At 55.9% G+C, this 43,554-nt stretch carries 52 protein-coding genes and 1 tRNA gene (1 of these 53 cut by a window edge); 46 read left to right on the top strand and 7 right to left on the bottom strand.

What is annotated here, in order from left to right; genetic code table 11:
- The 44 genes from tuf (CKW14_RS14635) to bfr form a co-directional block, all read left to right on the top strand.
- Positions 1 to 1,141 (top strand): elongation factor Tu (gene tuf, locus CKW14_RS14635; RefSeq protein ID WP_095048839.1); only part of this gene is annotated, 1,141 nt, incomplete at its 5' end.
- A gap of 53 nt (positions 1,142 to 1,194) precedes the next feature.
- Positions 1,195 to 1,270, top strand: a tRNA-Trp gene (locus CKW14_RS14630).
- Positions 1,271 to 1,315: 45 nt separating this feature from the next.
- Positions 1,316 to 1,684 carry a preprotein translocase subunit SecE gene (secE, locus tag CKW14_RS14625; RefSeq protein ID WP_009045851.1) on the top strand — a complete coding sequence of 123 codons (369 nt, stop codon included), beginning with the start codon at positions 1,316 to 1,318 and terminating at the stop codon, positions 1,682 to 1,684.
- 9 nt (positions 1,685 to 1,693) lie between these two features.
- On the top strand, positions 1,694 to 2,227 hold the full coding sequence (gene nusG, locus CKW14_RS14620; RefSeq protein ID WP_007957598.1) for a transcription termination/antitermination protein NusG: 534 nt from the start codon (positions 1,694 to 1,696) through the stop codon (positions 2,225 to 2,227).
- Positions 2,228 to 2,344: 117 nt separating this feature from the next.
- On the top strand, positions 2,345 to 2,776 hold the full coding sequence (gene rplK, locus CKW14_RS14615) for a 50S ribosomal protein L11 (protein ID WP_003228756.1): 432 nt from the start codon (positions 2,345 to 2,347) through the stop codon (positions 2,774 to 2,776).
- A complete protein-coding gene (gene rplA / locus CKW14_RS14610; RefSeq protein WP_007916481.1) occupies positions 2,776 to 3,471 on the top strand; it encodes a 50S ribosomal protein L1 in 696 nt (231 codons plus the stop codon). Before rplK ends, rplA begins: the two co-directional genes overlap by 1 nt.
- 198 nt (positions 3,472 to 3,669) lie before the next feature.
- Positions 3,670 to 4,170, top strand: a complete 501-nt coding sequence (gene rplJ, locus CKW14_RS14605; protein ID WP_008081912.1) for a 50S ribosomal protein L10 — start codon at positions 3,670 to 3,672, stop codon at positions 4,168 to 4,170.
- A 74-nt stretch (positions 4,171 to 4,244) separates the two neighbouring features.
- Positions 4,245 to 4,610 (top strand): 50S ribosomal protein L7/L12, encoded by a 366-nt coding sequence (rplL, locus tag CKW14_RS14600; RefSeq protein WP_003228750.1) that lies wholly within the window; start codon positions 4,245 to 4,247, stop codon positions 4,608 to 4,610.
- Between the two features lie 221 nt (positions 4,611 to 4,831).
- Positions 4,832 to 8,905 (top strand): DNA-directed RNA polymerase subunit beta, encoded by a 4,074-nt coding sequence (rpoB, locus tag CKW14_RS14595; protein ID WP_064121019.1) that lies wholly within the window; start codon positions 4,832 to 4,834, stop codon positions 8,903 to 8,905.
- 64 nt (positions 8,906 to 8,969) lie between these two features.
- Positions 8,970 to 13,169: a DNA-directed RNA polymerase subunit beta' gene (rpoC, locus tag CKW14_RS14590; RefSeq protein ID WP_034156498.1), complete on the top strand. Its 4,200-nt coding sequence runs from the start codon at positions 8,970 to 8,972 to the stop codon at positions 13,167 to 13,169.
- Positions 13,170 to 13,385: 216 nt separating this feature from the next.
- Positions 13,386 to 13,757, top strand: a complete 372-nt coding sequence (gene rpsL / locus CKW14_RS14585) for a 30S ribosomal protein S12 (protein ID WP_003186084.1) — start codon at positions 13,386 to 13,388, stop codon at positions 13,755 to 13,757.
- Between the two features lie 107 nt (positions 13,758 to 13,864).
- A complete protein-coding gene (gene rpsG / locus CKW14_RS14580) occupies positions 13,865 to 14,338 on the top strand; it encodes a 30S ribosomal protein S7 (protein WP_007916467.1) in 474 nt (157 codons plus the stop codon).
- A 30-nt stretch (positions 14,339 to 14,368) separates the two neighbouring features.
- On the top strand, positions 14,369 to 16,474 hold the full coding sequence (gene fusA, locus CKW14_RS14575) for an elongation factor G (RefSeq protein WP_016984188.1): 2,106 nt from the start codon (positions 14,369 to 14,371) through the stop codon (positions 16,472 to 16,474).
- 31 nt (positions 16,475 to 16,505) lie between these two features.
- On the top strand, positions 16,506 to 17,699 hold the full coding sequence (tuf, locus tag CKW14_RS14570) for an elongation factor Tu (protein ID WP_064361246.1): 1,194 nt from the start codon (positions 16,506 to 16,508) through the stop codon (positions 17,697 to 17,699).
- 157 nt (positions 17,700 to 17,856) lie between these two features.
- Positions 17,857 to 18,168: a 30S ribosomal protein S10 gene (gene rpsJ, locus CKW14_RS14565; RefSeq protein WP_003186070.1), complete on the top strand. Its 312-nt coding sequence runs from the start codon at positions 17,857 to 17,859 to the stop codon at positions 18,166 to 18,168.
- An 80-nt stretch (positions 18,169 to 18,248) separates the two neighbouring features.
- A complete protein-coding gene (gene rplC, locus CKW14_RS14560) occupies positions 18,249 to 18,884 on the top strand; it encodes a 50S ribosomal protein L3 (RefSeq protein WP_003228738.1) in 636 nt (211 codons plus the stop codon).
- Between the two features lie 12 nt (positions 18,885 to 18,896).
- Positions 18,897 to 19,499: a 50S ribosomal protein L4 gene (rplD, locus tag CKW14_RS14555; RefSeq protein WP_007918468.1), complete on the top strand. Its 603-nt coding sequence runs from the start codon at positions 18,897 to 18,899 to the stop codon at positions 19,497 to 19,499.
- Entirely contained in the window at positions 19,496 to 19,795 is a 300-nt protein-coding gene (rplW, locus tag CKW14_RS14550) for a 50S ribosomal protein L23 (RefSeq protein WP_002555488.1), read from the top strand. Before rplD ends, rplW begins: the two co-directional genes overlap by 4 nt.
- A 14-nt stretch (positions 19,796 to 19,809) precedes the next feature.
- Entirely contained in the window at positions 19,810 to 20,634 is an 825-nt protein-coding gene (rplB, locus tag CKW14_RS14545) for a 50S ribosomal protein L2 (RefSeq protein WP_003228734.1), read from the top strand.
- 16 nt (positions 20,635 to 20,650) lie between these two features.
- A complete protein-coding gene (gene rpsS / locus CKW14_RS14540) occupies positions 20,651 to 20,926 on the top strand; it encodes a 30S ribosomal protein S19 (protein ID WP_011336172.1) in 276 nt (91 codons plus the stop codon).
- Between the two features lie 11 nt (positions 20,927 to 20,937).
- Positions 20,938 to 21,270 (top strand): 50S ribosomal protein L22, encoded by a 333-nt coding sequence (rplV, locus tag CKW14_RS14535; protein WP_003103908.1) that lies wholly within the window; start codon positions 20,938 to 20,940, stop codon positions 21,268 to 21,270.
- 13 nt (positions 21,271 to 21,283) lie between these two features.
- Positions 21,284 to 21,970: a 30S ribosomal protein S3 gene (gene rpsC / locus CKW14_RS14530; RefSeq protein ID WP_003176422.1), complete on the top strand. Its 687-nt coding sequence runs from the start codon at positions 21,284 to 21,286 to the stop codon at positions 21,968 to 21,970.
- A 12-nt stretch (positions 21,971 to 21,982) separates the two neighbouring features.
- Positions 21,983 to 22,396 carry a 50S ribosomal protein L16 gene (gene rplP, locus CKW14_RS14525; RefSeq protein ID WP_007896757.1) on the top strand — a complete coding sequence of 138 codons (414 nt, stop codon included), beginning with the start codon at positions 21,983 to 21,985 and terminating at the stop codon, positions 22,394 to 22,396.
- Positions 22,396 to 22,587, top strand: a complete 192-nt coding sequence (gene rpmC, locus CKW14_RS14520) for a 50S ribosomal protein L29 (RefSeq protein WP_002555481.1) — start codon at positions 22,396 to 22,398, stop codon at positions 22,585 to 22,587. The genes rplP and rpmC overlap by 1 nt, the downstream gene beginning before the upstream one ends.
- Positions 22,588 to 22,589: 2 nt before the next feature.
- Positions 22,590 to 22,856, top strand: a complete 267-nt coding sequence (gene rpsQ / locus CKW14_RS14515) for a 30S ribosomal protein S17 (protein WP_003194644.1) — start codon at positions 22,590 to 22,592, stop codon at positions 22,854 to 22,856.
- A gap of 23 nt (positions 22,857 to 22,879) precedes the next feature.
- Positions 22,880 to 23,248, top strand: coding sequence for a 50S ribosomal protein L14 (rplN, locus tag CKW14_RS14510; protein ID WP_002555479.1), 369 nt, complete (start codon positions 22,880 to 22,882; stop codon positions 23,246 to 23,248).
- Positions 23,249 to 23,259: 11 nt separating this feature from the next.
- A complete protein-coding gene (gene rplX, locus CKW14_RS14505) occupies positions 23,260 to 23,574 on the top strand; it encodes a 50S ribosomal protein L24 (RefSeq protein WP_008081905.1) in 315 nt (104 codons plus the stop codon).
- A 20-nt stretch (positions 23,575 to 23,594) separates the two neighbouring features.
- Positions 23,595 to 24,134, top strand: coding sequence for a 50S ribosomal protein L5 (gene rplE / locus CKW14_RS14500; protein WP_003176415.1), 540 nt, complete (start codon positions 23,595 to 23,597; stop codon positions 24,132 to 24,134).
- A gap of 13 nt (positions 24,135 to 24,147) precedes the next feature.
- Positions 24,148 to 24,453 carry a 30S ribosomal protein S14 gene (rpsN, locus tag CKW14_RS14495; protein WP_003228726.1) on the top strand — a complete coding sequence of 102 codons (306 nt, stop codon included), beginning with the start codon at positions 24,148 to 24,150 and terminating at the stop codon, positions 24,451 to 24,453.
- A gap of 209 nt (positions 24,454 to 24,662) precedes the next feature.
- Positions 24,663 to 25,055 (top strand): 30S ribosomal protein S8, encoded by a 393-nt coding sequence (gene rpsH / locus CKW14_RS14490; protein ID WP_007918458.1) that lies wholly within the window; start codon positions 24,663 to 24,665, stop codon positions 25,053 to 25,055.
- A 12-nt stretch (positions 25,056 to 25,067) separates the two neighbouring features.
- A complete protein-coding gene (gene rplF / locus CKW14_RS14485; protein ID WP_003176412.1) occupies positions 25,068 to 25,601 on the top strand; it encodes a 50S ribosomal protein L6 in 534 nt (177 codons plus the stop codon).
- Positions 25,602 to 25,611: 10 nt separating this feature from the next.
- Positions 25,612 to 25,962, top strand: a complete 351-nt coding sequence (rplR, locus tag CKW14_RS14480) for a 50S ribosomal protein L18 (protein WP_003186037.1) — start codon at positions 25,612 to 25,614, stop codon at positions 25,960 to 25,962.
- Positions 25,963 to 25,965: 3 nt separating this feature from the next.
- The gene (gene rpsE / locus CKW14_RS14475; protein ID WP_003186035.1) at positions 25,966 to 26,466 is read left to right on the top strand and encodes a 30S ribosomal protein S5; all 501 of its coding nucleotides are present in this window, start codon (positions 25,966 to 25,968) and stop codon (positions 26,464 to 26,466) included.
- Positions 26,467 to 26,468: 2 nt separating this feature from the next.
- Entirely contained in the window at positions 26,469 to 26,645 is a 177-nt protein-coding gene (rpmD, locus tag CKW14_RS14470) for a 50S ribosomal protein L30 (RefSeq protein WP_003176408.1), read from the top strand.
- 3 nt (positions 26,646 to 26,648) lie between these two features.
- Positions 26,649 to 27,086, top strand: a complete 438-nt coding sequence (rplO, locus tag CKW14_RS14465; RefSeq protein WP_003228720.1) for a 50S ribosomal protein L15 — start codon at positions 26,649 to 26,651, stop codon at positions 27,084 to 27,086.
- The gene (secY, locus tag CKW14_RS14460) at positions 27,087 to 28,415 is read left to right on the top strand and encodes a preprotein translocase subunit SecY (protein WP_003228718.1); all 1,329 of its coding nucleotides are present in this window, start codon (positions 27,087 to 27,089) and stop codon (positions 28,413 to 28,415) included. It abuts the gene before it with no gap.
- A gap of 27 nt (positions 28,416 to 28,442) precedes the next feature.
- Complete coding sequence (gene rpmJ / locus CKW14_RS14455; RefSeq protein WP_002555468.1) at positions 28,443 to 28,559, top strand: 50S ribosomal protein L36; 117 nt, start codon at positions 28,443 to 28,445, stop codon at positions 28,557 to 28,559.
- 130 nt (positions 28,560 to 28,689) lie between these two features.
- Entirely contained in the window at positions 28,690 to 29,046 is a 357-nt protein-coding gene (gene rpsM / locus CKW14_RS14450; protein WP_003186020.1) for a 30S ribosomal protein S13, read from the top strand.
- Between the two features lie 30 nt (positions 29,047 to 29,076).
- Positions 29,077 to 29,466, top strand: a complete 390-nt coding sequence (rpsK, locus tag CKW14_RS14445; protein ID WP_002555466.1) for a 30S ribosomal protein S11 — start codon at positions 29,077 to 29,079, stop codon at positions 29,464 to 29,466.
- Between the two features lie 18 nt (positions 29,467 to 29,484).
- Positions 29,485 to 30,105 (top strand): 30S ribosomal protein S4, encoded by a 621-nt coding sequence (gene rpsD / locus CKW14_RS14440; protein WP_003176404.1) that lies wholly within the window; start codon positions 29,485 to 29,487, stop codon positions 30,103 to 30,105.
- Positions 30,106 to 30,127: 22 nt separating this feature from the next.
- Entirely contained in the window at positions 30,128 to 31,129 is a 1,002-nt protein-coding gene (rpoA, locus tag CKW14_RS14435) for a DNA-directed RNA polymerase subunit alpha (protein ID WP_003186012.1), read from the top strand.
- Positions 31,130 to 31,171: 42 nt separating this feature from the next.
- A complete protein-coding gene (gene rplQ, locus CKW14_RS14430) occupies positions 31,172 to 31,558 on the top strand; it encodes a 50S ribosomal protein L17 (RefSeq protein WP_003176402.1) in 387 nt (128 codons plus the stop codon).
- A gap of 240 nt (positions 31,559 to 31,798) precedes the next feature.
- Positions 31,799 to 33,253, top strand: coding sequence for a catalase (locus CKW14_RS14425; RefSeq protein ID WP_095048837.1), 1,455 nt, complete (start codon positions 31,799 to 31,801; stop codon positions 33,251 to 33,253).
- 149 nt (positions 33,254 to 33,402) lie between these two features.
- Entirely contained in the window at positions 33,403 to 33,870 is a 468-nt protein-coding gene (bfr, locus tag CKW14_RS14420; RefSeq protein ID WP_007918444.1) for a bacterioferritin, read from the top strand.
- Between the two features lie 66 nt (positions 33,871 to 33,936).
- On the opposite strand, the gene uvrA is transcribed toward bfr, so the two are convergent.
- The gene (uvrA, locus tag CKW14_RS14415; protein WP_095048836.1) at positions 33,937 to 36,771 is read right to left on the bottom strand and encodes an excinuclease ABC subunit UvrA; all 2,835 of its coding nucleotides are present in this window, start codon (positions 36,769 to 36,771) and stop codon (positions 33,937 to 33,939) included.
- A 190-nt stretch (positions 36,772 to 36,961) separates the two neighbouring features.
- Between uvrA and CKW14_RS14410 the strand changes: the two genes are divergently transcribed.
- The gene (locus CKW14_RS14410; RefSeq protein WP_007950096.1) at positions 36,962 to 38,359 is read left to right on the top strand and encodes an MFS transporter; all 1,398 of its coding nucleotides are present in this window, start codon (positions 36,962 to 36,964) and stop codon (positions 38,357 to 38,359) included.
- A 9-nt stretch (positions 38,360 to 38,368) separates the two neighbouring features.
- Positions 38,369 to 38,893, top strand: a complete 525-nt coding sequence (locus CKW14_RS14405) for a single-stranded DNA-binding protein (RefSeq protein ID WP_008081898.1) — start codon at positions 38,369 to 38,371, stop codon at positions 38,891 to 38,893.
- Positions 38,894 to 39,092: 199 nt separating this feature from the next.
- Here CKW14_RS14405 and CKW14_RS14400 read toward each other — a convergent pair whose 3' ends face one another.
- The 6 genes from CKW14_RS14400 to CKW14_RS14375 form a co-directional block, all read right to left on the bottom strand.
- A complete protein-coding gene (locus CKW14_RS14400; protein ID WP_095048835.1) occupies positions 39,093 to 40,250 on the bottom strand; it encodes a glutathionylspermidine synthase family protein in 1,158 nt (385 codons plus the stop codon).
- Between the two features lie 2 nt (positions 40,251 to 40,252).
- On the bottom strand, positions 40,253 to 40,945 hold the full coding sequence (locus CKW14_RS14395) for a DUF1190 domain-containing protein (protein WP_095125528.1): 693 nt from the start codon (positions 40,943 to 40,945) through the stop codon (positions 40,253 to 40,255).
- A gap of 17 nt (positions 40,946 to 40,962) precedes the next feature.
- Positions 40,963 to 41,388 (bottom strand): DUF350 domain-containing protein, encoded by a 426-nt coding sequence (locus CKW14_RS14390; protein ID WP_007917221.1) that lies wholly within the window; start codon positions 41,386 to 41,388, stop codon positions 40,963 to 40,965.
- 15 nt (positions 41,389 to 41,403) lie between these two features.
- On the bottom strand, positions 41,404 to 42,054 hold the full coding sequence (locus CKW14_RS14385; protein WP_095048833.1) for a DUF2491 family protein: 651 nt from the start codon (positions 42,052 to 42,054) through the stop codon (positions 41,404 to 41,406).
- 212 nt (positions 42,055 to 42,266) lie between these two features.
- Positions 42,267 to 42,965 carry a PspA/IM30 family protein gene (locus CKW14_RS14380; RefSeq protein WP_016983574.1) on the bottom strand — a complete coding sequence of 233 codons (699 nt, stop codon included), beginning with the start codon at positions 42,963 to 42,965 and terminating at the stop codon, positions 42,267 to 42,269.
- Between the two features lie 17 nt (positions 42,966 to 42,982).
- A protein-coding gene (locus tag CKW14_RS14375; protein WP_095048832.1) for a YjfI family protein crosses the window boundary here: on the bottom strand, positions 42,983 to 43,554 show its 3' portion. It continues 97 nt past the right edge of the window; 572 of the gene's 669 nt are visible here — the last part of the coding sequence; its start codon lies off the right edge, out of view — the gene reads right to left on this strand; it ends in the stop codon at positions 42,983 to 42,985.

Below are 43,554 nucleotides of genomic sequence, written 5' to 3'. Positions count from 1 at the left end.
TGGTCACGTTGACCACGGTAAAACCACTCTGACTGCTGCTCTGACTCGCGTTTGCTCCGAAGTTTTCGGTTCCGCAATCGTTGACTTCGACAAGATCGACAGCGCACCAGAAGAAAAAGCTCGCGGTATCACCATCAACACCGCACACGTTGAGTACAACTCGAAGATCCGTCACTACGCTCACGTCGACTGCCCAGGTCACGCTGACTATGTGAAGAACATGATCACCGGTGCTGCTCAAATGGACGGCGCTATTCTGGTTTGCTCGGCCGCTGATGGTCCGATGCCACAAACCCGTGAGCACATCCTGCTGTCCCGTCAGGTAGGCGTTCCGTACATCGTGGTTTTCCTGAACAAGGCTGACCTGGTAGACGACGCTGAGCTGCTGGAACTGGTTGAGATGGAAGTTCGCGACCTGCTGTCCACCTACGACTTCCCGGGCGATGACACTCCAATCATCATCGGTTCGGCTCGTATGGCTCTGGAAGGCAAAGACGACAACGAGATGGGCACCACTGCCGTCAAGAAACTGGTTGAGACTCTGGATGCTTACATCCCAGAACCAGTTCGTATGATCGACAAGCCATTCCTGATGCCAATCGAAGACGTATTCTCGATCTCGGGTCGCGGTACTGTTGTGACTGGTCGTATCGAGCGCGGTATCGTTCGCGTTCAGGATCCGCTGGAAATCGTTGGTCTGCGTGACACCACCGTTACTACTTGCACCGGTGTTGAAATGTTCCGCAAGCTGCTCGACGAAGGTCGTGCTGGCGAGAACTGCGGCGTTCTGCTGCGTGGTACCAAGCGTGACGACGTTGAGCGTGGTCAGGTTCTGGTTAAGCCGGGTTCGGTTAAGCCGCACACCAAGTTCACTGCAGAAGTTTACGTTCTGAGCAAGGAAGAAGGCGGTCGTCACACTCCGTTCTTCAAGGGCTACCGTCCACAGTTCTACTTCCGTACTACTGACGTGACTGGTAACTGCGAGCTGCCAGAAGGCGTTGAAATGGTAATGCCAGGTGACAACATTCAGATGACTGTTACCCTGATCAAAACCATCGCGATGGAAGATGGTCTGCGTTTCGCTATCCGTGAAGGCGGTCGTACCGTCGGCGCTGGCGTCGTAGCTAAAATCATCGAGTAAGTGGTTGTAATGTATTTTTCGGGCCGGCATAATGGTCGGCCTGATTTTGTTTTAGGTCAGTAGCTCAATTGGCAGAGCGACGGTCTCCAAAACCGTAGGTTGGGGGTTCGATTCCCTCCTGACCTGCCAGATTCACTCGGTGTGTCTGGCTTTCTTTTCACAGGATCTTCATAGATGACTCCTAAAGCTGAAGCTCAAGGCTCTCGCTTCGATCTGCTCAAGTGGCTTGTAGTTGTCGCTTTGGTGGTTGTTGGCGTTGTTGGCAATCAGTATTACTCTGCTTCGCCGATCCTGTACCGTGTGCTCGCTTTACTTGCAATTGCTGCTGTAGCTGCCTTTGTAGGTCTGCAGACTGCTAAGGGCAAGTCTTTCTTTGTACTGGTTAAGGAAGCTCGCACCGAGATTCGTAAAGTCGTGTGGCCAACTCGCCAAGAAACCACGCAGACCACCCTTATTGTGGTGGCTGTTGTTCTGGTTATGGCGTTGCTGTTGTGGGGGCTTGATTCCCTGCTCGGCTGGCTTGTTTCCTTGATTGTCGGCTAAGGGTGTCCCGTGGCTAAGCGTTGGTATGTTGTGCATGCTTACTCGGGTTACGAGAAGCATGTGATGCGCTCGCTGATCGAGCGCGTAAAGCTGGCTGGCATGGAAGATGGCTTCGGCGAGATTCTGGTTCCCACTGAAGAAGTGGTTGAAATGCGTAATGGCCAGAAGCGCAAAAGCGAGCGCAAATTCTTTCCAGGCTATGTGCTGGTTCAGATGGATATGAACGAGGGTACTTGGCACTTGGTCAAGGATACTCCTCGGGTGATGGGTTTCATTGGCGGTACCGCTGATAAGCCTGCGCCGATCACCGATAAAGAGGCGGAAGCAATTCTGCGTCGCGTTGCTGATGGTAGCGACAAGCCTAAGCCGAAGACTCTCTTCGAGCCAGGTGAGACGGTGCGAGTCAACGACGGTCCATTCGCTGATTTCAATGGCGTTGTTGAAGAAGTTAACTACGAAAAGAGCCGGATCCAAGTGGCAGTGCTCATTTTCGGTCGCTCTACTCCGGTAGAGTTGGAGTTCAGTCAGGTCGAAAAGGTCTAACTGGACAAGCATCCCAACCCCGCAGCCCTAGGCTGTGGGGTTTTGTCGTCACTGGGATAAACGCGCAAGTAACCGGGGAGCCTTCCGAGGCGTTCGAACCCGTAATTGGAGTGCCTCATGGCCAAGAAAATTACCGCTTACATCAAGCTGCAAGTGAAGGCCGCTCAGGCTAACCCAAGCCCACCTGTTGGTCCTGCTCTGGGTCAGCACGGCGTGAACATCATGGAATTCTGCAAGGCTTTCAACGCCCGTACTCAGGGTCTTGAAGCAGGTCTGCCGACTCCAGTGATCATCACTGTCTACAGCGACCGTAGTTTCACTTTCGAAACCAAATCCACCCCTGCTTCGGTTCTGCTGAAGAAGGCGGCCGGTCTGACCAGCGGTTCCGCTCGTCCGAACACCGTTAAGGTTGGCACTGTTACCCGTGCTCAGCTGGAAGAAATCGCGAAAACCAAAAACGCGGATCTGACTGCAGCTGATATGGATGCAGCCGTGCGTACTATCGCCGGTTCTGCTCGTAGCATGGGCCTTAACGTGGAGGGTGTGTAATGGCTAAGCTGACCAAGCGTCAAAAGGCTATCGCCGGCAAAATCGAAGCAGGCAAGGCCTACAACATTGTAGACGCTGCTGCTCTGCTGGCTGAGCTGTCGACTGTCAAGTTCAGCGAGTCGTTCGACGTTGCTGTAAACCTGGGTGTTGACCCGCGTAAATCCGACCAGGTTGTCCGTAGCGCTACTGTGCTGCCACACGGCACTGGCAAGACCGTTCGCGTTGCTGTGTTCACCCAAGGTCCAGCTGCTGAAGCCGCTCTGGCTGCCGGCGCTGACCGTGTAGGTATGGACGACCTGGCTGCCGAAATGAAAGGCGGCGACCTGAACTATGACGTAGTGATTGCATCCCCGGATGCCATGCGCGTTGTAGGTCAACTGGGTCAGATCCTCGGTCCACGTGGTCTGATGCCTAACCCTAAGGTTGGTACTGTAACTCCAGACGTAGCTACTGCGGTTAAAAACGCTAAAGCTGGTCAGGTTCGTTATCGCACCGACAAAAACGGCATCATTCACACTTCCGTTGGCAAGATGGGCTTCGACGCCGTCAAGCTGAAGGAAAACGTTGAAGCCCTGATCGCTGATCTGAAGCGTATCAAGCCAGCTTCTTCGAAAGGTATCTACGTCAAGCGCGTTACCCTGAGCACCACTATGGGCCCAGGTCTGGTCATCGACCAGAGCTCGCTCGACGCGTAAGACAAAGGTTGGCGCGATGGTTCGTGCCAATTGAAAGATTGGGGTCCCTGCCTGGCGGGGGCTATCCAAGACCGTAGGCGACGCAAGTCTTAAACCATAAGCCTACGCAGATGGTGCTCCCGGTTCCTTACCGAATCAGACACCAAAACGACATTCGGTTCCGATCGAATGAAACGGTAACAAGCAGGAGTTAAACCCGTGGCAATTAATCTCGAAGACAAGAAGGCCATCGTCGCTGAAGTCAACGAGGCTGCCAAAGTCGCTCTGTCCGCTGTCGTGGTTGATGCACGTGGCGTAACAGTAGGCGCAATGACCGGACTCCGTAAAGAGGCTCGTGAAGCTGGCGTTTACGTACGTGTTGTACGTAACACCCTGCTCAAGCGCGCTGTTGCTGACACTCAATACAGTGTCCTCAACGACGTGTTCACCGGCCCGACCCTGATTGCATTCTCGAACGAACATCCGGGTGCTGCTGCCCGTATCTTCAAAGAGTTTGCCAAGGGTCAGGACAAGTTCGAGATCAAGGCAGCTGCGTTCGAGGGCAAGTTCCTCGCAGCTAATCAGATCGACGTACTGGCAACTCTGCCGACCCGTGACGAAGCAATTTCTCAGCTGATGAGCGTGATTCAAGGCGCTACCAGCAAATTGGCTCGTACTCTGGCGGCAATTCGCGACCAGAAAGAAGCTGCCGCAGCCTAAGGCTCGTCAACTTCTCGCGTTTTTTGTTTATTTCGATGGTCGCGTAGGCCGTCCCCCAATTCAGGAATTGAGTCATGTCTCTGACTAACGAACAAATCATCGAAGCAATCGGCCAGAAATCCGTAGTGGAAATCGTTGAGCTGATCAAAGCGATGGAAGAAACCTTCGGTGTTACCGCTGCTGCTGCTTCGGCTGGTCCAGCTGCTGCTGCCGCTGTTGTTGAAGAGCAAACCGAGTTCAACGTTGTTCTGCTGGAAGCTGGCGAGAAGAAGGTTAACGTGATCAAGGCAGTTCGTGAACTGACCGGTCTGGGCCTGAAAGAAGCCAAAGAGAAAGTAGACGGCGCTCCTCAGGTTGTAGCTGAAGGCGTTTCGAAAGAAGCTGCTGAAGACGCCAAGAAGAAGCTGGAAGAAGCAGGCGCTAAAGTCGAACTGAAATAAGTATCGACTTTGCTCCTCCAGCCCGAGCGTCAAGCGACAGGCTGATGGCTGGTGGCTCTTGCCACCGGCCTTTTTCCGTTATTGGCAGCCGACTGGGTCGGTGCTGATAAGGGCGCTGTAACCACCCGATGCGGTGGAGCAAACCATGGGGTTTGCACGATTTTCTGGCTGCTCCCGTCGGGAGGGGCCAAACAAGCAGGTGACCAAGCTGGGGAACGCTGATGGCTTACTCATATACTGAGAAAAAACGTATCCGCAAGGACTTTAGCAAGTTGCCGGACGTCATGGATGTGCCTTACCTCCTGGCCATCCAGCTGGATTCGTATCGTGAATTCTTGCAAGCGGGAGCGACTAAAGATCAGTTCCGCGACGTGGGCCTGCATGCGGCCTTCAAATCCGTTTTCCCGATCATCAGCTACTCCGGCAATGCTGCGCTGGAGTACGTCGGTTATCGCCTGGGCGAACCGGCATTTGATGTCAAAGAATGCGTATTGCGCGGTGTAACTTTCGCCGTACCTTTGCGGGTAAAAGTGCGCCTGATCATTTTCGACAAAGAATCGTCGAACAAAGCGATCAAGGACATCAAAGAGCAAGAAGTCTACATGGGTGAAATCCCCCTGATGACTGAGAACGGTACCTTCGTAATCAACGGTACCGAGCGTGTAATCGTTTCCCAGCTGCACCGTTCCCCGGGCGTGTTCTTCGACCACGACCGCGGCAAGACGCATAGCTCCGGCAAACTGCTGTACTCCGCGCGCATCATTCCTTACCGCGGTTCGTGGCTGGACTTCGAGTTCGACCCGAAAGACTGCGTGTTCGTGCGTATCGACCGTCGTCGCAAGCTGCCGGCATCGGTACTGCTGCGCGCGCTCGGTTACACCACTGAAGAAGTGCTGGACGCGTTCTACACCACCAACGTCTTCAAGCTGAGCGGCGAAACCCTCAGCCTGGAACTGATTGCTTCGCGTCTGCGTGGTGAAATTGCGGTTCTGGACATTCAGGACGAGAAGGGCAAGGTCATTGTTGAAGCGGGCCGCCGTATTACCGCGCGCCACATCAACCAGATCGAAAAAGCCGGCATCAAGACTCTGGAAGTACCTCTGGACTACGTCCTGGGCCGTACTACCGCCAAGGTCATCGTGCACCCGGCTACCGGCGAAATCCTGGCAGAGTGCAACACCGAGCTGAACACTGAAGTCCTGGCAAAAATTGCCAAGGCTGGTGTTGTTCGCATCGAAACGCTGTACACCAACGATATCGACTGCGGTCCGTTCGTCTCCGACACGCTGAAGATCGACTCCACCAGCAACCAATTGGAAGCGCTGGTCGAGATCTATCGCATGATGCGTCCAGGCGAGCCGCCAACCAAAGACGCTGCCGAAACCCTGTTCAACAACCTGTTCTTCAGCCCTGAGCGCTATGACCTGTCTGCGGTCGGCCGGATGAAGTTCAACCGTCGTATCGGTCGTACCGAGATCGAAGGTTCGGGCGTGCTGTGCAAGGAAGACATCGTCGCGGTACTGAAGACTCTGGTCGACATCCGTAACGGTAAAGGCATCGTCGATGACATCGACCACCTGGGTAACCGTCGTGTTCGCTGCGTAGGCGAAATGGCCGAGAACCAGTTCCGCGTTGGCCTGGTACGTGTTGAGCGTGCGGTCAAAGAGCGTCTGTCGATGGCTGAAAGCGAAGGCCTGATGCCGCAAGACCTGATCAACGCCAAGCCAGTGGCTGCGGCGGTGAAAGAGTTCTTCGGTTCCAGCCAGCTCTCGCAGTTCATGGACCAGAACAACCCGCTGTCCGAGATCACCCACAAGCGTCGTGTCTCCGCACTCGGCCCTGGCGGTCTGACTCGTGAGCGCGCAGGCTTTGAAGTCCGTGACGTGCACCCGACTCACTACGGTCGTGTATGCCCGATCGAAACGCCGGAAGGTCCGAACATCGGTCTGATCAACTCCTTGGCTGCTTACGCTCGCACCAACCAGTACGGCTTCCTGGAAAGCCCGTACCGCGTGGTGAAAGAGGGTGTGGTCACCGACGAGATCGTGTTCCTGTCCGCTATTGAAGAAGCCGATCACGTGATCGCGCAGGCTTCGGCGACCATGAACGACCAGAAAGTCCTGATCGACGAGCTGGTAGCCGTACGTCACCTGAACGAATTCACCGTCAAGGCGCCTGAAGAAGTCACCTTGATGGACGTTTCGCCGAAGCAGGTAGTTTCGGTTGCAGCGTCGCTGATCCCGTTCCTCGAGCACGACGACGCCAACCGTGCGTTGATGGGTTCGAACATGCAGCGTCAAGCTGTACCAACCCTGCGCGCTGACAAGCCGCTGGTAGGTACCGGCATGGAGCGTAACGTAGCCCGTGACTCCGGCGTTTGCGTCGTGGCTCGTCGTGGCGGCGTGATCGATTCCGTCGACGCCAGCCGTATCGTGGTTCGTGTTGCTGATGACGAAGTTGAAACCGGCGAAGCTGGTGTCGATATCTACAACCTGACCAAATACACCCGCTCGAACCAGAACACCTGCATCAACCAGCGTCCGCTGGTGAGCAAGGGTGATCGCGTTCAGCGTAGCGACATCATGGCCGACGGCCCGTCCACCGACATGGGTGAACTGGCGCTGGGTCAGAACATGCGCATCGCGTTCATGGCATGGAACGGCTTCAACTTCGAAGACTCCATCTGCCTGTCCGAGCGTGTGGTTCAGGAAGACCGTTTCACCACGATCCACATTCAGGAACTCACCTGTGTGGCCCGTGACACCAAGCTTGGCCCAGAGGAAATCACTGCGGACATCCCTAACGTGGGTGAAGCTGCGCTGAACAAGCTGGACGAAGCCGGTATCGTTTACGTAGGTGCTGAAGTTGGCGCAGGCGACATTCTGGTAGGTAAGGTCACTCCGAAAGGCGAGACCCAACTGACTCCGGAAGAAAAACTGCTGCGTGCAATCTTCGGTGAAAAAGCCAGCGACGTTAAAGACACCTCCCTGCGTGTACCTACCGGTACCAAAGGTACTGTCATCGACGTACAGGTCTTCACCCGCGACGGCGTTGAGCGTGATGCTCGTGCACTGTCGATCGAGAAGTCCCAGCTGGACGAGATCCGCAAGGATCTGAACGAAGAATTCCGTATCGTTGAAGGCGCGACGTTCGAACGTCTGCGTTCCGCTCTGGTAGGCCACAAGGCTGAAGGCGGCGCAGGTCTGAAGAAAGGTCAGGACATCACCGACGAAGTTCTCGACGGTCTTGAGCATGGTCAGTGGTTCAAACTGCGCATGGCTGAAGATGCTCTGAACGAGCAGCTCGAGAAGGCTCAGGCCTACATCGTTGATCGCCGCCGTCTGCTGGACGACAAGTTCGAAGACAAGAAGCGCAAACTGCAGCAGGGCGATGACCTGGCTCCAGGCGTGTTGAAAATCGTCAAGGTTTACCTGGCAATCCGTCGTCGCATCCAGCCGGGCGACAAGATGGCCGGTCGTCACGGTAACAAAGGTGTGGTCTCCGTGATCATGCCGGTTGAAGACATGCCGCACGATGCCAATGGCACCCCGGTCGACGTGGTCCTCAACCCACTGGGCGTACCTTCGCGTATGAACGTTGGTCAGATCCTTGAAACCCACTTGGGCCTCGCGGCCAAAGGTCTGGGTGAGAAGATCAACCGGATGGTCGAAGAGCAGCGTAAAGTCGCTGAACTGCGCACCTTCCTGGACGAGATCTACAACCAGATCGGCGGTCGTAACGAGGATCTGGACAGCTTCTCTGATCAGGAAATCCTAGATCTGGCGAAGAACCTGCGTGGCGGTGTTCCAATGGCCACTCCAGTGTTCGACGGCGCCAAGGAAAGCGAAATCAAGGCCATGCTGAAACTGGCAGACCTGCCGGAAAGCGGCCAGATGCAGCTGACTGACGGCCGTACCGGCAACAAGTTCGAGCGTCCAGTTACCGTTGGCTACATGTACATGCTGAAGCTGAACCACTTGGTAGACGACAAGATGCACGCGCGTTCTACCGGTTCGTACAGCCTGGTTACCCAGCAGCCGCTGGGTGGTAAGGCGCAGTTCGGTGGTCAGCGTTTCGGGGAGATGGAGGTCTGGGCACTGGAAGCATACGGTGCTGCTTACACTCTGCAAGAAATGCTCACAGTGAAGTCGGACGATGTGAACGGCCGTACCAAGATGTACAAAAACATCGTGGATGGCGATCACCGTATGGAGCCGGGCATGCCCGAGTCCTTCAACGTGTTGATCAAGGAAATTCGTTCCCTCGGCATCGATATCGATCTGGAAACCGAATAACACGTGACGCGAATCGAGAGCGGGGCAGGATTGCCCGCTCTCTGCTCCGCCAGGAGGAAAGGCCTTGAAAGACCTACTGAATTTGCTGAAAAACCAGGGTCAAGTCGAAGAGTTCGACGCCATCCGTATCGGATTGGCCTCGCCTGAGATGATCCGCTCATGGTCGTTCGGTGAAGTTAAAAAGCCGGAAACCATCAACTACCGTACGTTCAAACCTGAGCGTGACGGCCTGTTCTGCGCCAAGATCTTTGGCCCGGTAAAGGATTACGAGTGCCTGTGCGGTAAGTACAAGCGCTTGAAGCACCGTGGTGTGATCTGCGAGAAGTGCGGCGTTGAAGTTGCACTGGCCAAGGTTCGTCGTGAGCGCATGGCGCACATCGAACTGGCTTCGCCGGTTGCCCACATCTGGTTCCTGAAATCGCTGCCGTCCCGTATCGGCCTGCTGATGGACATGACCCTGCGTGATATCGAACGCGTTCTCTACTTCGAGAGCTATGTCGTTATCGATCCAGGCATGACCACTCTTGAAAAAGGTCAGCTGCTGAACGACGAGCAGTACTTCGAAGCGCTGGAAGAGTTCGGTGATGACTTCGACGCCCGCATGGGTGCTGAAGCTGTCCGTGAACTGTTGCACGCTATCGACCTGGAACACGAGATTGGCCGTCTGCGTGAAGAAATTCCGCAAACCAACTCCGAAACCAAGATCAAGAAGCTGTCCAAGCGTCTGAAGTTGATGGAAGCCTTCCAGGGTTCCGGCAACCTGCCAGAGTGGATGGTGCTGACCGTTCTGCCGGTTCTGCCGCCAGATCTGCGTCCACTGGTCCCGCTGGATGGCGGTCGCTTCGCGACTTCCGACCTCAACGATCTGTATCGTCGAGTGATCAACCGTAACAACCGTTTGAAGCGCCTGCTGGATCTGTCCGCTCCGGACATCATCGTGCGCAACGAAAAGCGTATGTTGCAGGAAGCTGTCGATGCTCTGCTCGACAACGGTCGTCGTGGCCGTGCTATCACCGGTTCGAACAAGCGTCCTCTGAAATCCCTGGCTGACATGATCAAGGGTAAGCAGGGTCGTTTCCGTCAGAACTTGCTCGGTAAGCGTGTTGACTACTCCGGTCGTTCGGTAATTACCGTAGGCCCGACCCTGCGTCTGCACCAGTGCGGTCTGCCGAAGAAGATGGCTCTCGAGCTGTTCAAGCCGTTCATTTTCGGCAAGCTGGAAATGCGTGGTCTCGCGACCACCATCAAAGCAGCCAAGAAAATGGTCGAGCGCGAGCTGCCAGAGGTTTGGGACGTTCTCGCTGAAGTGATTCGCGAACACCCGGTTCTTCTCAACCGTGCACCGACCCTTCACCGTCTGGGTATCCAGGCGTTTGAACCGGTACTGATCGAAGGTAAGGCTATCCAGCTGCACCCTCTGGTCTGCGCCGCGTACAACGCCGACTTCGACGGCGACCAAATGGCCGTGCACGTACCGCTGACGCTGGAAGCCCAGCTCGAAGCGCGTGCGTTGATGATGTCGACCAACAACATTCTGTCGCCAGCCAACGGTGAGCCAATCATCGTTCCGTCGCAGGACGTTGTATTGGGTCTGTACTACATGACTCGTGAAGCGATCAACGCCAAAGGTGAAGGTCGTGTATTTGCGGATCTGCAGGAAGTTGACCGTGTGTTCCGTGCCGGCGAAGCCGCACTGCACGCCAAGGTTAAGGTTCGTATCAACGAAACCGTCAACGACCGTGACGGCAACAGCGTAAGCGGCACCCGTATCGTCGACACCACTGTCGGCCGTGCGCTGCTGTTCCAGGTTGTGCCAAAAGGTCTGTCGTACGACGTCGTCAACCTGCCGATGAAGAAAAAGGCGATCTCCAAGCTGATCAACCAGTGCTACCGCGTGGTTGGTCTGAAAGAGACCGTGATCTTCGCTGACCAGTTGATGTACACCGGTTTCGCTTACTCGACCATCTCCGGCGTTTCCATCGGTGTTAACGACTTCGTTATCCCTGACGAGAAAGCCCGCATCATCGGTGCTGCCACCGACGAAGTGAAAGAGATCGAGAGCCAGTACGCCTCCGGCCTGGTAACCCAGGGCGAGAAGTACAACAAAGTGATCGACCTTTGGTCGAAAGCGAACGACGAAGTTTCCAAGGCAATGATGGCCAACCTCTCGAAAGAGAAGGTTATCGACCGTCACGGCGTTGAAGTCGATCAAGAGTCTTTCAACTCGATGTACATGATGGCCGACTCGGGTGCGCGGGGTTCCGCAGCACAGATTCGTCAGCTGGCCGGTATGCGTGGTCTGATGGCCAAGCCGGACGGTTCCATCATCGAAACGCCGATTACTGCGAACTTCCGTGAAGGTTTGAGCGTACTTCAGTACTTCATCTCTACTCACGGTGCTCGTAAGGGTCTGGCGGATACCGCGTTGAAAACTGCGAACTCCGGTTACCTGACTCGTCGTCTGGTAGACGTGGCGCAGGATCTGGTTGTAACCGAGATCGATTGCGGCACCGAACACGGTCTGCTGATGACTCCGCACATTGAAGGCGGTGACGTTGTAGAGCCGTTGGGTGAGCGCGTATTGGGTCGTGTTATTGCCCGTGACGTATTCAAGCCAGGTACCGAGGACGTTATCGTTCCTGCCGGCACTCTGGTAGACGAGAAGTGGGTTGAGTTCATCGAGCTGAACAGCATCGACGAAGTGATCGTGCGTTCGCCGATCAGCTGCGAAACCCGCTATGGCATTTGCGCCAAGTGCTACGGCCGTGATCTGGCTCGTGGTCACCAGGTAAACATCGGTGAAGCGGTCGGCGTTATCGCTGCCCAGTCCATCGGTGAGCCGGGTACCCAGCTGACGATGCGTACGTTCCACATCGGTGGTGCGGCTAGCCGTACTTCCGCAGCTGACAGCGTTCAGGTGAAGAATGGCGGTACCGTCCGTCTGCACAACCTGAAGCATGTTGAGCGAGTGGATGGTCACCTGGTTGCTGTGTCCCGTTCCGGTGAGCTGGCGATCGCTGATGACTTCGGTCGTGAGCGTGAGCGTTACAAGCTGCCGTACGGTGCTGTGATTTCGGTTAAAGAAGGTGACAAGGTCGACGCTGGCGCAATCGTGGCCAAGTGGGATCCGCACACTCACCCGATCGTTACCGAAATGAAAGGTACCGTGACGTACGTGGGCATGGAAGAAGGCATCACGATCAAGCGTCAGACTGACGAATTGACCGGTATGACCAACATTGAAGTACTCGACGCGAAAGATCGTCCAGCTGCGGGCAAAGAAATCCGTCCAGCAGTGAAGATGGTCGACGACAACGGCAAGGATCTGTTGCTGCCAGGCACTGACGTTATCGCTCAGTACTTCCTGCCAGCCAACGCCCTGGTCGGTGTGGCTGACGGTGCGAAGATTGCGATCGGTGATGTTATCGCTCGTATCCCGCAAGAAACTTCGAAGACCCGTGACATCACCGGTGGTCTGCCGCGTGTTGCCGACTTGTTCGAAGCTCGTCGTCCGAAAGAAGCGTCGATTCTGGCTGAGGTCAGCGGCACCATCGCGTTCGGTAAAGAAACCAAAGGCAAGCGCCGTCTGGTTATTACCCCGAACGACGGTAGCGATCCGTACGAGGAGCTGATTCCGAAGTGGCGTCACCTGAACGTGTTCGAAGGCGAACAGGTAAACCGCGGCGAAGTTATCTCCGACGGTCCAAGCGATCCGCACGACATCCTGCGTCTGCTGGGTGTGAGTGCGCTGGCCAAGTACATCGTTAACGAGATCCAGGACGTTTACCGTCTGCAAGGCGTGAAGATCAACGATAAGCACATCGAGACCATCCTGCGTCAGATGCTGCGTAAAGTTGAAATCGCTGAATCCGGCGATTCGAGTTTCATCAAGGGCGACCAGATGGAACTGACTCACGTACTGGTAGAAAACGAGCGTTTGGGCGGCGAAGACAAGTTCGTCTCCAAGTACACTCGCGTTCTGTTGGGTATCACCAAGGCGTCGTTGTCCACCGAATCGTTCATCTCGGCAGCTTCCTTCCAGGAAACTACCCGCGTACTGACCGAAGCGGCAGTCACCGGCAAGCGCGATTACCTGCGCGGCCTGAAAGAAAACGTAGTCGTGGGTCGTCTGATCCCGGCCGGTACCGGTCTGGCATATCACAGCGAGCGCAAGCGTCGCCGTGATGCTGACAAGCCGTTGCGCGTAAGCGCCAGTGAAGTGGAAGCTGCACTGACTGAAGCGCTGAACTCGAGCGGTAACTGAGTTCTGCGGTAAATGAGCGTAAGGCCCTGATCGCTCCGTTCATCGAATCGAGACATTTTGTCGAGGTTCGAAGGGCGGGGAGGTCGGGGCCTTGCCTTGACTGGGGACAAGATCCTCTTTAGACTCTTGATCCCCTAAATTTGGCGGGAATTCGTTCCTGCCATTTTGCTTTTCTTGCAAGACAATAGCGTCGCAAGACAACAGTGGAGCTAGTAGATGGCAACTATCAACCAGCTGGTACGTCAGCCGCGTAAGCGTATCGTCGAGAAATCCGACGTACCTGCGCTGCAGAACTGCCCGCAACGTCGTGGCGTGTGCACCCGTGTGTACACCACCACGCCGAAAAAACCTAACTCGGCACTCCGTAAAGTATGCCGTGTGCGCCTGACCAACGGTTTCGAGGTTTCCTCGTACATCGGTGGTGAAGGTCACAACCTGCAAGAGCACAGCGTGGTACTGATCCGCGGCGGTCGTGTAAAAGACTTGCCAGGTGTTCGTTACCACACCGTTCGCGGCTCCTTGGATACTTCCGGCGTTAAAGGCCGTAACCAGGGTCGTTCGAAGTACGGTACCAAGCGTCCGAAGTAATCGGCCGTTTTGCAGATTTTCATTTTATTGAGTCGATAAGAGTAAGGTCGGGCACGCATCCATTGGATCTGTCCCGAGCTAACCTGAAGACCGCTTGAGGGCTTATCATGCCAAGACGTCGCGTAGCAGCAAAGCGTGAGATTCTGGACGATCCGAAATACGGAAGCCAGATCCTCGCCAAATTCATGAACCACGTTATGGAAAGCGGCAAGAAAGCCGTTGCCGAGCGTATCGTTTATGGTGCCCTGGAAACCGTTGCGACCCGTAAGGCTGGCACCGATCCCCTGGAACTCTTCGAAAAAGCACTCGACGCCATCGCTCCGCTGGTCGAAGTGAAGTCGCGCCGCGTTGGTGGTGCTACTTACCAGGTTCCGGTCGAGGTTCGTCCTTCCCGTCGTAACGCTCTGGCAATGCGCTGGTTGGTAGACTTCGCCCGTAAGCGTGGCGAGAAGTCTATGGCTCTGCGTTTGGCTGGCGAACTGCTGGATGCTGCTGAAGGTAAAGGTGCTGCTGTTAAGAAGCGTGAAGACGTGCACCGTATGGCTGAAGCCAACAAAGCTTTCTCGCACTACCGCTTCTAATTTTAGCTTCACTAATTTTGCGAGGGCTTTATGGCTCGTACTACTCCGATTAGCCGCTACCGTAACATCGGTATCGTCGCTCACGTGGATGCTGGTAAAACCACCACCACCGAGCGCGTCCTTTTTTACACCGGCAAAAGTCACAAAATGGGCGAGGTGCATGATGGCGCCGCGACCACAGACTGGATGGTGCAGGAGCAGGAGCGTGGTATTACCATTACTTCTGCTGCCATCACCGCTTTCTGGAAAGGTTCCGAGAAGCAGTACAAGGACGAGCACCGCTTCAACGTGATCGATACCCCGGGCCACGTTGACTTCACTATTGAAGTTGAGCGTTCCCTGCGCGTACTCGACGGCGCTGTCGTTGTGTTCTGCGGTACTTCGGGTGTTGAGCCTCAGTCGGAAACCGTATGGCGTCAAGCCAACAAATACGGTGTTCCACGTCTTGTTTACGTAAACAAGATGGACCGTGCTGGTGCCAACTTCCTGCGCGTGATCGGTCAGATCAAGCAGCGTCTGGGTCACACTCCGGTGCCGATCCAGTTGGCCATCGGTTCCGAAGACAACTTCCAGGGTCAGATCGATCTGATCAACATGCAAGCTGTCTACTGGAATGACTCTGACAAAGGTATGGTCCCTGTTCGCAAGGACATTCCTGCTGAGCTCCAAGAGCTGGCTGAAGAGTGGCGCAACAACATGGTTGAAGCTGCTGCTGAAGCCAACGAAGAGCTGATGAACAAGTACCTGGAAGGCGAAGAGCTGTCGATCGAAGAGATCAAAGCTGCTTTGCGTCAGCGTACTATCGCCGGCGAAATCGTTCTGGCTGTTTGCGGTTCTTCGTTCAAGAACAAGGGGGTTCCCCTGGTTCTCGACGCCGTTATCGACTTCCTGCCTGCACCGACCGACATTCCTGCGATCAAGGGTACTGACCCTGATAACGAGGAAATCGAGCTGGAGCGTCATGCAGACGATGCGGAGCCGTTCTCGGCTCTGGCGTTCAAGATCGCTACCGACCCATTCGTGGGTACCTTGACCTTCGTCCGTGTTTACTCGGGCGTGTTGAACTCCGGTGACGGCGTGATCAACTCGGTTAAAGGTAAAAAAGAGCGCGTGGGTCGTATGGTGCAAATGCACGCAAACGCCCGTGAAGAGATCAAGGAAGTACGCGCTGGTGACATCGCGGCCCTGATCGGCATGAAGGACGTCACCACTGGTGAAACCCTCTGCAACGCTGACAAGCCAATCATCCTGGTTCGCATGGACTTCCCGGAGCCGGTTATTTCGGTTGCCGTAGAGCCTAAGACCAAGGATGACCAGGAAAAAATGGGTATCGCTCTGGGCAAGCTTGCTCAGGAAGACCCGTCTTTCCGCGTTAAAACTGATGAAGAGACTGGTCAGACGATCATCTCCGGCATGGGCGAGCTGCACCTGGACATCCTGGTTGACCGGATGCGCCGTGAGTTCAACGTCGAAGCCAACATCGGCAAGCCTCAGGTTTCGTATCGTGAGCGCATCACGAAGAACTGTGAAATCGAAGGCAAGTTCGTTCGTCAGTCCGGCGGTCGTGGTCAGTTCGGCCATTGCTGGATCCGTTTTGCTCCTGCTGACGAAGGTCAGGAAGGTCTGCAGTTCGTGAACGAAGTTGTAGGTGGTGTGGTTCCTAAGGAATACATCCCGGCTATCCAGAAGGGTATCGAAGAGCAGATGAAGAACGGCGTTGTTGCCGGCTATCCGCTGATCGGCCTGAAGGCTACCGTGTTCGATGGTTCTTACCACGACGTCGACTCCAACGAGATGGCGTTTAAAGTGGCTGCCTCCATGGCGACCAAGCAGCTGGCCCAGAAGGGCGGTGGTGAGTTGCTTGAGCCGATCATGGCTGTAGAGGTTGTTACGCCTGAAGACTATATGGGTGATGTGATGGGCGACCTTAACCGTCGTCGTGGCATGATCCAGGGTATGGAAGACACAGTGTCCGGCAAGGTTATCCGTGCCGAGGTTCCACTGGGTGAGATGTTCGGTTATGCGACCGACGTTCGTTCCATGTCCCAGGGTCGCGCAAGCTACTCTATGGAATTCAAAAAATACGATACGGCTCCGTCGCACATCGTCGAATCCGTAACCAAAAAACAAGGCTGATTCAGCCCCTTTAGGCTAGGAGTTAATTGTCGTGGCTAAAGAAAAATTTGATCGTTCCCTACCGCACGTCAACGTTGGCACCATCGGTCACGTTGACCACGGTAAAACCACTCTGACTGCTGCTCTGACTCGCGTTTGCTCCGAAGTTTTCGGTTCCGCAATCGTTGACTTCGACAAGATCGACAGCGCACCAGAAGAAAAAGCTCGCGGTATCACCATCAACACCGCACACGTTGAGTACAACTCGAAGATCCGTCACTACGCTCACGTCGACTGCCCGGGTCACGCTGACTATGTGAAGAACATGATCACCGGTGCTGCTCAAATGGACGGCGCTATTCTGGTTTGCTCGGCCGCTGATGGTCCGATGCCACAAACCCGTGAGCACATCCTGCTGTCCCGTCAGGTAGGCGTTCCGTACATCGTGGTTTTCCTGAACAAGGCTGACCTGGTAGACGACGCTGAGCTGCTGGAACTGGTTGAGATGGAAGTTCGCGACCTGCTGTCCACCTACGACTTCCCGGGCGATGACACTCCAATCATCATCGGTTCGGCTCGTATGGCTCTGGAAGGCAAAGACGACAACGAGATGGGCACCACTGCCGTCAAGAAACTGGTTGAGACTCTGGATGCTTACATCCCAGAACCAGTTCGTATGATCGACAAGCCATTCCTGATGCCAATCGAAGACGTATTCTCGATCTCGGGTCGCGGTACTGTTGTGACTGGTCGTATCGAGCGCGGTATCGTTCGCGTTCAGGATCCGCTGGAAATCGTTGGTCTGCGTGACACCACCGTTACTACTTGCACCGGTGTTGAAATGTTCCGCAAGCTGCTCGACGAAGGTCGTGCTGGCGAGAACTGCGGCGTTCTGCTGCGTGGTACCAAGCGTGACGACGTTGAGCGTGGTCAGGTTCTGGTTAAGCCGGGTTCGGTTAAGCCGCACACCAAGTTCACTGCAGAAGTTTACGTTCTGAGCAAGGAAGAAGGCGGTCGTCACACTCCGTTCTTCAAAGGCTACCGTCCACAGTTCTACTTCCGTACTACTGACGTGACTGGTAACTGCGAGCTGCCAGAAGGCGTTGAAATGGTAATGCCAGGTGACAACATTCAGATGACTGTTACCCTGATCAAAACCATCGCGATGGAAGATGGTCTGCGTTTCGCTATCCGTGAAGGCGGTCGTACCGTCGGCGCTGGCGTCGTAGCTAAAATCATCGAGTAATTCTCTTTTTAGAGTTTGCTTGATGCTTTGAAAAAGCCCCCGCTCAGCGGGGGCTTTTTTATTGGGTTGACACCTATCTGGGGCGTCTATAGAATTGCGCCTCCTTTTAACGGGCGTATTGCGCTCGGTGGGAATAGCAGCCGGAGTCTGAAATCCAATGCAAAATCAGCAAATCCGTATCAGGTTGAAGGCTTTCGACCATCGCCTGATCGACCAATCAACCCAGGAAATCGTGGAAACCGCGAAACGTACTGGTGCTCAAGTGCGTGGTCCAATTCCACTGCCTACCCGTAAAGAGCGGTTCACCGTTCTGGTTTCTCCGCACGTCAACAAAGACGCGCGCGACCAGTACGAAATCCGCACTCATAAGCGCGTTCTGGACATCGTCCAGCCAACGGATAAAACCGTTGATGCTCTTATGAAGCTTGATCTTGCGGCCGGTGTGGAAGTGCAGATCAGCCTCGGCTAAGACTCGGTCTTAGTCGTGTAACGCTCTGAAATGGGCGGCCATAGCGGGTGAAAGCCCCGTACACTCATGAGGTTTACAACATGACTATTGGTGTAGTCGGTCGTAAATGCGGTATGACCCGTATTTTCACCGAAGAAGGTGTCTCCATTCCGGTCACGGTCATTGAGATCGAGCCGAATCGCGTCACCCAGTTCAAAACTGAAGAGACCGATGGCTATCGTGCAGTGCAAGTCACTGTCGGCGAGCGTCGTGCTTCGCGTGTAACAGCAGCTCAGGCTGGCCACTTCGCTAAAGCGAACGTTGCCGCTGGTCGCACTACCATGGAATTCCGTCTTGAAGAAGGCGAGTACCAGGCTGGCGATCTGATCAACGCTGAAATCTTCGCCGCTGGTCAACTGGTTGATGTAACCGGTCAGTCCAAGGGTAAAGGCTTCCAGGGTACGATCAAGCGTTGGAATTTCCGCGGGCAAGATAACACCCACGGTAACTCCGTATCCCACCGCGTCCCAGGCTCTATCGGCCAGTGCCAGACTCCTGGTCGTGTATTCAAGGGCAAAAAAATGTCCGGTCATATGGGCGCTGAGCGCGTGACCGTGCAGTCCCTGGAAGTAGTGCGCGTGGACGCTGAACGCAATCTGTTGTTGGTCAAGGGTGCTGTTCCTGGCGCTACTGGCGGCAACCTGGTTGTACGTCCAGCAGCCAAGGCTCGCGGTTAAGGGGAAGCTGACATGCAATTAAATGTAAATGACGCTCAAGCGATCGAAGTTTCCGAACTGACATTTGGCGGCGAATTCAACGAGACGCTGGTTCACCAAGCAGTCGTGGCCTACATGGCCGGCGGCCGTCAAGGTACCAAGCAGCAAAAGACCCGTTCCGACGTTCGTGGTGGCGGTAAGCGCCCATGGCGTCAGAAAGGTACTGGCCGTGCTCGTGCCGGTACTATCCGTAGCCCAATCTGGCGTGGCGGCGGTACCACTTTTGCAGCACGTCCACAGGATCACTCCCAGAAGCTGAACAAGAAGATGTACCGCGCAGCAATGCGTTCCATCCTTGCTGAGCTGGTGCGTACTGATCGCCTGGTCGTGGTTCAGGATTTCGCTGTTGAAACTCCGAAAACCAAAGATCTGCTGGGCAAGCTGAACAACATGAGCCTGACCGACGTTTTGATCGTGTCGGACGCTGTTGATCAGAACCTGTACCTGGCTGCTCGCAACCTGCCGCACGTAGATGTACGTGATGTTCAAGGTTCCGATCCAGTTAGTCTGATCGCATACGACAAGGTGTTGATCACCGTGTCGGCCGTGAAGAAATTCGAGGAGCTGCTGGGATGAACCAGGAACGCGTATTTAAAGTTCTGCTTGGCCCGCACGTTTCCGAGAAGGCTACGGTTCTGGCAGACAAGAAAGGCCAGTTCGTTTTCAAGGTTGCTACTGACGCAACCAAGCTGGAAATCAAGAAGGCCGTCGAAAGCCTGTTCAGCGTGAAAGTAGAGCGCGTCACTACCCTGAATGTTCTGGGTAAGAGCAAGCGCACTGCTCGCGGTCTGGGCAAGCGTAATGACTGGAAGAAGGCAGTTATCTCCCTTCAGCCAGGCCAAGATCTCGATTTCAGCAGCAGTGCTGAGTAAGGAAGGGGTGCATCATGGCAATCGTTAAATGCAAACCGACTTCCCCTGGCCGCCGTTTTGTGGTCAAGGTGGTCAACCAGGAGCTGCATAAAGGCGCTCCTCACGCACCGCTGCTCGAGAAAAAATCGAAGACTGGTGGTCGTAACAACAATGGCCGTATTACCACGCGTCACATCGGTGGTGGTCATAAGCAGCATTATCGTATGGTCGATTTCCGTCGCAACGACAAAGATGGCATCGTCGCCACTGTCGAGCGTATCGAATACGATCCAAACCGTACTGCTCACATCGCACTGCTCTGCTACGCAGACGGCGAGCGCCGCTACATCATCGCCCCTAAAGGCGTGAGTGCTGGCGACCAGCTGATAGCAGGCGCTCTGGCTCCAATCAAGCCAGGCAACGCTCTGCAACTGCGCAACATTCCAGTGGGTTCTACCGTACACGGCATCGAACTGAAGCCAGGTAAAGGCGCACAGATCGCTCGTTCCGCTGGTGCTTCGGCTCAGCTGATCGCTCGTGAAGGCGTTTACGTTACCCTGCGTCTGCGTTCCGGTGAAATGCGTAAAGTACTGGCTGAATGCCGTGCGACCCTGGGCGAAGTCTCGAACTCCGAGCACAGCCTGCGTTCGCTGGGTAAAGCTGGTGCCAAGCGCTGGCGTGGCGTTCGCCCAACCGTTCGTGGTGTTGCCATGAACCCGGTTGACCACCCACATGGTGGTGGTGAAGGTCGTACCTCTGGTGGTCGTCATCCGGTATCGCCATGGGGCTTCCCGACTAAGGGCGCGAAGACTCGTGGTAATAAGCGTACCGACAAAATGATCGTCCGTCGTCGCAAGTAAATAGAGGGATACGACAGTGCCACGTTCTCTGAAAAAAGGTCCTTTTATTGATCTTCACCTACTGAAGAAGATCGAAGTGGCGGCGGAAAAGAACGATCGCAAACCAATTAAGACTTGGTCGCGTCGTTCGATGATCCTGCCACAAATGGTCGGTCTGACCATCGCAGTACACAACGGTCGTCAGCACGTCCCAGTTCTCGTTAACGAAGACATGGTCGGCCACAAACTGGGCGAGTTCGCCGGTACCCGCAACTATCGCGGGCACGTGGCTGACAAGAAAGCCAAGCGTTAAGGGGTTAGGAAATGGAAGTAGCCGCTAAGTTGTCGGGCGCTCGAATCTCCGCCCAGAAAGCCCGCTTGGTCGCCGACCAGATCCGCGGGAAGAAGGTGGGCGAAGCGCTCAACTTGTTGGCTTTCAGCAGTAAGAAAGCCGCCGAGATCATGAAGAAAGTGCTGGAGTCGGCCGTAGCCAACGCCGAGCATAACGAAGGCGCAGACGTTGATGACCTGAAGGTCAGCACCGTTTTCGTCAACGAAGGGCGTTCGCTGAAGCGCATCATGCCACGTGCCAAAGGCCGTGCTGATCGCATCGTCAAGCGGTCTTGCCATATCACTGTCAAGGTTGCTGACAAGTAACGGAGTCGAAGAGATGGGTCAGAAAGTACATCCCATTGGCATTCGCCTGGGAATCGTCAAGGAGCACACCTCCGTCTGGTACGCAGACGGTCGGACTTATGCGGACTACTTGTTCGCAGATCTGAAAGTGCGTGAGTATCTCCAAGACAAACTAAAAAGCGCGTCCGTAAGCCGTATCGATATCCATCGTCCGGCCCAAACTGCACGTATCACCATCCACACCGCTCGTCCAGGTATCGTTATCGGGAAGAAAGGTGAAGATGTTGAGAAACTGCGTCAGGACCTGACCAAGCAAATGGGTGTGCCTGTGCACATCAATATCGAAGAGATCCGCAAGCCGGAGCTCGACGGTATGCTGGTTGCGCAGAGCGTAGCTCAGCAGCTGGAGCGTCGTGTAATGTTCCGTCGCGCTATGAAGCGCGCAGTACAGAACGCCATGCGCATTGGTGCCAAGGGCATCAAAATCCAAGTGAGCGGTCGTCTCGGCGGTGCTGAAATCGCACGTACTGAATGGTATCGCGAAGGTCGTGTGCCATTGCACACCCTGCGTGCCGACATCGACTATGCCAACTACGAAGCTCACACCACTTACGGTGTGATCGGTGTAAAGGTTTGGATCTTCAAAGGCGAAGTTATTGGTGGTCGCCAAGAAGAGCTGAAACCACAAGCACCAGCGCCTCGTAAAAAAGCTGCTAAGTAAGGGGTACGCCAAATGTTGCAACCTAAGCGTACGAAGTTCCGCAAGCAGATGACAGGCCACAACCGTGGTCTGGCTCAGCGCGGTAGCAAAGTCAGCTTCGGCGAGTTCGCGCTGAAGTCTGTAGCTCGTGGTCGTCTCACCGCTCGTCAGATCGAGTCAGCGCGTCGTGCTCTGACCCGTCACGTTAAACGTGGCGGCAAGATCTGGATCCGTGTATTCCCGGACAAGCCTATTTCCAAAAAGCCCCTCGAAGTTCGTATGGGTAAAGGTAAGGGTAGTGTGGAGTACTGGGTTGCCCAGATTCAGCCAGGCAAAGTCCTGTATGAAATCGAGGGTGTTTCTGAAGAGCTGGCGCGTGAGGCTTTTGCCCTGGCTGCTGCAAAGCTGCCGCTCGCCACCGCCTTTGTTAAACGGACGGTGATGTGATGAAAGCGAATGAACTTCGTGAAAAATCCGCACAGCAGCTGAACGAGCAACTGCTCGGCTTGCTGCGCGACCAGTTCAATCTGCGTATGCAGAAAGCAACTGGCCAGTTGGGGCAGTCTCATCTGCTCTCGCAAGTTAAACGTGACATCGCTCGCGTGAAGACTGTGCTCAACCAGCAGGCAGGTAAGTGATCATGGCTGAAGCCGAAAAAACTGTCCGTACGCTGACTGGCCGTGTTGTCAGCGACAAGATGGACAAAACCATCACCGTACTGATCGAGCGTCGCGTAAAGCACCCGATCTACGGTAAATACGTTAAGCGTTCGACTAAGCTGCACGCGCACGACGAAACCAACCAGTGCCACATCGGCGACAAAGTCACTATTCGTGAAACTCGTCCTATGGCCAAGACCAAGTCTTGGGCGCTGGTTGATGTTCTCGAACGCGCTGTGGAAGTCTAAGGACTAGGGGTCGGAGAAATTATATGATTCAGACTCAATCCATGCTCGATGTGGCCGATAACAGCGGCGCTCGCCGTGTTATGTGCATCAAGGTGCTGGGTGGCTCCCATCGTCGTTACGCTGGTATCGGTGACATCATCAAAGTTACCGTGAAGGAAGCAATTCCTCGCGGTAAAGTGAAAAAAGGCCAAGTGATGACTGCTGTTGTAGTCCGCACTCGTCACGGCGTACGTCGTGCTGATGGCTCCATTATCCGCTTTGATGGCAACGCTGCTGTTCTTCTGAACAACAAGCAAGAGCCGATCGGCACCCGTATCTTTGGGCCAGTGACCCGTGAACTTCGTACTGAGAAGTTCATGAAGATCGTCTCGCTCGCCCCAGAAGTGCTGTAAGGAGATCCGACATGCAAAAGATTCGTCGTGACGACGAGATCATCGTGATCGCCGGCAAAGACAAAGGTAAGCGCGGTAAGGTGCTCAAGGTTCTTGCTAATAACCGTCTGGTTATCAGCGGTCTGAACCTGGTAAAGCGTCATACCAAGCCTAACCCGATGTCGGGCGTGCAAGGCGGTATCGTCGAAAAAGAAGCTCCACTGGACGCTTCTAACGTCGCCATTTTCAACGGCGAAACCAACAAGGCTGACCGCGTTGGTTTCAAAGTAGAAGACGGCAAGAAAATTCGTGTCTTCAAGTCGACCCAAAAAGCGGTTGATGCTTGAACACTGCTAGGTAGAAGACCATGGCACGACTAAAAGAGATTTACTGGAAGGAAATCGCACCGAAGCTTAAGGAAGAACTTAAGCTTTCGAACGTGATGGAAGTTCCACGCGTTACAAAAATCACCCTGAACATGGGTTTGGGCGAAGCTGTTGGTGACAAAAAAGTCATCGAGCATGCTGTTGCTGACCTGGAAAAGATCACCGGCCAAAAAGTCGTTGTGACCTACGCTCGTAAATCCATCGCTGGCTTTAAAGTCCGTGAAGGATGGCCGATCGGCGTCAAGGTGACTCTGCGCCGTGAGCGTATGTACGAGTTCCTGGATCGTCTGCTGTCGATCTCCCTGCCTCGGGTTCGCGACTTCCGCGGCCTGAATGCCAAGTCCTTCGATGGTCGTGGCAACTACAGCATGGGCGTGAAAGAGCAGATCATTTTCCCGGAAATCGACTACGACAAGATCGATGCTCTCCGCGGTCTGGACATTACCCTGACCACCACTGCCAAGAACGATGATGAAGGCCGCGCTCTGCTGCGTGCTTTCAAATTCCCGTTCCGCAACTGATTGGAGTAGGAAAATGGCCAAGAAGAGCATGAAAAACCGTGAGCTGAAGCGTCAGCTCACCGTTGCCAAGTACGCCACCAAGCGTGCAGCGCTGAAAGCTATCATCGTTGATCTGAACGCAAGTCCAGAAGCGCGTTGGGAAGCTACCGTAGCTCTGCAGAAGCAACCACGTGACGCAAGCGCTTCGCGCATGCGTAACCGTTGCCGCCTGACTGGTCGTCCGCACGGCGTTTACCGCAAGTTCGGCCTTGGCCGTAACAAGCTGCGTGAAGCTGCAATGCGTGGTGACGTACCAGGTCTGGTTAAAGCCAGCTGGTAATTGTTGTCAAAGTCTCGATGTTCGGGTTCCCAAGAACCTGACCATCGGTGGCCTTGAATCTGAATCAAGCCCCTTTTGGGGCTTGATTCATTTCTGGGGTGTGTCTAGAATGACCGGCTCGCCTGAGCCCGTGTTTTTCATGCCCGGAAGTTCTCGGCGACAAGTAGTAGCCGTAAGGCTAATTTTTCTGTATTAGGAGCGTCTAGCCCATGAGTATGCAGGACCCGTTAGCGGACATGCTAACTCGAATCCGTAATGCCCAGATGGCTGAAAAGTCTGTCGTAAGCATGCCGTCTTCCACGCTGAAGGTGGCTGTAGCAAAAGTCCTGAAGGACGAAGGTTACATCGCGGATTTTCAGATCACCACCGACGCTAAGCCGTCGTTGTCCATCGAGCTGAAGTACTTCGAAGGCCGTCCGGTTATCGAAGAAGTGAAGCGCGTTAGTCGTCCAGGCCTGCGTCAGTACAAGTCCGTTGAAGATCTGCCGAAAGTTCGTGGCGGTCTTGGCGTGTCTATCGTCTCCACCAACAAAGGTGTGATGACGGATCGTGCTGCGCGCGCTGCCGGTGTCGGCGGCGAAGTTCTTTGCACTGTGTTCTAAGGGGGGATAAGCATGTCTCGCGTCGCTAAGAACCCCGTTAAGCTGCCAGCCGGTGTCGAAGTAAAATTCGCAGGCCAACAGCTTTCGGTGAAGGGTGCCAAGGGTACTCTTGAACTGAACATCCATTCGTCCGTTGAGATCGTTGAAGAAGCTGGTGAGCTGCGTTTCGCTGCTCGCAATGGCGATCAACAAACTCGCGCAATGGCCGGTACCACGCGTGCGTTGGTAAACAACATGGTCCAAGGCGTAAGCCAAGGCTTCGAGCGCAAGCTCCAGCTGGTCGGTGTTGGTTACAAGGCGCAAGCAAAAGGCACGGTTTTGAACCTGGCCCTTGGCTTCTCGCACCCAGTGGATTACGAACTGCCGGAAGGCATCACCGCTGAGACTCCTAGCCAGACCGATATCCTGATCAAGGGCATCGACAAGCAGCTGGTAGGTCAAGTGGCCGCTGAGATCCGCGACTTCCGTCCACCAGAGCCGTACAAAGGCAAAGGTGTGCGCTACGCGGACGAAGTCGTCCGTCGTAAAGAAGCCAAGAAGAAGTAGGGCATAGCAAATGACCGACAAAAAAGTTACTCGACTGCGTCGCGCTCGCAAAGCACGCCTGAAAATGCACGAACTCGAAGTCGTGCGTCTCTGCGTGTTCCGCTCGTCGCAGCACATTTACGCCCAGGTCATCTCGGCCGACGGCAACAAAGTCCTGGCAAGTGCCTCGACTTTGGATAAAGAACTGCGTGATGGCGCCACTGGCAACATCGACGCGGCCACAAAGGTTGGCCAGCTGGTCGCTACGCGTGCTAAGGCCGCTGGCGTCTCGCAAGTGGCTTTCGACCGCTCTGGCTTCAAGTACCACGGCCGCGTTAAAGCGCTGGCTGATGCTGCTCGTGAAGCTGGGCTGGAGTTCTAAGTTATGTCAAATAACGACCAAAAGCGCGACGAAGGCTACATTGAGAAGCTGGTTCAAGTTAACCGCGTAGCCAAAACCGTTAAAGGCGGCCGTATCTTCACTTTCACCGCGTTGACCGTGGTTGGTGATGGTAAAGGGCGTGTTGGCTTCGGCCGTGGCAAGTCGCGTGAAGTGCCTGCTGCGATCCAGAAGGCAATGGAAGCTGCTCGCCGCAACATGATCCAAGTTGATCTGAACGGCACCACTCTGCAGTACGCAATGAAGTCCGCTCACGGCGCTTCGAAGGTGTACATGCAGCCTGCTTCTGAAGGTACCGGTATCATCGCTGGCGGCGCTATGCGCGCTGTCCTCGAAGTTGCTGGCGTTCAGAACGTTCTGGCCAAGTGCTACGGCTCGACTAACCCGGTAAACGTGGTTCACGCCACTTTCAAAGGTTTGAAAGCTATGCAGTCTCCTGAATCCATTGCCGCCAAGCGTGGCAAAAGCGTCAAGGAGATCTTCTGATCATGGCTACCGTTAAAGTAACGCTGATCAAAAGCATGACCGGCCGCATCCCTAACCACAAACTGTGCGTTAAGGGTCTGGGTCTGCGTCGCATCGGTCACACTGTAGAAGTCCAGGATACTCCCGAGAATCGCGGGATGATCAACAAGGCTTACTACATGCTGCGTGTCGAGGGTTAATCGATGAAACTCAATGATCTGAGTCCAGCGCCGGGTTCCCGTCGCGAAAAGCATCGTCCGGGCCGTGGTATCGGTAGCGGTTTGGGTAAGACTGGTGGCCGTGGTCACAAAGGTCAGACCTCCCGCTCCGGTGGCACCATTGCTCCAGGCTTTGAAGGCGGTCAACAGCCGCTGCATCGTCGCCTGCCGAAGTTCGGTTTCGTTTCCCTGAAAGCCATGGACCGCGCAGAAGTGCGTCTGTCCGAGCTGGCTAAAGTGGAAGGCGACATCGTCACCGTGCAGTCCCTGAAAGATGCCAACGTGATCAACGTCAACGTACAGCGTGTGAAAATCATGCTGTCCGGTGAAGTGACTCGCGCTGTCACTATCGGCAAGGGAATCGGCGCCACCAAAGGTGCGCGTGCGGCTATCGAAGCAGCTGGCGGCAAGTTCGAGGAATAAATGGCTAAGCAAGGTGCTCTCTCTGCGCTCGGCAAAGGCGGTATGTCTGAACTCTGGGCTCGTCTGCGTTTTCTGTTCCTGGCGATTATCGTCTACCGAATAGGCGCACACATCCCGGTTCCAGGTATCAACCCGGACCGACTCGCAGACCTGTTTCGACAGAATGAGGGGACCATTCTTAGCTTGTTCAACATGTTCTCCGGCGGCGCGCTGGAACGGATGAGCATCTTTGCATTGGGGATCATGCCGTACATTTCGGCATCGATCATCATGCAACTGATGACCGCCGTCAGTCCGCAGCTGGAGCAGTTGAAGAAGGAAGGTGAAGCTGGCCGTCGCAAGATCAGCCAGTACACCCGCTACGGCACCGTCGTCCTCGCTCTCGTTCAGGCTATTGGCATGTCCATTGGTCTGGCAGGGCAGGGCGTTGCGTTCACTGGTGACTTTGGCTTCCATTTCGTCGCGGTATCCACTTTTGTGGCTGGTGCGATGTTCATGATGTGGCTGGGTGAGCAGATTACTGAGCGTGGTGTAGGTAACGGTATCTCGATGTTGATTTTTTCGGGTATCGTCGCCGGTCTTCCGAGAGCAATCGGGCAGTCTTTCGAGTCTGCGCGTCAGGGCGATATCAACATCTTCGCCTTGGTTGCCATCGGTTTGCTGGCAGTAGCGATTATCGGTTTCGTGGTGTTCATTGAGCGTGGTCAGCGTCGTATCGCTGTTCACTACGCCAAGCGTCAGCAGGGCCGCAAGGTTTTTGCTGCGCAGACTAGCCACCTGCCGTTGAAGGTGAACATGGCCGGTGTTATTCCGGCTATTTTCGCGAGCAGCATTTTGCTGTTCCCGGCTTCGTTGGGTGCCTGGTTCGGTCAGTCTGAAGGTATGGGCTGGTTGCAGGACATCTCGCAGTCGATCGCTCCTGGTCAGCCGTTGAATATTCTGCTGTTTAGTGCAGGGATTATTTTCTTCTGCTTCTTCTATACGGCGTTGATGTTCAATCCGAAAGACGTAGCGGAAAACCTGAAGAAGTCCGGTGCCTTTATTCCGGGCATCCGTCCAGGTGAGCAGTCTGCGCGCTACATTGATGGCGTTCTGACCCGCTTGACCATGTTCGGTGCTCTTTACATGACGGCCGTGTGCCTGTTGCCCCAGTTCCTGGTGGTTGCAGCAAACGTTCCGTTCTACCTTGGCGGGACCTCGTTGCTGATCGTGGTCGTGGTTGTGATGGACTTCATGTCCCAAGTACAATCGCACCTCGTTTCGCACCAGTACGAATCCCTGATGAAGAAAGCCAACCTGAAGGGTTACGGCAGCGGCATGTTGCGCTGAGTACCCATAAGGTTCGAGGAGTTGGTGATGAAAGTTCGTGCATCGGTGAAAAAGCTGTGCCGTAACTGCAAGATTATTCGCCGCGAAGGTGTTGTTCGAGTAATTTGCAGCGCGGAACCGCGTCACAAACAGCGCCAAGGCTGAGTGTGATTGTGCTTCAAGCCCGGTAGCTAGTGCGCTACCGGGTTGATTATTTGTTATTACAGCGATATTATCTCGCGCCCTATTTCTTGGCTTCCGGGGCGTAGGTAGCTGTCAATTGGAGTCCCACTGAATGGCCCGTATTGCAGGCGTTAACATTCCAGATAACAAGCATACTGTTATCTCGCTGACCTACATCTATGGTGTTGGTCGCACTACTGCGCAGAAGATCTGTGCAGTGACTGGGGTAAACCCAGCAGCAAAGATCAAAGATCTGAGCGACGAGCAAATTGAACAGCTGCGTGGCGAAGTGGCGAAGTTCACCACTGAAGGTGACCTGCGTCGCGAAATCAACATGAAAATCAAGCGCTTGATGGACCTCGGTTGCTATCGCGGTCTGCGTCATCGTCGTGGTCTGCCAGTACGCGGTCAGCGTACCAAGACCAACGCGCGTACCCGTAAAGGTCCGCGTAAGCCGATCCGCAAGTAATCGCCCCAGCGAATCGACAGGAATTTAATCATGGCAAAACCTGCTGCTCGTCCTCGTAAAAAAGTTAAAAAGACAGTGGTTGATGGCATCGCCCACATCCATGCATCTTTTAACAACACCATCGTGACCATTACCGACCGTCAAGGTAACGCTCTTTCCTGGGCTACCTCCGGTGGTTCGGGTTTCCGCGGTTCCCGCAAGTCCACCCCGTTTGCTGCTCAAGTAGCTGCTGAACGTGCTGGTCAAGCTGCGCTGGAATACGGCCTGAAAAACCTCGACGTTAACGTCAAGGGCCCAGGTCCAGGTCGTGAATCCGCAGTCCGCGCTTTGAACGGCTGTGGCTACAAGATCGCCAGCATCACCGACGTGACGCCAATCCCGCACAACGGGTGCCGTCCGCCGAAGAAGCGCCGCGTGTAATCCAGGAGATTGTAAAGAATGGCTCGTTACATTGGTCCAAAATGCAAACTCGCTCGTCGCGAAGGCACCGATCTCTTCCTGAAGAGCGGCGTGCGCGCGATCGAATCGAAGTGCAACATTGAAGCAGCACCTGGTATCCACGGCCAACGCCGCGGTCGCCAGTCCGATTACGGCACCCAACTGCGTGAAAAGCAGAAGGTCCGTCGTATCTACGGCGTTCTCGAGCGTCAGTTCAGCGGCTACTACAAAGAAGCTGCTGGCAAGAAAGGTGCAACCGGTGAAAACCTGCTGCAACTGCTCGAATGCCGTCTGGACAACGTTGTATACCGTATGGGCTTTGGTTCGACTCGTGCCGAATCCCGTCAGCTGGTATCGCACAAGTCGATCAGCGTTAACGGTCAGACCGTAAACGTTCCGTCGTATCAGGTTCGTGCTGGTGACGTTGTTGCAGTTCGCGAGAAAGCAAAAAACCAACTTCGCATTGTCCAAGCTCTCGATCTGTGTGCCCAACGTGGCCGCGTAGAATGGGTAGAAGTAGACACTGAGAAGAAGTCGGGCGTTTTCAAGAACGTTCCTGCTCGCAGTGATCTGTCCGCCGACATCAACGAAAGCCTGATTGTCGAGCTCTACTCCAAGTAAGGGCTAGAAAATAGGTGCATCCATGCAGATTTCGGTAAATGAGTTCCTGACACCCCGCCACATTGATGTGCAGGTTGTCAGTCCAACCCGCGCCAAGATCACTCTCGAGCCTCTCGAGCGTGGTTTTGGCCACACCCTGGGCAACGCGCTGCGACGCATCCTGTTGTCCTCAATGCCCGGCTGCGCAGTAGTCGAGGCCGAGATTGACGGTGTGCTCCACGAGTACAGCGCCATCGAAGGTGTACAGGAAGACGTAATTGAAATCCTGTTGAACCTTAAAGGTCTGGCCATCAAGCTGCACGGTCGTGACGAAGTTACGCTGACCTTGTCGAAGAAGGGTTCGGGGGTGGTTACCGCTGCCGATATTCAGCTGGATCATGATGTCGAGATCGTTAATCCCGATCACGTAATCGCTAACCTGGCGTCTAACGGCGCCCTGAACATGAAGCTCACCGTAGCTCGTGGTCGTGGTTATGAACCAGCCGACTCGCGTCAGAGCGATGAAGATGAAAGCCGCAGCATCGGTCGCTTGCAGCTTGACTCTTCGTTCAGCCCGGTTCGCCGTATCGCATACGTGGTGGAAAACGCCCGTGTCGAGCAGCGTACCAACCTGGACAAGCTGGTTATTGATCTGGAAACCAACGGTACTCTGGATCCTGAAGAGGCTATTCGCCGCGCTGCAACCATCCTGCAACAGCAGTTGGCTGCGTTCGTCGACCTCAAAGGTGACAGTGAGCCAGTGGTTGTCGAGCAGGAAGACGAGATCGATCCGATCCTGCTTCGCCCGGTTGACGATCTGGAACTGACTGTACGGTCGGCTAACTGCCTTAAGGCGGAAAACATCTACTACATCGGTGACCTGATTCAGCGTACCGAAGTAGAGCTGTTGAAGACTCCGAACCTGGGCAAGAAATCCTTGACTGAAATCAAGGACGTTCTGGCCTCCCGCGGTCTGTCCCTCGGCATGCGCCTCGACAACTGGCCGCCTGCAAGTCTTAAGAAGGACGACAAGGCGACTGCCTGATCGTCGTAATCACCGAACGTAGTGTTTGGTAAGGAATGAACCATGCGTCATCGTAAAAGTGGTCGTCACCTGAGCCGCACCAGCTCGCACCGCAAGGCCATGTTCCAAAACATGGCGGTGTCGCTGTTCGAGCACGAGCTGATCAAAACTACTCTGCCAAAAGCCAAAGAACTGCGTCGCGTTGCTGAGCCGCTGATCACTCTGGCCAAGACAGACAGCCTGGCTAACCGTCGTCTGGCTTTCGACCGTACTCGTTCGAAAGCTATCGTTGGTAAGCTCTTCAACGACCTGGGCAAGCGTTACGCTACCCGTGAGGGTGGCTACCTGCGCATCCTCAAGTGCGGTTTCCGCGCTGGCGACAACGCGCCTATGGCGTACGTCGAGTTGGTTGATCGTGCTACTGCTGGCGAAGCTGTATCCGCCGAGTAAGACGTCAGTCTGAAACAAAGAACCGGGCCTAGTGCCCGGTTTTTTGTGTCCGCAAGAAAATGCGCTGTTCATACAAGCTTCTGACATGTCTCTGTTGTCACTATGCGCCGGGAAACATAATTAGTAATTATCTATCGATGCTTGCAAGTTAATGAATTTGTAGGTGTCACATGGATGATCGATACTTCCCAGCAAGCCGATTAGCCGGCAGTTTGAAGACTGACAGAGGAAGAAGACCGTATGAGCCAGATCAAAACGCTTACGACCGCCAGTGGCGCACCTGTCGCTGACAACCAGAATTCTCGCTCCGCCGGCCCACGTGGCCCGTTGCTGCTCGACGACTTTCACCTGATCGAGAAGCTCGCCCACTTCAACCGTGAAAACATTCCTGAGCGTCGCGTTCATGCTAAAGGCTCGGGAGCTTACGGCACATTCACCGTTACCCGCGATATCACGGAATACACCAGCGCCAAGCTGTTTGAATCTGTTGGCAAGCAAACCCCGACGTTCCTGCGTTTCTCGACGGTAGGCGGTGAGCGCGGTTCTGCCGACACCGAGCGCGATCCACGGGGTTTCGCGTTGAAGTTCTACACCGAAGAAGGTAACTGGGACATCGTGGGTAACAACACGCCAGTGTTCTTCATTCGTGATCCGCTGAAATTTCCAGACTTTATCCACACCCAGAAACGCCTGCCGCAAAGCAACCTGAAAAGCGCGCAGATGATGTGGGACTTCTGGTCGCATTCGCCTGAAGCGCTGCACCAGGTCACCATTCTGTTCTCTGATCGCGGTATTCCTGACGGCTACCGTCACATGCACGGCTTCGGCAGCCACACTTACAGTCTGATTAGCGCCCAAGGCGAGCGTCACTGGGTGAAATGGCACTACAAAACCAAACAGGGCATCAAGAATCTCGCCCCCGCAGATGCAGCACGTCTGGCCGGAACTGATCCGGATTACGCCCAGCGCGACCTGTTCGAAGCCATTGAGCGCGGCGACTTCCCAAAATGGCGCGTATGCATCCAGATCATGACTGAGGCCCAGGCCGCAGCGCATTACGAAAACCCGTTCGACGTCACCAAGACCTGGTCGCAAAAAGAATTCCCGCTGATCGAAGTTGGTGAACTGGAACTGAACCGCAACCCGCTGAACTACTTCGCTGAAGTCGAGCAAGCTGCTTTCGGCCCAAGCAACATGGTGCCGGGAGTTGGTCTGTCGCCAGATCGGATGCTGCAGGGGCGCGTATTTGCGTACGCTGATGCTCACCGCTACCGCGTGGGTACCAATCACCAGCAACTGCCGGTAAACGCGCCACGCGGCCCGGTGAACACTTACCAGCGCGATGGCTCGATGGCGTTCGGCAGCAACGGTGGTGCAGCACCTAACTACGAACCGAACAGCTACACCGAAGCGCCGAAACAAGCTCCGCATTACGCTGAACCAGCGCTGGCCTTGAGTGGTTCTGCCGATCGCTACGATCACCGCGAAGATACCGATTACTACAGCCACGCAGGTGCGCTGTTCCGCCTGATGAGCGACGATCAGAGAGCATTGCTGGTCAGCAATATCGCCGGTGCCATGGCGGGCGTTTCCACTGATATCGTCGACCGCCAGTTGCAGCACTTCTACAAGGCCGATCCGGCGTATGGAGAAGCAATCGCAAAGCTGCTCAACGTACAGCTTAACGAAGTCTAAACGAGAAGCAGAACCGCCCTCATTCGGGCGGTTTTTGCGTTATTTAGGCTGCTTTTCTAAGAATATCTTCGCTTTTATTGCGCGAATCGGGTGACCTTCCGGTCAGCTTGGTTCAAACTACAGACTTTCAAGTAGGGAGATGTAGGGCGATGCAAGGCCACCCAGACGTAATCGATTACCTCAACACGTTGCTGACCGGCGAACTGGCCGCGCGTGATCAATATTTCGTTCATTCGCGGATGTATGAGGACTGGGGGTTCACCAAGCTCTACGAGCGAATCAACCATGAGATGGAAGAAGAAGCCGGTCACGCTGATGCGTTGATGCGCCGGATTCTGATGCTCGAAGGCACGCCGCGTATGCGTCCGGATGATCTGGATGTCGGCACCACTGTGCCGGAGATGCTCGAAGCCGATCTGCGTCTTGAGTACAAAGTCCGCGCTGCGCTGTGCAAAGGCATTGAGCTGTGCGAGCAGCACAAAGACTATGTCAGCCGCGAGATCCTGCGCGTGCAGTTGAACGACACCGAAGAAGATCACACCTACTGGCTGGAAAAGCAGTTGGGCCTGATCAAGCTGATCGGTCTCGAGAATTACCTGCAATCTCACACTTCCTGATTGCAAAACGATACAAAAAAGCCCCTGTCACTGATGAAGTGACAGGGGCTTTTTCATGCCCTGCGTTTAAGCCCGATCACGGATCAGCAATGGCTTGAGGTAATGGCCGGTGTGAGATTGCTTCATTTCGGCCACATCCTCAGGCGTGCCGGTGGCAATGATCTGCCCACCTTTGGAGCCGCCCTCCGGCCCGAGATCGACCAGCCAGTCGGCCGTCTTGATCACGTCGAGGTTGTGTTCGATTACTACCACCGTGTTGCCGTGGTCGCGCAGGCGATGCAGCACGTCGAGCAATTGCTGGATATCCGCGAAGTGCAAACCGGTGGTCGGCTCATCGAGGATGTACAGTGTTTTGCCGGTGTCACGCTTGGACAGCTCGCGAGACAGTTTCACTCGCTGCGCCTCACCACCCGACAACGTGGTCGCCGACTGCCCGAGCTTGATGTACGACAGGCCGACATCCATCAATGTCTGTAGCTTGCGCGCCAGTGCCGGCACCGCGTCAAAGAACTCCCGGGCCTCTTCGATGGTCATCTCGAGGGTTTCGTGGATGCTCTTGCCCTTGTATTTGATCTCAAGGGTTTCGCGGTTGTAGCGCTTGCTCTTGCACACATCGCATGGCACGTAGATGTCTGGCAGGAAGTGCATTTCCACTTTGATCAGGCCGTCGCCCTGGCACGCTTCGCAGCGGCCACCCTTGACGTTGAACGAGAAACGCCCCGGGCCGTAACCACGGGAGCGTGACTCGGGTACCCCGGCGAACAGCTCGCGTATCGGAGTGAACAGGCCGGTATACGTCGCCGGGTTGGAGCGCGGAGTACGGCCAATCGGGCTCTGGTCGATATCGACGACTTTGTCGAGATGCTCCAGGCCTTTGATACTGTCGTGCGCTGCCGCTTCCAGGGTGGTTGCACCGTTGAGGGCCGTGGCGCTCAGCGGGAACAGCGTATTGTTGATCAGCGTCGATTTGCCCGAGCCGGACACGCCGGTCACGCACGTCAGCAGACCAATCGGGATGTCCAGATCGACATTGCGCAGGTTGTTGCCGCGCGCCCCTTTGAGAGACAGATTGAGCTTTTTATTGCGTGGCGTGCGTTTGGCCGGCACTTCAATCTTCACTCGGCCCGAGAGGTATTTACCGGTCAGGGAATCCGGGTGCGCCATGACTTCCGCCGGCGTGCCCTCAGCCACGATCTGCCCACCATGCACACCAGCCCCCGGGCCGATATCCACAACGTAATCGGCCAGACGAATCGCGTCTTCGTCGTGTTCGACCACGATCACAGTGTTGCCAATATCACGCAGGTGCTTGAGCGTGCCGAGCAAGCGGTCGTTATCACGCTGGTGCAAACCAATGGACGGTTCGTCAAGGATGTACAGAACACCGACGAGACCGGCGCCGATCTGGCTGGCCAGACGAATACGTTGTGCTTCGCCACCGGACAGCGTGTCGGCACTGCGGTCCAGCGACAGGTAGTCGAGACCGACGTTGACGAGGAACTGCAGACGCTCGCGAATCTCCTTGAGGATCTTGTCGGCGATTTCGCCGCGACGGCCAGTCATCTTCAGCTCGCCGAAGTACTCGCAAGCTTCGCCGATCGGCAGGTTGGTCACCGCTGGCAGCGTTTTCTCGCCAACCCACACATGCCGCGCTTCGCGACGCAGACGGGTACCACGGCAATCCGGGCACGATTGGGTGCTGAGAAACTTGGCCAGCTCTTCGCGCACGCTTGCCGACTCGGTCTCGCGGTAGCGACGCTCCAGGTTCGGCACGATGCCTTCGAACGGGTGCGAACGTTTGACGATATCGCCACGGTCGTTCAGGTATTTGAAGTCGACGTTCTGCGAGCCGCTGCCATGCAGGATGAATTTCTGCTGATCGGCCGGCAGTTCGTTGAACGGTACTTCGAGGCTGAAACCATAGTGTGAAGCGAGTGAACCGAGCATCTGGAAGTAATAGACGTTACGCCGGTCCCAGCCGCGAATCGCACCTTCGGCCAAGGTCAGATCGCCATTGACCAGCCGCTTGATATCGAAGAACTGCTTCACCCCCAGGCCATCACAGGTCGGGCAAGCGCCGGCCGGGTTGTTGAAGGAGAACAGCTTCGGTTCCAGTTCGCTGATCGCGTGGCCGCAGATCGGGCAGGCGAAGCGCGCGGAGAAAATCATCTCTTCGCCCGGCTCGTCGTCCATCGGTGCGACCAGGGCAATGCCATCCGCCAGTTTCAACGCGGTCTCGAAAGATTCGGCCAGACGTTGCTGCAGATCGGCGCGAACCTTGAAGCGGTCGACGATCACATCGATCGAGTGCTTTTTCTGTTTATCCAGTTTTGGCAGTTCATCGAGTTCGCAGATGCGGCCGTTGACCCGGGCGCGAACGAAACCTTGGGCGCGCAGCTCTTCGAAAACCGAAAGGTGTTCACCTTTACGCTCGCGAATCACCGGCGCCAGCAGCATCAGTTTGCTGCCTTCCGGTTGCGCCAACACCAGGTCGACCATCTGGCTGACGGTCTGCGCCTCCAGTGGAATATCGTGATCCGGGCAGCGTGGTGTCCCGACGCGTGCATAAAGCAGACGCAGGTAGTCGTAGATTTCGGTGATGGTGCCGACCGTAGAGCGCGGGTTGTGCGAGGTCGACTTTTGTTCGATGGAGATTGCCGGCGACAGGCCTTCGATGGTGTCGACGTCGGGTTTTTCCATCATCGACAGAAACTGTCGGGCGTAGGCCGACAGCGATTCGACATAGCGGCGCTGGCCTTCGGCGTAAAGCGTATCGAAGGCCAGGGACGACTTGCCGGATCCGGACAGGCCGGTGATGACGATCAGCTTGTCCCGTGGCAGGGTCAGGTCGATGTTCTTCAGGTTGTGGGTACGGGCCCCACGTATCAGGATCTTGTCCAAAGTGGCCTCGCTCGGCGGGCGTCGAAAACGTAGGAGTATACGGGCAAATACTGGATGGATGCACACTATCAAGCGAAGGGTTTTTACCTTACATGAAGAGAGTTTCATCTATACGCGTCATAGCGTCGCGATATACCCCGTCTTTCGATGGGACTGGTAGAATCGCCGCCGGTTCACACGAGGTTTTTCCATGCACGATCCCCACAGCGAACGCATGAGTGGCAGCGAGACTCGCGCAGCGAGCGGTCTGGCCCTGGTGTTCGCCTTCCGTATGCTTGGCATGTTCATGGTGTTGCCGGTACTGGCGACCTACGGCATGGACCTGGCAGGCGCGACCCCGGCCCTGATCGGGCTGGCTATTGGCGCTTACGGTCTGACCCAGGCGATTTTCCAGATTCCGTTCGGGATCATTTCCGACCGCATTGGCCGCCGTCCGGTGATTTACCTCGGGCTGATCGTTTTTGCCCTCGGCAGCGTGCTGGCGTCTCAGGCCGACTCCATCTGGGGCGTGATAGCCGGGCGGATCCTGCAGGGCGCCGGGGCGATTTCAGCGGCAGTGATGGCGCTACTCTCCGACCTGACCCGCGAACAGCACCGCACCAAGGCAATGGCGATGATCGGCATGACCATCGGTTTGTCATTTGCCGTGGCCATGGTCGTCGGGCCTTTGCTGACCCGCGCTTTCGGTCTGTCCGGACTGTTCCTCGCCACCGGTGCCATGGCACTGGTCGGTATCGCCATCATCATGTTCATGGTGCCGCGCTCCACCGGGCCATTGCAGCATCGGGAGTCCGGGGTGGCGCGTCAGGCCTTGATGCCGACGCTCAAGCATCCGGATCTGCTGCGCCTTGATCTGGGCATCTTTGTGTTACATGCCATGTTGATGTCGAGCTTCGTTGCGTTGCCGTTGGCGCTGGTGGAAAAAGCCGGTTTGCCCAAGGAGCAGCACTGGTGGGTCTACCTCACCGCGCTGCTGATTTCGTTCTTCGCCATGATCCCGTTCATCATCTACGGCGAGAAGAAACGCAAAATGAAACGAGTTTTGCTCGGCGCCGTCCTGACGCTGATGCTGACTGAGCTATTCTTCTGGCAGTTCGGCGACAGCCTGCGGGCTCTGGTGATAGGTACGGTGGTGTTCTTCACCGCGTTCAATCTGCTGGAGGCTTCATTGCCGTCGCTGATCAGCAAGGTTTCACCGGCGGGCGGGAAGGGCACGGCCATGGGCGTGTATTCCACCAGCCAGTTCCTCGGTTCAGCACTCGGCGGGATACTCGGCGGCTGGCTGTTTCAGCATGGCGGTCTGTCGGTTGTGTTCCTTGGATGCGCGGGGCTGGCTGCACTTTGGTTGGCCTTTGCTGTTACCATGCGTGAACCTCCCTACGTGACGAGCCTGCGCTTGCCGTTGTCGCCCGAGGCGATCCGCGAAGCGGGTCTGGTCGAGCGCCTCAAGGCCCTCGTAGGGGTAACCGATGCAGTGATAGTTGCTGATGAAGCGGCTGTTTACATCAAACTGGACAAAGAATTAGTGGATCGCGACACCCTCGAACGCCTGGTGAACAACCCGGCCGGGGCTGCTTGCGAAGCCTAGGAGAACGTTATGGCCCGTGGGGTTAACAAAGTCATATTGGTCGGCACTTGCGGCCAGGATCCCGAAGTTCGCTACCTGCCTAACGGTAACGCCGTGACCAACCTGAGTCTGGCCACCAGCGAACAATGGACCGACAAGCAAACCGGTCAGAAGGTCGAGAAGACCGAGTGGCACCGTGTTTCGATGTTCGGCAAGGTTGCGGAAATCGCCGGCGAATACCTGCGCAAGGGTTCGCAGGTTTACATCGAAGGCAAGCTGCAGACCCGTGAGTGGGAAAAAGACGGTATCAAGCGTTACACCACTGAAATCGTGGTCGACATGCAAGGCACCATGCAACTGCTCGGCGGCCGTCCACAACAGGGCGACCAACAAGGCGGTGGCAACAACTACCAGCAGTCGGCTCCGGCTCCTCGCCAGCAGGCTCCGCGCCCGCAGCAGTCGGCTCCACAGCAGCGTTCGGCCCCGGCTCCACAGCAGGCCGCACCGCAACCGGCTCCGGATTTCGACAGCTTTGATGACGATATTCCGTTCTGATTCGCTGCTGTAACCGCTGCAAATAAAAAGGCCCGTCGCTTAAACGACGGGCCTTTTTTGTGGGATTTGTTTCGTCTGCGGTTATCCCAAATCCCTGTGGGAGCTGGCTTGCCAGCGATCGCGGTGGATCAGTCAACAAATGAGTCGACTCACAATCCGTCATCGCTGGCAGGCCAGCTCCCACATGGGGATTTGTGGTTTAGTCGAGAATCAGATGCGGCAAGAACCGGCTCGAATCCTTGGTGATCAAACTGTTGTCTTCCCGCACACCAATCCCCGCAGCCTGATCGCCAATCACCCAGGAACCGATCAGCGTGTAGCTGTCGCCAAACTTCGGCAGCGGCGCAAACTCCTGCAGGATAAATGGCGCATCGGTGTAGGGCCCGTCCTCTTTGACGATCAGACCGTCAGCCGTTTGCAACTCAATGTTCGCGCCTTCGCGGGAAAAGTACGGCTTGCGTACCCAGCCCTTGGGCACGGTGCTGGCCGGATTCGGGTCGAGATGCGCCGCCAGCAGATTTGGATGACCCTTGTGCATCTCCCACAGCAACGGCAGTGCACCCTTGTTCGACAGGATCGCCTTCCACGCCGGTTCGAAAAACTGCGTATCGCTCGCGGCAATCGCCGCACCGAACGGCTCGTGGAAGATGAACTCCCAGGCATGCAGCTTGAACAGGTGCGGGATCCAGCGATCTTCCAGGTCGACGAAGCGCCCTTCAGCCGTCAAACCAATGTCTTCGATATCGATGTGCCGCGACTCGATGCCGACTTTCTCGGCGATCAGCCGCAGATAATCCGTTGTGCCCTTGTCCTCGACCGAGTCTTTCATCGAGGCAAAGTAGAACGGCCGCTTCAGTTGTAATTCGGCGAAGGCCTGATGCAGATGGGTGTCGATGCTGTTGAACTGGTCGGCATGACGCGGCAGCGTGCCGCGCTCGATGCATTGTTCCAGCCAGCCCCACTGGAACGCCGCCGCTTCATAAAGACTGGTCGGCGTGTCGTAGTTGAGCTCCAGCAGTTTCGCCGGGCCGTTGCCGCTGTAGGAAAAGTCCATGCGTCCGTACAGATGCGGATGACCTTCCAGCCAGGAAGTGCGGATCATGTCGTAGTACGGCGCCGGGATGCTCAGGCGATCCAGCAATTCTTCGCTGTGTACCACGCGATCGACCAGGTCCATGCACATCTCGTGCAGTTCGGTGGTCGGGTCCTCAAGATCGTTTTCGATCTGCGCGAGCGTGAACTGGTAGTAGGCGCTTTCGTCCCAGTACGGCTCGTCGTCGATGGTGTGGAACATGAAGCCGAGGCTTTCGGCAGTCTGTTTCCAGTCAGGCCGCTCGGCGCAGAGGATCTTCTTCATCGTCAGCTGCTCGAACGACCAGAACTGCTGCTCCAGCCACCCCAACCGCTACGGGCACTGGACTGGCTGCCGAAGCCGCCGCGTGACGTCGACGAGGCGACGTTGACCGGTTTGCTTTTGCTGCTTTCGTAATCCGTCTGGCTGCGCGTCGTGGTTTCGGCTCTGCGGTACTGCGTCGAGGTGTTGTACGGCTGGCGCGTTTCGCGATCGCGGTAAACCGTGCGCTCGGCGTTGTTGCTCATCGCGTTGCCGATCAGCCAACCGGTCAGCCAGCCGTTGCCGCCACCGCCACCGCTGGAGACGTGCGAAGTGCTTTGCAAGTTCTGCGCCGTTGCATTACCGGCGGGCATTTGGGCATCGGCGATGGCGTCGAGGTTCTGCGCCGGCTCACCTTCCTGCGGCACTTTGAAGCCGCCGAGTCTCGGCACGAAGCGGCCGTCAGAATTCTTCTGGCACCAGTCAGCGGCAAAGTCCGCGTCGCACTTGGCCTTGTTGTCGTACGCCGGTGCAATGCGCCGGTGTTCGGTCAGGGCGGCGACGTAAGCGTTGGAGCAGACATCGGCGGCCACTTCGGCGTCGACACACTGTTCCACATTCTGGAAATTGCGTGGTTGATCTGCGGCTGTCGCCTGGCCGGAAATGGCCATGGCCACCGAAGCGGCGAGGGACAACTGAACGTATTTGCTGCGTTTCATCTAAGGCTTCCTGCCGATCAGTTGGACGGTGTCATGCACGCGGCGTTGAGCATGCCGACGCTGATCGCGACCGCAGCGACATAGATACCGGAAGCCACTTCGCCGTTGGCGATGCGCTGGGATGTGCCTTTGAGCACCAGGCCCGTGGCGAGGAATGCCAGCAGTTGCACCACTGCGGCAATCACTGCCCAGAGCACGAAGTCGAGGACGTTGACCGAAAACGCAATCACGTTACTGGCCGGAATCGCGAAACCGATGATCGCGCCGGACAGGGCGATCGCGGCGGCAACGTTGCCGGAGCGGATCAGCTCGAACTCCTTGTGCGGCGTGATGCGCGTGTAGACAAATTGAAACAGCATGAACAGCAGCACGGCGCCGATGAGGTAGACGACGAAACCGACCAGTGCGGTTTTGTTCAGGGAAACGGCCAGCACTTCCAGCATGAAAAACTTCCTTTTTTAAATGGTGCTCAGATCTGTCGTATACAGCGAGATGCCGAGCGAGGTGCTCAGGCTGACGGTGCCTTCTTCGTCCTGTTCGACGGAGAACAGCAGCAATTCGCGGCGATCGGTCAGGCCGGTCTCGCGCGCATAAAGCATGGAGTGGTGTTCGATGGTGTAGCTCTCATCCGGATTGACCACTTGTTCGGTCATCGGTACGAGTTCGGTCTGGCCTTGTTCGGTGCCCCACTCGCGGGTGTATTCGACGCCGTCGTGGCTGTAGGCGGGCAGGCCGATCTGGCTGTTGGGGCCGGCCAGACGCTGCAGTTCGGCGTCACTGTTGACCGTCACGTAACTGAGGTAATTGAACAGGGTGACCGATTCGATCTGATCGTCACCGGTGACGTGGATCTGTAGCCAGAAATCCTCGTCGTTCATGTAATAGCGGTGCAGTTTGTTGGACTGGCCGAGGTCGACCCAGCCATGGCTCCAGATCGCCTGATCGAAGGGCACGCGCACCGTGGTCGAGCCATCGAGCAACAGCGCCAGGGTTGTATCGAACCTGACGGCCTTGCCTTGCGCCATGCCGAGTGGGCCACTGGCAACGGTCGGTGTTGGCGCAGCGGTCTGCCAGTTGCTGGTGCCCAGCAAGTCTTTAAACCATCCCATGGGTACGTTCCTTGAAGCGGGTGGAGGTGTTCGTCGGCGAAAAAAACGTGGCTAGTGTACCGGGCGAACCGGTGAACGAGCAGAAGGATTTTTACGCCGCAAACCATGTGGGAGCGAGCTTGCTCGCGAAGAGGGCATACCAGTCAATATTGATGTCGACTGATACGACGCTTTCGCGAGCAGGCTCGCTCCCACAGGTTTTTTGCCCTGCGTTACTGCGAGGACTTTTGCTTCAGACGCTCAAGAATCGCATTGGCGCTGCCTTCGTTCGGCGTGATGCCGGCGTCGCGCAGTTTGCGTTCCAGATCGTTGCCGGTTGAAGCGTCGGCCAGTTCGTCCGCAGCGCTGAGTTCAGCCGCGCGTTGCTGCTGCTTGGCCTGCAGACGGTTCAACGTACCGACGGCGGTTTCCAGTTTGCCATTGGCACCGCCGCTGGCGATGGAGGCGCTGACCTGAGCTTTCTGCACGCTTTCACGGGCCTTGGCCATGTCCACTTGCTGGCGCAGGCTCTTGATCCGCGACTCGGCTTTGCTGATGTCTTTGCGCATGTTTTCGGCGTAGGTGCCGAATTCGTCGCTCTGCTTTTTCTCAACATCCAGCTCGTTGGTCAGGGTCGAAATCGCTTCGGCCACTTCCAGTGCCAGGTCTTCACGGCCGGCGTTCAGCGCCGAGACGGCTTTGGCTTCCAGATCCTTGATCTTGGCGTCGTACTCGCTTACGCGGTCGGCGGCCAGTTTGTGTTTGGCCATGATGGTGACCAGTTCGCGACGGGCGTTCGACAGCGCGCTGTCGGCATCGCGGATTTCCTGGTCGAGGATGCGCAGAGCCTGTTGGTCCGCGATCGCTTCGCCGACTTCATTGGCGCCGCCGCGCAGTGCGGTGAACAACTTGCTCCAGATGGACTGAGTCATTGGATATTCCCTGTTGATTACTTGAAGAAGTGTTCGAAGGCTTCGCTCGCGCGCTGCACGTTGTCGACCAGGGTTTTCACCTCAGTGACGACGTTGGTCAGGCTCGAGTCGGCGCTGAGGGCGCCAAACATGTTGTAAACGGTCTGCCCGTTCGGCATCGACTCGATCCCGATCGACGACAGCGGGAACATTTCCCGGCTGCGCAATACGGCGTCGTTGAAGGCCGCTACGTTCGAGATCGAATCGATGTCCACCAGCACGGTGTCGACGATGATCTGCTGGCCGGCCAGGGCGATGTGAATCGGCAGACCGCCGAATTCGTTCATTTCCAGCTTGATGCTGGGTTCGGAGCTCTGGATCAGCGACAGCGTGATCTCTTGCGAAGCCACCTCGTCCAGGGCCTTGAGGGCGTTGAAGAGGCTATCGATGGTCCAGTTGTTGCCTGCGCTCATGTAATTCTCCGACATGAAAGAGCCAGCCAGAATCGGTTGGCGTAGCTGTTGCTCCATTTGCTTGAGCAAGCTTCGGTTTTCGGGAAGCACCCAAGTTTCGTGTTTCACATAACCGGCAGCGGCCAGGCCCGCGCGCA

Origin of the sequence: Pseudomonas sp. Irchel s3a12 (assembly GCF_900187485.1) — a bacterium.
GTDB classification, from domain to species: Bacteria; Pseudomonadota; Gammaproteobacteria; order Pseudomonadales; family Pseudomonadaceae; genus Aquipseudomonas; species Aquipseudomonas neuropathica.
This window is presented reverse-complemented; position numbering and strand designations above follow the sequence as displayed.

Excerpts from the sequence above, each read along its gene's own strand:
- secE (WP_009045851.1), top strand. The coding sequence starts at position 1,316 with ATGACTCCTAAAGCTGAAGCTCAAGGCTCTCGCTTCGATCTGCTCAAG.
- rplK (WP_003228756.1), top strand. The coding sequence starts at position 2,345 with ATGGCCAAGAAAATTACCGCTTACATCAAGCTGCAAGTGAAGGCCGCT.
- rplA (WP_007916481.1), top strand. The coding sequence starts at position 2,776 with ATGGCTAAGCTGACCAAGCGTCAAAAGGCTATCGCCGGCAAAATCGAA.
- rplL (WP_003228750.1), top strand. The coding sequence starts at position 4,245 with ATGTCTCTGACTAACGAACAAATCATCGAAGCAATCGGCCAGAAATCC.
- rpoB (WP_064121019.1), top strand. The coding sequence starts at position 4,832 with ATGGCTTACTCATATACTGAGAAAAAACGTATCCGCAAGGACTTTAGC.
- rpsL (WP_003186084.1), top strand. The coding sequence starts at position 13,386 with ATGGCAACTATCAACCAGCTGGTACGTCAGCCGCGTAAGCGTATCGTC.
- rpsG (WP_007916467.1), top strand. The coding sequence starts at position 13,865 with ATGCCAAGACGTCGCGTAGCAGCAAAGCGTGAGATTCTGGACGATCCG.
- fusA (WP_016984188.1), top strand. The coding sequence starts at position 14,369 with ATGGCTCGTACTACTCCGATTAGCCGCTACCGTAACATCGGTATCGTC.
- rpsJ (WP_003186070.1), top strand. The coding sequence starts at position 17,857 with ATGCAAAATCAGCAAATCCGTATCAGGTTGAAGGCTTTCGACCATCGC.
- rplC (WP_003228738.1), top strand. The coding sequence starts at position 18,249 with ATGACTATTGGTGTAGTCGGTCGTAAATGCGGTATGACCCGTATTTTC.
- rplD (WP_007918468.1), top strand. The coding sequence starts at position 18,897 with ATGCAATTAAATGTAAATGACGCTCAAGCGATCGAAGTTTCCGAACTG.
- rplW (WP_002555488.1), top strand. The coding sequence starts at position 19,496 with ATGAACCAGGAACGCGTATTTAAAGTTCTGCTTGGCCCGCACGTTTCC.
- rplB (WP_003228734.1), top strand. The coding sequence starts at position 19,810 with ATGGCAATCGTTAAATGCAAACCGACTTCCCCTGGCCGCCGTTTTGTG.
- rplV (WP_003103908.1), top strand. The coding sequence starts at position 20,938 with ATGGAAGTAGCCGCTAAGTTGTCGGGCGCTCGAATCTCCGCCCAGAAA.
- rpsC (WP_003176422.1), top strand. The coding sequence starts at position 21,284 with ATGGGTCAGAAAGTACATCCCATTGGCATTCGCCTGGGAATCGTCAAG.
- rplP (WP_007896757.1), top strand. The coding sequence starts at position 21,983 with ATGTTGCAACCTAAGCGTACGAAGTTCCGCAAGCAGATGACAGGCCAC.
- rpmC (WP_002555481.1), top strand. The coding sequence starts at position 22,396 with ATGAAAGCGAATGAACTTCGTGAAAAATCCGCACAGCAGCTGAACGAG.
- rpsQ (WP_003194644.1), top strand. The coding sequence starts at position 22,590 with ATGGCTGAAGCCGAAAAAACTGTCCGTACGCTGACTGGCCGTGTTGTC.
- rplN (WP_002555479.1), top strand. The coding sequence starts at position 22,880 with ATGATTCAGACTCAATCCATGCTCGATGTGGCCGATAACAGCGGCGCT.
- rplX (WP_008081905.1), top strand. The coding sequence starts at position 23,260 with ATGCAAAAGATTCGTCGTGACGACGAGATCATCGTGATCGCCGGCAAA.
- rplE (WP_003176415.1), top strand. The coding sequence starts at position 23,595 with ATGGCACGACTAAAAGAGATTTACTGGAAGGAAATCGCACCGAAGCTT.
- rpsN (WP_003228726.1), top strand. The coding sequence starts at position 24,148 with ATGGCCAAGAAGAGCATGAAAAACCGTGAGCTGAAGCGTCAGCTCACC.
- rpsH (WP_007918458.1), top strand. The coding sequence starts at position 24,663 with ATGAGTATGCAGGACCCGTTAGCGGACATGCTAACTCGAATCCGTAAT.
- rplF (WP_003176412.1), top strand. The coding sequence starts at position 25,068 with ATGTCTCGCGTCGCTAAGAACCCCGTTAAGCTGCCAGCCGGTGTCGAA.
- rplR (WP_003186037.1), top strand. The coding sequence starts at position 25,612 with ATGACCGACAAAAAAGTTACTCGACTGCGTCGCGCTCGCAAAGCACGC.
- rpsE (WP_003186035.1), top strand. The coding sequence starts at position 25,966 with ATGTCAAATAACGACCAAAAGCGCGACGAAGGCTACATTGAGAAGCTG.
- rpmD (WP_003176408.1), top strand. The coding sequence starts at position 26,469 with ATGGCTACCGTTAAAGTAACGCTGATCAAAAGCATGACCGGCCGCATC.
- rplO (WP_003228720.1), top strand. The coding sequence starts at position 26,649 with ATGAAACTCAATGATCTGAGTCCAGCGCCGGGTTCCCGTCGCGAAAAG.
- secY (WP_003228718.1), top strand. The coding sequence starts at position 27,087 with ATGGCTAAGCAAGGTGCTCTCTCTGCGCTCGGCAAAGGCGGTATGTCT.
- rpmJ (WP_002555468.1), top strand. The coding sequence starts at position 28,443 with ATGAAAGTTCGTGCATCGGTGAAAAAGCTGTGCCGTAACTGCAAGATT.
- rpsM (WP_003186020.1), top strand. The coding sequence starts at position 28,690 with ATGGCCCGTATTGCAGGCGTTAACATTCCAGATAACAAGCATACTGTT.
- rpsK (WP_002555466.1), top strand. The coding sequence starts at position 29,077 with ATGGCAAAACCTGCTGCTCGTCCTCGTAAAAAAGTTAAAAAGACAGTG.
- rpsD (WP_003176404.1), top strand. The coding sequence starts at position 29,485 with ATGGCTCGTTACATTGGTCCAAAATGCAAACTCGCTCGTCGCGAAGGC.
- rpoA (WP_003186012.1), top strand. The coding sequence starts at position 30,128 with ATGCAGATTTCGGTAAATGAGTTCCTGACACCCCGCCACATTGATGTG.
- rplQ (WP_003176402.1), top strand. The coding sequence starts at position 31,172 with ATGCGTCATCGTAAAAGTGGTCGTCACCTGAGCCGCACCAGCTCGCAC.
- CKW14_RS14425 (WP_095048837.1), top strand. The coding sequence starts at position 31,799 with ATGAGCCAGATCAAAACGCTTACGACCGCCAGTGGCGCACCTGTCGCT.
- bfr (WP_007918444.1), top strand. The coding sequence starts at position 33,403 with ATGCAAGGCCACCCAGACGTAATCGATTACCTCAACACGTTGCTGACC.
- CKW14_RS14410 (WP_007950096.1), top strand. The coding sequence starts at position 36,962 with ATGCACGATCCCCACAGCGAACGCATGAGTGGCAGCGAGACTCGCGCA.
- CKW14_RS14405 (WP_008081898.1), top strand. The coding sequence starts at position 38,369 with ATGGCCCGTGGGGTTAACAAAGTCATATTGGTCGGCACTTGCGGCCAG.
- CKW14_RS14400 (WP_095048835.1), bottom strand. The coding sequence starts at position 40,250 with ATGAAGAAGATCCTCTGCGCCGAGCGGCCTGACTGGAAACAGACTGCC.
- CKW14_RS14395 (WP_095125528.1), bottom strand. The coding sequence starts at position 40,945 with ATGAAACGCAGCAAATACGTTCAGTTGTCCCTCGCCGCTTCGGTGGCC.
- CKW14_RS14390 (WP_007917221.1), bottom strand. The coding sequence starts at position 41,388 with ATGCTGGAAGTGCTGGCCGTTTCCCTGAACAAAACCGCACTGGTCGGT.
- CKW14_RS14385 (WP_095048833.1), bottom strand. The coding sequence starts at position 42,054 with ATGGGATGGTTTAAAGACTTGCTGGGCACCAGCAACTGGCAGACCGCT.
- CKW14_RS14380 (WP_016983574.1), bottom strand. The coding sequence starts at position 42,965 with ATGACTCAGTCCATCTGGAGCAAGTTGTTCACCGCACTGCGCGGCGGC.